Below are 57,671 nucleotides of genomic sequence, written 5' to 3' on the forward strand. Positions count from 1 at the left end.
TCACACCTTCTTCATTCCATACATTGCCTTCTATTACACGTAAATTCTCATGTTGTATTTGTAGCTTCTCTTTATTTCTCACAAGCGCTGTCACCTTATGATTATCCTGTAATGCAAATTTTAAAATTTCGACTCCAACTCGACCTGTTGCCCCAAATAAACATATATTCATACTAACTCACACCCTTTCAATCTCTCTATTATTTCTGAAAAAGCAAAAATACACAACAAAAAAGCTTTCTCATTGATTGAGAAAGCTTCTATCATCATATAAAATTTATTTCTTTTCAGTAGAACTTGAAGAACTATCTTTCGAGTTTTTATCTTTTACTTCTCCACTCGTTTCTTTTTCAGTTGTCTTACCTTCTTGTTGCGTTTTCTCTTCTTTCTTTTCTTCATTCTTACTACAACCCACCACAAATAAAGAACTAGCAAGTGCAACGGCAGATAACGATTTAACCCATTTACTCATTTGCTTATCCCCCTTTTGATAGAATATGTACATTCTCATATTACTTCTCTTTTTTAAAGGAAATATTATAGATTAGTAAAGAAATAGTAAATCATTGTTAATTTTCTGAATTTTAACTATGTAAGATAAAAAACGACATTCTTTTTTATGAGAGGACGAGAGCACCTGCCCAGGAGTTGTTTTCCATATGCGAGGTTTTCAAACAAAGAGAGCAAGCCAGTGGCGGTCATGGTGTATACTGTATAGCAACGACTTATATGTCGAAACATTAAAACGGATTTATATATAACATTTTAATTCATACAATTGCCATACTAATCACGTTTTGTCTCTTGACGATATGGCGACTTAAAAGTTTTGAATTTTAACGAAATAATTACAAAAAGACAGCAATACAGCTGTCTTTTTCACCCATATTTCTCATCATCTATCATTGCTTGTATGCTATATTCTTTTTTCATCACATATTGCCATACACTGTAGGCATTTCGATTCATTTTCAAAAAACAACTTTCTAAAAAAGAGCGAAATTCTGGATTTGCTACTTGAATTGCTACTTGCGCATATTCAAGTGCTAACCGTTTTAAATATGAAATATACGAAAAGGCAATCTCTATATCACTTTTTTGTCCATTATAGTTCGTATGAATCATTTCCATTGATGATGAAACTGGATACTGGCAAATGATATGCTGCACATTTTCACCTTCTTGAAAGTTAATCTGTTCATTGTATGCCTGCAATAAGTATGGTAAATGTTGTTGTAGCAATTCCTTTAATTCATGATCCCGTACTTCTTTCATATATTCACCAATCACACATATTACTTCATAACTATAATCCATGAGATCTTCAATATGGTCCATTCAATATTTCCTCCTCTCTATTGATATGTATGCTCTAAATAGGACGACAGAACTTTTGTGAATCTTACAAAACTCCCCCTATACTTTTGTTTTCAAAAATTGTTTTATTTGCTGAAAATCCAAATACAAATCCATCTTCAATAAGAGTTAATTTCCCATAAAAAAAGCCATCTCAATGCTGCTATACTTCCGCTTTAAAACCCCGTAATGTATACAAGCCACTTAAATAACAAAACAACACTTTTATATCATCATTCTTATATGTTTCCTTCTACCTCTATCCCTATACAAAAAAAACGTCTTTATATGGCATATATCCCAATCACATCATTATAAAAGTGCATATTGTATTATGTACCTTAAAACAAAAGGAGGAAAAAACAATGGGCTTTGGAAGTCACGGCGGCGGGTTTGCGTTAGTTGTTGTATTATTTATCCTCTTAATTATTGTTGGTGCTGCTTGTTTTTGCTAACTAGCAATCCGCTCCATACAACTTTTATGTAGACAAAAAAACTATGAAAAAGAACATCTAATATTTAGATGTTCTTTTTCTATTTAGAATCATAAAGTAAAATTTAAAATAACTGGAATCTCTCTTATCTGTTTTACATTTATATAAAAAAAGCCGATTTTATCAATCGGCTCCTCGGTATACATATTGTTCTTTTGGAGATTCTACTGTGCTCCATTTATTAACTTCTAATACAGGGATATTTGCGTGAAACGGTTGATAAAACTCTGTTGAAATTGTTCCTTCAACTTGAATCCACTCATCATTCTTCCACTGTGCATCTTCTGGTTTCTTGACCAGCATCCCATACACACCTGAATCAGCAACACAGTGAATAATTCCAAAACGGAATACAAAGTATTGTTCTTTTTTAGAAGAATCATCACGGAATACAAACCCTTTAAAAGAAATGGTTTTACCCGTAAATTCGCCAGGATAGTTATAAACGACTTCCATCCCTTTCAAAAAGTCAGCATCGTTTAAAGCAATTTTTCCTTTTGTTGCGAATTGCTTCTTCTCTTTTTCCATGAGTTCCCGATAACCTTCTTGTGCATAGTAAATGCTCGTATCAGGTTTTAAAAACTGTCGATTCATAAACGGATCTTTACTTTCTGGCTGTGCAACTGGGAAATGAAACCCTTTTGCTTTTACAATATCAGAATCTAGTGTTGCAATTGGAAAAAAGAGCCCCGAAATAATTGGAAAACAAAATAGTGTGTACGCAATCGTACGTTTCCACCATGTATTCTCGTCTTTTGAATGATCATGACCACAGTGACTTGCATTACATCCACATTCATGATCATGATCATGTTTAACATGTTCTTTTTGAAATACAATAATCATTTGGATAACAGTTAAAAATCCTAAAATAATCGCTGCTGTTTTTGATAAATACGCATATTTCATATTGATATATTTCGTGATATCACCAGAAATATGAAGTTGTGCTAACAAAATTGTAAATCCAAGTAAAATATAAGCTCGAAACATCGATTACCACCCCATCATATAAATGAGTAGTGAGCTTGCATAAACAACAACTGTAATTAAAACAATAACAACAATAACAAATCGCGTTTTAAAATTCGCAAGCATCATAATCATATTTTTAATATCTACCATCGGTCCATATACAAGAAAAGCGACTAGAGCTGGTGTTGCAAATGTACTTTGGAATGAAGATGCAATAAACGCATCAGCTTCTGAACATAATGATAAAATAAAAGCAAGTCCCATCATAACAATTGGTGAAGAATACGGTCCTTGTCCAATCGTAAGGAGGGTAGAAGTCTTCACAAAAGTTTGTACGCTTGCCGCAATAAGCGCACCAATAATTAAAAATTTTCCCATTGAAAAAAATTCTTCAACAGCATGTGTACATACATCCCAAAATTTTTGACGAAATGGTCGATTATGATCTATCACTGGAAAATTAGTATTCCGTAGTTGATGATCTTTAAACATAAACGATAAGACAAGACCCACAATAACAGCGACAATAATAGCGACAATAGCGCGATACCAAACCATATGCATACTGCTACCAAACGCTACATATGTCGCAAATAAAACGACAGGATTAATAATTGGTCCAGTCAGCATGAAGGCAATCCCTGCATATGGTGGTACTCCTTTCCCAATAAGGCGCCTTACGATGGGAACAATTCCACATTCGCACCCTGGGAACATCATCCCTAGAAAAACTGCTAATAAGACAGACAGAATACGATTCTTTGGCATCCACTTTGCTACCATATCTTCTGTCACAAACATTTGAATGAATCCTGAAATAAATACACCAATTAATACAAATGGCAATGCTTCAATTAAAATTGAAATAAAAATCGTATTCATTTGCAGGAACGCTTTTGGTAAATGAAACATTTCCATGATGCATATCCCCCATCTTTTCATTAACAATATGTAATTGTAACTGTAATCCGTAGATTGAACAAGTAGTTATAAAAATTAACCTAAATGGTATATTATACATATTCCCTTTCGTCAATTCATGAACAGTAGTGTACAAAAATGCTAATTTATCAATAATTTAAAGCAAAAAAGCTGTTTTGGAAATGTTCCAAAACAGCTGAGTTTCATATTAAAAATAACGTTTTTTCCAAAAAACAAAGGCCATTAAGCAAGATAATATTGCCGATATAATCATAGCCATTAAAAAACCATGCGGATTTTCACTTAAAGGAACCGGAACATTCATCCCAAAAAAACTGGAAACCATTGTTGGTACTGATAATATGATAGTCATAGAAGTTAAAAACTTCATAACACTGTTTAAATTATTGGAAATGACAGAACTAAATGTATTCATCATACCACTTAAAATATGGCTATATATTTCGGCCATCTCAATCGCCTGCTTATTTTCAATTAATACATCCTCAAGTAAATCTTGATCATCTTCATACATTTTCAAAAATGTATTATTTCGCATTAATTTTTGAATCACAATCTTGTTTGCCTTTAAAGATGTCGTAAAGTACACTAAGCTTTTTTCAAGCCCTAATAACGTAAAAATCTCTTTATTTTTCATCGATTTATTGAGCTCATGCTCTAAATCCGTTGTTTTTCGATTAATCTGTTTTAAATAACGTAAATAATAAGTAGAAATCGTATATAAGAGTTGCAGTGCAAAGCGTGTCTTTTTAAAAGTATAAAATTCTTTAATACGCTGATTAATAAAACGCTCAAAAATCGGATTTTCTTCCAAACAAATTGTAACAAAACATTCCGGCATGACAATCATACCAATCGGAATCGTATCATACATTGAATTTCCTTCTTCGTCATGTCTAACTGTTGGAATATCGACGATAATTAAAGCATTATCATCTTCTTTTTCAATACGCGAACGTTCTTCATCATCCAAAGGGTCTTTAATGAAGTCCAGTTCAACATTTAATGTTTGAACTAAAAATTGAATTTCTTCCTCTGTCGGATGGAGTACATTAATCCAGCAGCCTTTCTGAATCTCCTCGATCTCTTGTAGTTTTCCGTTTCGGTCTGTTAAATAAATATTTAACATACTATCACCCCGATTCTTTTTACATGTAGGAACCAACCTCACTTTGAAATAACAGTCTATTTTAAACCGCCATTTTCAGCATATGAAACAAATGAAAAGATTTCAATAGAAAATTGTTTTGAAAACGCTTTTCTTCACAAATTATTAAAATAGAAAAAGACAGAGCATTCTCTGTCTTTTATAGACATTATGTTGCCTTTATAACATATTTAGAAAGTATCCACAAGTTAAACGAAACAGAAACAGTATAACCAACATATGTCGCAATAATAAAGCTAATATAATCAAATTGTGGAAGCAATACAATATTTAACACAATTTTTATCCCTATTCCTAAAAACAAACCAATTATCGTTTTTCGCTGTTGATTAATCCCTTGCAGCATAGCCGCTGTGACAGCAAAGAGCGAAAATAATATACAAGCCGGTGCATAATAGCGTAAAATCACACTTCCAAGCGCAGGATCATTTCCTGTCCCAAATAGTAATGTATATACTGGTTCAGCTAAAATCATCATTCCTAACGATGCTGGAATCGTTAGAAATACCACGAGCAAATTTGTTCTTGTAAAATGTTTATATAATAACTGTTCATTTTTGGCTATATACGCCTTTGTCATCTCAGGAACGAGTGACATACTAAAAGCTGTAGCAACCGAAACTGGAATTAACACTACCATTTGTACGAGCCCAATCACAGCATTTATTTTTTCCGCTTCCCGCTGTAAATATCCCATTTGCATTAATAACTTATTAATTGTAAATGTATCAATTGTTTGATACAAGGGAATTGCAAGACCAACGACAACAAATGGAATAGAGTATGCAAATAATTCTTTATACAATGCGAAAAATGATTTTGTTGTTTGCGGAACACTCATATGTTCTTTTTTCTTTAAATGACGTCTTCTCTTTAAGTAATAAGCAATTAATATTCCAAGTCCTGCTACAGCTCCTACAAAAGCACCAAACGTAGCAACACCAACCGCCACCGCTGTTGATCCTTTGTTTATATGAAGCACTGCAAAACTTCCGATTAAGATTGTTAACATGCGAAAAAACTGTTCCACTACTACACTTAAAGCAGACGGTCCCATCGATTGAAACCCTTGAAAAAACCCACGTAATAAGCTCATAGAAGGAACAATTAGTAAAGCAAAGCTTACAATTTGAATATTATATGTAACAGCTGTTACACTATTACCTGTTTGATCTCCGCTATCTATAACACCCTTTGCCAGATAGGGAGCTAAACAATATAACAATAAAAACGATATTACTCCCATACCTCCCATAAAAATAAGCCCGCTTTTTAATACTCGTTTCACCGTATAATAATCGTCTAATTCATTATATTTAGATACCATTTTGGAGACAGCTAAAGGAAGTCCCATCGTTGCGATACTAAGCATAATTGTATAAGGGCGGTAAGCATATGTATATAATACATATCCTCCCGTTCCAACCATCGCTGTAAAAGGAATAACATATATAAAACCTAACATTTTCGAAATCATAGTTGCCATTGTTAAAAAGAATGTTCCACGTAAAAACGGTGATCCTTTCATGAAACTCCTCCGCTATACTGTTTTACTACACAATATGGACAACTTTCTACTTTTAGAACTGATATAAGATGAAAACTCCCGGCAATTATCTTCTTCAGATCTTGCACGAGTAGAGTTGAAACAGCTGCCTGATGGCACAACCCCTCTATTCCATCGGCAAATGCCTTTGGAACTGCTTTTTTAAGATGTTATAAGAACCTTTCACATCTGCGTTCAGTAGTTTATTCTCTTTCGTATGATACAAGCCACGTTTAATACGATTTCCACTGAATACAGGAATGTCTTCCTCACCGTAAGTGGGAATCGCAACATTGTCTAGAAAGGATGCTTTGCTTGTATATGATTTTTCTAACACTTGTACAGGAATACCTTTTCGTTTTGCTTTATAGGTGATCATTTCAATGATTATATTCTGTGGGATATAGCAAAAGGATTGATTCTGTCGTTTTCCCATTCCACTGTTTTGTTTCCATGATGTATTTTTTCAATCACAATCAAAAAAATCTCGTGATGGAGTTTCCTTGCCAATTTTTCAATAAACAAAAAAAAGCCAATGAAAACTCATTGACTTTAACGAACTGTTTTTCTTTTTTTCAATAATTTCATACCTATGTATACAGCAATAAAAAGAATCGCCCCTGCGATGAAATAATGCGTGTAATCAGCAGCATATTCTTTAATATGACGCCAATTCCCACCAAGTTTTTCACCTAAATAAATGAACAGGATAGACCATGGAATAATCGCGAGTACTGTATATACTGTAAATCGTTGCAATGACATTTTAGCTAGTCCTGCTGGAATCGATATTGCATGACGTACAAATGGGATAAAGCGCGCAGAGAAAATTACGCCTGCACCATATCGATTAAACCACTCTTCTGCTACATCTAAATGTTTCTTATTAATCAATATATATTTACCATATTTTTCAACAAATGGACGTCCGCCGTAATATCCAAGCCAATACAAGAAAATTTGTGCTAACGTTCCACCAATCGTCCCGGCAATTACTGCCCCAACGAAATTAATTTCTCCCTTAGCAACTAAATAACCCGCGTAAGATAATACAATTTCACTCGGTATAATTTCGATCATAAGTCCTAGCGCAATTCCGGAATAGCCTAGACTTATAAAAAATTGTAGTAACTGCTCAACCAAATTTGCTAACATTCTTCATTATCTCCTTTTTTCTACGCACACACACTTTCTTATTATTTCATAAAAATCTATCCTTGCCAATATGCTACTACTTTATAGTATAAAATTATGCAATAATAAAAAAAACATACTTACCATTTCTATTTTGAAAGGAGAAAGTGCACGATGGAATATAGATTACTAGAAATTATTCCAAAAAACAAGCAAGTTATAAAAAATTTACTAATTCTTCACAAAGAAATTTTTCAATCAACCAATCTTTCTTTATTCGGATTTTTCATATAAGCAAACATTTGCCGAACTTGCCATTCTGTGTTTCTTCCTATCGATAGTTCCGGCAATTCTTCTTCTCCAAAAAAGCGAACATCTTCTGTTTCAATACCGATTTTTCTTTCACCGCCTACTATTTCACAGCTTATAAATATTTTGTATACATCAATTGCAGAAGGTGATGGTTGATGTTTCTGTTTATCAAAGATAGAAAGCAAACGAAAATTTTCTACTTTGTAACCAGTCTCTTCTAAAACTTCTTTTCGCGCAACTTCCGTAGGTGTATATCCAATATCAGCCCATCCACCTGGAAGTGCCCATTTCCTATCACTTTTTTCTTTTACAAAAAGTAACCTACCTTCTTGAAACACGACCGCTCGAATATCCACTTTCGGAGTTTGATAACCCGTTTCACTTGCAAATAAACGCTCGACTACTTCCCAATCCGTTTTTGTATAATGTGACATCATTTCAATCGATAATTTCCGAAGCTCATGAAAACGTTCTATATCATATACATCTTTTGAATATGCTAATCCGGCCTGCGCAATTGCCTGTATTTGTTTTACCCATTCAATCCATTTTATCCCCATTATTTTCCTCCTCATTTAATATTACACTTATTATATAACAAAAAAAGAGATTGATCTTTCAATCCTCTTTTTTTCTTATCTTCATAATTCATCTAAATGCTCTCGTATAAATTCACGACGCTTTTCTATATATTGAAAAATCAAATTCGGCTCACTATCAAATTTATCTATTTTCGATTTCACATATGGATCTTGCAAAATATATGGACGAAGTTCCTCATGTATTCCTTCTACTTTCGGTTTTATATATTCTACTGTAAATTGATGAGAAAGTATATCTTCCAAAATTTCTCTATATTGCTTTCTAAAGATTTTAACATCAAGTAATCTAGCACTTAATGTATTAAACCCTTGAATACGAGTGTAATCATGCCCCATCTTTCGCCCTTGGACATCGCGCCCCCATGTTGCATCATAATCCCATGGAATCATTTCAAACAACTTTGTTTCTCCATTATGATAAAGTGCATAATTGTGCACAAATCCATCAAAGTTTTGCGTACATACAATACCTGCTAACCACCGTAAATATTTATCAACATCAACATATTTTACGATTTCTTTTTCATATGCTGCTCTTGAAATTGTATTCAATTGATAAATAAATTCACTAATAGCTTCTTCACTGTGTTCATTCCCATATTTCAATTCATACCCTGAGAATAATTTCGTTTTTATATCTTTATCTAACTCGCTTACTAATGAAAAATTAGCATCATCATCGATTGCATAATAAATCGAACCATTTGGTAAATTTCGTCTCCGCAAAAAATTTTCATCTACCGATTCTAATTGTAAATAAACTCCTTCAAATCGATTATTGACCTTTACAAGTACGTGTTGCGCTTTTGGCGATAACGTACCAATGTCTGAAAAAAAATCCATTGATAACTTATTCCGTATTAAAGATGGGTCGTTGAATTCCGAATTTAAATGCAGTTCTTGCACACCTTGAAAAAATTTTGGTTTATAAAACATCACATGATATGATTTTTTCTTCAATTTCCGAATATGTGAACCACGATATGCGATATCAATATCATACTTTCTTTTATCATATGTTAACTTAGCTGGAACAGGATCATCAGACCAAACATCTTTTCGTAACTCTACAATATACATTGGGTGAATAAAAAAATCATAAGAAGGTATCATTTTCTCCCTTCCCTTCTCTTTCATCTACAATCAATGTATGCTTTTCCTTTCTTCATTGCCACATCCACTATATATTCATTTTTATTAGTTATTAACACTTCTTTTTTACTTTCTTCATAAAGTATTAGTACAAAGAGGAATTCCTTTTCAAACTATTGAATTAAAGAGGATTTCTTTATGGGCCATAATATTCAAAAAACTGTTGAAGAAGTAACAGCTACTGGAATGGAAGACTTTTTATGTCAATAACCAAATCCCTACAAGCATAAATTGAAACTTCCATCAGTGGAGAGTTTTTTCATCTCTGATGGAAAGCTCACACCAATCGGGCTTTTACGGGCCGTTATCCCCCACATATCTTCTTTAGAAAAGCGGAAGCGGCTCGCTCAGAATCGCAGGATGCCCGCGCCAAAGGCAGAGAGGTGCTTTTTGCCTCGTCCGAGGGGGCGAAACGACCGGAGATTCTAGCCGCTAGAGCTGGACAACGCTTCTCCCTGAATCTTGAGGTGGCGGTCTTACTGCCCGTTAATACGGGATAAATCAGACAAATATTCTTGATGCCCGAAAAATCTGGATATTAATCCCTATAAACTAACTGCCTATCACAGTCTGTTTTTTTAGGATATACCACCATTTTCAAAAAAGAACAAACACAATACATCAGCTTGACATACTTTATTAATAGAAAGTTCATTATTCAATAAATAGATGAAATTGCATATTTTCACCAAGGAGGCTTTTCATAAATGTATACAAAAGACGACATTCAAAAAGCAGTGGAAGAGGTAAAAGGGGCTGGAATGGAAACATTTCTAAACCAAGAACCTACATCCAACTATAAACGTTCTCGCTCTCGTTGTTCTGATCGCTCTCGTTCTTGCCGTTCCGATCGCTCCCGTTCTTGCCGTTCCGATCGCTCCCGTTCTTGCCGTTCTGATCGCTCTCGTTCTTGCCGTTCTGATCGCTCTCGTTCTTGCCGTTCTGATCGCTCTCGTTCTTGCCGTTCTCGCTCTCGTTCTTGCCGTTCTCGTTCTCACCGTTCTTGCCGTTCTCGTTCTCACCGTTCTTGCCGTTCTCGTTCTCACCGTTCTTGCCGTTCTCGTTCTCACCGTTCTTGCCGTTCTCGTTCTCACCGTTCTTGCCGTTCTCGTTCTCACCGTTCTTGCCGTTCTCGTTCTCACCGTTCCGGTCGCTCTCGTTCTTGTCGTTCCCGTCGCTCTCGTTCTTGTCGTTCCCGTCGCTCTCGTTCTTGTCGTTCCCGTCGCTCTCGTTCTTGTCGTTCCCGTCGCTCTCGTTCTTGTCGTTCCCGTCGCTCTCGTTCTTGTCGTTCCCGTCGCTCTCGTTCTTGTCGTTCCGGTCGTTCTCGTTCTTGTCGTTCCGGTCGTTCTCGTTCTTGTCGTTCCCGTCGCTAATATAATATATAATTTAATCCTGCTCTATAACATACAAAAAATATTCTTCGCATTTTCAAAAATGCAAATAGACCGCTTTAAGCGGTCTATTTATCTATTAAAACAAATTAATTGTTCATAGAATATAATTTTTCCTTTATAATCATTTACACCTCTTCAAAATGCGCAATATCAGCAAATAAGTGAATTGTACTTTCTCCCGCTTTAACTTCAACCATACTTAAACTTGCGCTATGCATAAACGGACCATTCCATATGTTTTCAATAAGGCGTTGTTCGAAGTGCCCCATCATAAGTAAGGAAGTAATCGCATGGGATACAAGTAAAACACTTTCACCTTCATGTTTTTTAAGTATGTATTCAAGTCCCTTTAACACCCGTATTCTCGCATCATAAAAACTTTCTCCTGATTTTGTTTCATATTGATGTGGTGCATTCCAAAATAAATCAAACTCTTTCGGATATTTCTCCTGTAATTCAACCTGAGTATGTCCTTCCCAAACTCCCATATCAATTTCATATAAATGTTCATCTGCTACAATTGGAATATCTCTATCTCCTTTAATTAACTGAGCTGTATGCATCGCTCTTCCACTTGGACTGCTGTAAATCACTTCAAGCGGTATATCTTTCATGCGTTTCCCTAATTGTTTTGCTTGTAGTATTCCAGTTTCCGTTAAATTTGAATTTTTTCTACCTTGCATTCTTTTTTCTACATTCCATTCTGTTTCCCCGTGACGCGTAATATATACCATTGTTTTCACCATCATCTTCTCCTTCACCAACTCGGTCTAGCATTCCATGGTTCTAATGTTCCGACAATCCATTCCCGTTGTTTATGTTGAAGTCCATCTATAACACCACTCGCAATCTCATCATGTGTTAACCATCTGGAACATTTTTCTTCTACCATAAAACCTAATATAATTCGATAATATGTACATAAAGAAGAGCATCTTACTTCCCCCCCTGATTTGTAAGCACTGCTTCCAAGTATATGAAACAATTCCCATTCTTTCGAAAATACTCCAATCTCCTCACTAATGATTTGCAATGCATCTTCAGCCGTTGAATGAATCCAAGCAACTACAAGCGTAACTGGTCCATTTTTATGAATCGAACTTTTAATATTGGCACGCAACTCATCACTATTATGATAATCAACTGCTAAACACGTAACACTTTCAGGAGCATGACATGAATTTTGTATCTCATTTAGACGTTTTACATTTCGACCGATTACAGAAGTATGGTACCCTTGCTCAATAAACCACTTTGACACTTTCTGTAACATTCCAGTGCCACCAACAACAAGTACATGCATCCCCCTCTCCCCCTTTCAATATTTAGTAAAACAACATATGCGTTTTGGTTTCTTTATAATATTGTATTCTCTCTTGTAGCGTTCCTGTATGAAATTCAAATTTATGTCCATCTGGGTCTGTAAAATAAACAGAATGGCAATCTCGTACATCACGCTCTCTTCCTTGTAAAATATGTACGTTATTCAATTCTAGACGATGTATTAAAGCTGTAAAATCTTCTTTCTCTATCGAAAATGCAATATGTGTATACGATTGATAAATTTCATTTCTTGGAATATCCTTTTCTTCATTTAAGGCAATCCACATCCCACACAAATCAAAATAAGCAAGTTTTCTACCTTTTACAAGTAGCTTTCCTTCCAACACTTGTTCGTAGAATTGTATTGATTTCTCTAAGTTTGAAACAGAGAAGCAAATATGATTCATTCCTTTTATCATTGTCATTATCTCCTCACAGAAAAAAAGATGCGCAATATTCACGCATCTTTATCGTACTATTTTTTTGTAATATATGTCCATTTATAAGTAGAATCTCCTCCAAATGTATGCCTAGCTATTCCTTTTACTTTAGATTTCTCAAGAAAAGCAATGCCCTGCTGATAAACCGGAGAAATGGCTTCATCATCAAATAAAATTTTCTCTGCTTCAGAAAGAGCCTTCCACCGTGCTTTTTCATCAGTTAACAACTCACCTTTTGCTTTTGCAACTAGTTCATCATATTTCTTATTAGAATATGCCATTTCGTTAAATGTACTATCTGTAGTAAACATATCAATAAATGTCATTGGATCTGGATAATCCGGACTCCATGCTGATAAAGAGAACTCATATTCTAATTTCTTTTCTAAATCTAACTTTTGTTTAAACGGCTGCTGTTTAATATTCACTTTCAAACCAGGTAAGTTTTTCTCTAACTCTGATTTAATGTATTCCCCAACTTTTTTCAAGTTATCTTTATCATAGTTCAACATTTCAACTGTAATTGTATCTTGACCTAACTCTTTTTTCGCTTCTTCCCATAGTTTTGTCGCTTTTGCTGCATTATCTTTACCTTCATGAAAGTTTTTATTTGTTTCACGGAAGTCTTTTCCATCCGGTCCTTTTGTAAACTTTTGTGGTACTAAGTAATATGCAGGTAATGATCCGTCGTTTAAAATTACATTTGCAATTCCCTTTTTATCATATGCTAAATTAATAGCCTCACGCACTTTTTTATTTGCAAAAATCTGTTTTTTCTGATTAAAACGAATGAAATACATACGTGGATCTAATTCCGATTTAAATTCTTCACTTTTCTTATATTTATCAACAAATTCCGAACTTAAAATGACTCGATCTACTTCGTTGCTATCATACAAATTTACAGCTGTTGATGTTTCCTTTACGACACTTACATTAATTTCCTCTAACTTCACATTACCTTTATCCCAATAGTTCGGATTTTTCTTTAACTGATAACTTCGTTCATGCTTCCACTCACTCATCTCAAATGGTCCGTTATATAATAACTTATCTGCTTCTAATGCGTATTTGTCACCTTGTTCTTTTACAAATTTTTCATTCAATGGGAAAAATGTTGGGAATGTTGTAAGCTCTAGAAAATATGGTGTTGGTTTCTCTAACTCAACCACTAATGTTTTATCATCTTTTGCCGTAACACCAAGTTGGTCAAGTGGTAATTCTCCTTTATTAATTTTCTCAGCATTTTTAACATCGAACAAAATAAACGCATATTCTGATGCTGTCGCTTTATCAACAGCACGACGCCAAGCAAACACAAAGTCTTGTGCTTTTACAGGCTCCCCATTCGACCACTTTGCATCACGTAAATGAAATGTGTATGTTTTCTTATCCTCACTAATTTTCATATCTTTAGCCATACCAGATGTTGGTTTGTTATCTTTATCTAAGCGGTATAATCCTTCCATTGCGTTTACAAATGCCCGAAATGATACACCATCAGTTGACTTTGACGTATCCATAGAAGGAATTTCTGCTGTTTCTAGTAAATTTAATACTTGTTTATCAGCAAGCGCTGCATTTCCTTCTTTTCCCTTTTCAGTTATTGATGATTTTTCCCCATTTCCACACCCTGCAACTAACACACTCGTAGAAAGTGCAAGTGCTGTAATAAGTGAAACCTTCTTCTTCATAGACCATTTCCCCTCTTTCTCTTTATAACAACTAAAAATAAAACCAAATACTCTTGAATAGTATTATACATAATTTTCTGATAATTTCAAATACTATCTTTTAAAAAATTAAAAAGTGACACACGTCACTTTTTCACTACCTTATCATCTACATAACTCTATTTTAATGTTTTGGCATATCATTCACTGCTATGCAGAATACAACATGACCTGTACTCGCTTTCTCTCTTTACTTTATACCTCTCATATGGTAAGAAAAGTCCCTGACCGCTTCTATACACGGCCAGCTGCTCTCGTCTCCCTTAAAAAAAAAGAGGTTTTATGTCATTTTCTTAATTTATATATATAATTCAACTAAATTGTTTCATTTGAAATATTCCATTATCTTAAAAAACCTTCATGCTTTAATAACCATTCTTTCCGCCAAAGTCCACCCTCATAACCTACTAACTTCCCGCTCTTCCCAATAATTCGGTGACAAGGCACAATAATCGAAATAGGATTTCTACTATTCGCTCCGCCGATTGCTCGTACAGCCCTTGGATTGCCGATTTTCTCTGCCATATCAAGATAAGAAGCACTTTTTCCATACGGAACACTGCAAAGTGCATTCCATACTTGTTTTTGAAAAGGAGTTCCCTTCGCTCGTAGCGGGACAGTAAATTCCGTTCGCTTCTTATGAAAATATTCATCTAGCTCCATTACACATCGTTCAACAATTGGATGAAGAATATCTTCTTGTTTTTGTTCTACAAATAATACAGAGGAAATGCCAGTCTCATCCCCTTTTACTTCAATCCATCCAAGTTCACTTTTGTAATATGCTTGATACATGAAAAATACTCCACCTCTCTTCATATTCACTAAACATAGACTCATCATAACATTTCTTTAAGCATTTTGTTATGGAAAAAGGGTGCAAGGTGCTACAATAAAATGGCACTCCCATTAGTTAAGAAATGATACTTGGGTATATGTTCATTTAAGAAAATAAAGGAGGATTTTTATTGTGAACAGTCAATTATTTTCACCGTATACAATAAAAGATGTTACACTAAAAAATCGAATTGTTATGTCACCTATGTGTATGTACTCCTCTGAAAACGAAGACGGAAAAATAACGAGTTTCCATCTCGTCCACTACGCATCACGTGCAGCTGGTCAAGTTGGACTTGTTATGTTAGAGGCTACAGCCATAACACCAGAAGGACGCATTTCCCATAAAGATTTAGGTATTTGGGATAATGAGCATATAAATGGCCTACATCAAGTTGTCAATTTGATTCATGAACACGGAGCAAAAGCTGCTATTCAAATTGCACATGCCGGTAGAAAAGCTGTTCTTGATTCAGACCCTATTGCACCATCAGCTCTTCCTTTTGATTCCTCTATGAAAATCCCAGTACAAATGAGCAAAGAACAAATACAAGAAACCATCATAGCCTTTCAAAATGGAGCTACACGTGCCCAAAAGGCTGGATTTGATATTATTGAATTACACGGAGCACATGGTTATTTAATTAATGAATTTTTATCTCCGCTCACAAATCATCGTACAGATGAGTACGGTGGATCTTGTGAAAATCGCTATCGTTTTTTACGCGAAATCATTGATGCGGTTAAAGAAGTTTGGACTGGACCATTATTTGTTCGTATTTCCGCTCATGATTATCATCCAGAAGGTTTAACTGTAGAAGACTATGTAACGTTTGCACAGTGGATGAAAGAACAAGGTGTTAACCTCATTGATTGTAGTTCGGGAGCTGTTGTACCAGCACATATCGATGTGTACCCTAGTTATCAAGTACCCTATGCAAAACATATAAAAGAACATGCTTCTATTGCTACAGGTACTGTTGGCCTTATTACAAGCGGCATACAGGCAGAAGAAATTTTACAACAAGGAGCTGCTGACTTAATTTTTGTCGGCCGTGAACTATTACGAAACCCTTACTTTCCAAGAACAGCAGCGAATGAGCTTGGTTTTGAATTGGCTGAGCCACTTCAATATAGCCGTGCTCCAGGAAAACTAAAAAATACATCTAAATAAAGAAACTGCCCAAAATAGTATCTTTGAGCAGTTTCTTTATTTTATATAAGCAATATTTTCATCACTTTTATCCCGCATTAACGGGCAGTAATACTCCCACCTCAAAATTCAGCGAAAGCAAAAAAGTTAGTTGGGAGATAAACTGCCCATAAAAGCCCGATTGGTGAAGGCTAATAAGCAGTGGGGATGAAGCCCCCCCACTGCTTAAAGTTTCACTTTATTTCATCTCAGCAATTTCCGAAGATTCATGTATATGAACCCCAGACTCTTCTCGCAGCGCTGTCACATACATTCCTTTTGCTACTTGCTCTGCTAAAATTGGCTTATATTTTGAAAAAGACCCCTTAAATAAAAACGGCATAATTCCCGAAATTTTTTCTCCCATTCTTTCTCCAAAACGAAACTCATCTCGCTCTCCAAGTAAAAGAGAGGGTCTAAAAATATGAATGCCTCCTATGACTAGCTTTTTAATATCTTCTTCCATCTGTCCTTTTACTTGCGAGTAGAAAAATAGCGACCTCGGATTTGCCCCTAACGAAGAAATAACAAGAAAGTTTTGTACCCCTTGTTCTTCAGCTACACGAGCTGCTCGTAATGTATAATCATAATCAACCTTTTTAAAATTTTCTTTCGTCCTTGCTTTTTTAATTGTCGTACCAAGACAATTAAACACATCATCTACAGCAAAAAACTCTTTATATTGTTCCAAAATCGAAAAATCTACCTGCTTTTGTTGGAGCTTTTCATGTTCCCAGTCTAGTGATCTTCTCACAAAAATTGTAACTGATTCATAATAATCCGAATCAAGCAGTAGCTGTATCACTTCTTGTCCAACTAGACCACTTGCTCCAAGTACTAAGGCTGTTCTTGTTTTCATCCTTTTCCATACCTCTTTATCTTCTAATCTCTTTCTCTATCATAAGCAAGCAGTATGCAAGCGCTTTGTTTACTCTTTTTCTTCTTTTGGTGCCTCAGTAATTGTACTTGTATCGCCTAAATTTCGAATAAGTCCTTTTAAAAAAAACAGCACACATGATAATGGAAATATAACAGCCAATATTAATAAAATCGCTTCACTCACATATCCCATTCGCTCATCTCCTTCTCTGCACCCTCTATCACACTATATGAAGCGACTAGCAGGATATATGCAAAAACAAAAAAAATAAGCCATAGCATTGTGACAATTTTAGAACAAATCATAAATCGTAATCATTATTATTTATTGCAACATCGTCAAAGATGTATTATACTAAACCAGGAGCATAAAGCGTAATTATTACGTTTTACAACAAAAGAAGTTATTCTTTCTTTTATTATGGAGAAAATATTTTTTAGAAAGTAAAGAAACGAGGCAAACAAAATGAAGAAAAGATCAATTATATTTTCATTCGTACTAATGTTTACCCTTATATTTGCTGGATGTTCAAACAAAGATAATACAACAAATAAAAAAAATGGTAAACTGTCCGTCTATACAACTATTTTTCCTTTAGCGGACTTCGCCAAAAAAATCGGTGGTGATTATGTAGAAGTAACGGCTATTTATCCACCAGGTGCAGATTCCCATACGTATGAGCCAAGTCAAAAACAAACTGTACAAGTTGCCAAAGCTGATTTATTTGTGTATAACGGAGCTGGATTAGAAGCATTTGCTGAAAAAATGGAAAAAACATTAAAAAATGAAAATGTTAAAGTTGTAAATGCATCAAAAGATATTCAACTACGAGCTTCAACTGAAGACGAACACGAGGAAGATCATAAAAATGAACATCATCATGATAAAGATCCTCACGTTTGGCTAGATCCAACACTTGCAATGAAACAAGCTGAAACAATTAAAAATGCACTTATTGAACTACAACCAGAACATAAAGCAGAATTCGAAAAAAACTTTGCTGCACTGCAAGCAAAATTCACAAGTTTAGATAATCAATTTAAAGAAGTTGTTGATCATGCAAAAACGAAAGAAATATTAGTTTCTCATGCAGCGTACGGATATTGGGAACAACGTTACGGTTTAAAACAAATTCCAGTTGCAGGTATTTCTGCTTCTGATGAACCATCCCAAAAAACACTAGCTTCTATCACAACAACAGCAAAAGAGCATGGATTAAAATATATTTTATTTGAAACCTTCTCTACACCAAAAGTAGCAGAAGTTATTCAAAAAGAAACAGGAACGAAAATTTTACGCTTAAATCATCTTGCAACTATCTCCGATGATGATGCGAAAAAAAATAAAGACTACTTTACACTTATGGAAGAGAACATTAACACTTTAAAAGAAGCAACAAATTAATATAATGATTCATTTCTGACCGCTGAAAAATGTTTCTGCGGTCTTTTCTTATGCCACCTCTTTCCAGATTGCCTTGACTTACAAAAATTGCATAGTAAAATTATCCATAGTGGTTTTATAGTTATAAGAAAGTGAGATGAAACTATGAATCTTCACATTTGTGAAGTAACAGCAACGAATTGGCGTTCAATAGCTGCCTTAGACGTAACAGCGGAGCAACGACAATTTATTGAAAGTAATACATTTTCTTTAGCCGAATCATTATATGAAGGAAATGCAACATCACTAGCTTTGTATGATAGCAAAACACTTGTTGGATACGCAATGTATGGATGGTATTCCGAAAAAAATGAAAGTATATGGTTAGACCGATTTATGATTGATCACAACTTTCAAGGAAACGGCTACGCGAAACGTTTTCTCCGTTTATTAATTTCATATTTACAACAAAAATATCAATGCAAAAAGATTTATTTAAGTCTTCATCCTAACAACAAATTAGCTATGAAACTATATGAATCGTTTGGCTTTCATTTAACTGGTGATATTGACGATGCAGGTCCTGTTGTTGGCGTTGTGATGGAGTTACTTCTAGATAAAGTAAAACTTACATAAGGTAAAATAAAATAAGCCTGCAAATGCAGGCTTATTTTATTTTATACATTCTTGAAAATGTTGTTGAAACCATTCTTTATTTAAATTTTTACCAATGAAAACAATCTCACTGACCCGCTTTTCCCCTTCTTGCCACTCTCTGTCATATGTAGCCGCAAATAATGTATGTACGCCTTGGAACACAACGCGGCGATTTACTCCTTCAATATATAATATACCTTTATAACGATACAAATACTCTCCTAATTCTTGTACAACAGCTGACATCCATTCATTGATTTTTTGCAGATCAAGAGGACGCTCTTCTCTTAATACAAAGGACTTTACCCCTTCTAAATGATGCTGTTCTTTATGCGGATAAATTTCTAACTTGTCACGCGTTTTAAATGTTTGTATATCTAGTAATGAAGAGATATCTACTTCACAATTTGTTGTTGGAATTAATTGTGCAGTTGGATTGATCCCTTGTAATTCAATGAGTAAATTCTCCTTTTCTTCCTGCTCTACTAAATCTAATTTATTTACTAAAACCATGTCAGCAAAAGCAATTTGTTCCTTTGCTTCTAACCCTTTTTCAAAGTGTTTCTGTATATGATAGCTATCTACTACGGTTACTACACCATTAATTTGATATGCAGACTGAATAATAGGATCTAAAAAGAATGTTTGAATAATAGGGCCCGGATTTGCGAGCCCAGTGGTTTCAATTATTAAACCTTCGAAATCCATTTTCCCTTCCGCTTTTACTTCTAATAAATGCTTTAATGCGACAAGCAAATCTTCACGTACTGTACAACATAAACAGCCGTTTGTCATTTCCATAATCTCTTCTTCTACATTCATAATCAATTGATTATCGATACCAATTTGCCCAATTTCATTTACAATAACCGCAAGCTTCTTACCATGTTCTTCAGATAAAATGCGATTTAATAAGGTTGTTTTGCCTGATCCGAGAAACCCGGTTAATATTGTTACTGGAATCACAATTCTACATCTCCTTGTTATATATCTAATTACATAATTATATCATAGGTTGTCTTTTTATTTTTTGAATATAGAACATAATAGTTGTAGGCATGTCTACACAAATATATAATAATGGTTAATAAGAAAACCTTTTCATACCGAATCGGTTCATACACATCAACAAGGGGGACCTACATAAATGGAACGAATTCAAATGGCCCAAAACCTAGAGTTTTCCCGAATTATTCAAGGATTTTGGCGTTTAGCAGAATGGAATATGACAGATCAGGAATTACTTTCTTTCATTGAATCATGCATGGAGATGGGCATTACAACGTTTGACCATGCTGATATTTACGGAGATTATACATGTGAAACTTTATTTGGAAAAGCACTTCAATTAAAACCGAGTTTACGTGACAACATGCAAATCGTTACAAAATGTGGAATCGCTCCCCCATCACCTAAATTTCCAGAGCGCTACGTCGCTCACTATAATACAAGTACTGAACATATTTTAAAAAGTGCCGAACAATCACTACAAAACCTAAATACTGACCATATTGATGTATTGCTCATTCATCGCCCTGATCCATTTATGGATCCAGCAGAAGTTGCAGAAGCTTTTTCTCGTTTGAAGCAAGAAGGAAAGGTACGACACTTTGGTGTATCAAACTTTCTGCCTTCCCAATTCAATATGTTAAGTTCGTATTTAGATTTTCCACTCATTACAAATCAAATCGAAGTCTCTGTTATGCAACTTGAGCATTTCGAAAACGGTACGATTGAACAATGCCAAGAAAAGCGAATTCCTCCGATGATTTGGTCTCCTCTTGCTGGCGGTGAAATTTTCAAAGGAGAAAGTGAGCACACACTTCGTTTACGTCACACACTAGAGAAAATTGCTGCTGATTTTGACGTTACTGGCATTGATTCGATTACGTATGCTTGGCTACTTGCTCATCCAGCTAATATGCTTCCGATTGTTGGCTCTGGTAAACTAGAACGTGTCAAAACAGCTGTTAAAGCAACAAAACTAACATTGGATCGTCAGCAATGGTTTACCATCTTTGAAAGCTCAAACGGTCATCCTGTTCCATAAGTACACAAAAGGACATGAAATTCATTCTCATGTCCTTTTCACATCTGTAATTGATTAATTTCTGCTGCACTTCGAATTCCTGATTCAATTGCCCCTTGTATCCACCCATGATACAACGTAGTATGTTCACCTGCAAAATATATTCTCCCTTCTGGTTTCACAATGTGAGGTTGTAATTCTGATTCTTGGGTTGCCTGAAAGATTGCAAATCCTCCTAATGCGTACGGATCTAATGTCCAGCTCATCGATAAACCAGAAATAAATTCATCATACACTTGATTTCCAAGTATTGTCCCTAAATTTTGCAACGTATAATAAATACGATCACTTTCAGATAAACCATCCCAAAGTAATGAATCATACGACCACGTATAACTCCCCAATACCATTCCAGGCCCTTTTGTACCTATTCCATAACTTGGATAATACGAATAACGAATAGGCAAATCGGTAATGATGCGTCCACCACGTTGACCTTGTTCTTCCCAAAAACGACGTTTAAATTGAATGCCTATTTTCGTCGCAGCCATGTAATGTAACTCTCGAATCGCTTTCCACTTTTCATGAGAAACAGAATCATACGGATCTATTACAACAAATCTCATTGTTGTAAACGGAATGGTGACAATGACAATATCCCCTGTAATACTGCTATATTCGAATGATTTTTCATTACGACAATATGCTGTAACTCCTTTTTCGTGCTGCACTAGTTTCATTAATTTTTGTTGAAAGATAATATCATCTTTCAATTGTGGTAAAAAAGACTTTGGCAACGCGTCGTTACCACCTTCAATTTCATAAAACCCTGTGGATTGTTGTAAAATATATATAAAACGCAATGTTTCTACAAAAGACCTTTCTAAAAATCCTTCTAAATCAAGAAGTACCCCTATCATTTCTACAGCAGCTGGTGAAAAAGGCACCTTATATTGATGAGGATAATCCTTTAAAAACTCTGCTGTAGAATACCGCCCAAAATCTTTCTCTACAATACTCCAATTGTTTTCTGGATCTCTTTTAATAAAATCAAGAATTGGTTGTATCGCTAACATCAACAACTCTTCTGATGATTTTCCTTCTTCATTCACTGCAACTGGATAGCGTAAAATGCTTGGGTTTTTCTCATATTGTTTCAATGCTGTTTTACGACCATTTGCATATATAATATCCGTTTCATTTCGATTAATAAATGGATTTAGCTTCAAACCAAACTTCTTACTATATGCAAGTGTTAGTTCATGTGAATAAGGAATCCGCATGGCTCCAACATCTAGATATAAGCCTGTTTCTGGCATTCTCATCGTATAAATACGCCCACCAATTCGATTATTTGCTTCTAATAGTTTTACACGATGGCCAGCAGCCTTTAATAATGATCCAGCCACTAATCCAGCCATGCCCGCTCCAATAATAACAATACTTTTCGGTACTGTAGTTTTTGATAAGCCATTGTTAATAATAGATACCATCTCATTTGTTGTAAGACGGGATTGCAAACTCAACCGCATCATCCCCACCCCTACTCATCAGCACAAATTCATAGTTCAATGCATTGTATTCAAAGAAAGAAGGTATCATACTTTTATTTTCTGAATCTTCATAAAAACTTCAAAGAGATTTGCACTTTTTTCTGTTATTTGTTCGTATAATAAAAATGAAGATAGAAAATGTAAGAAAGGGGATGGGAATATGAAACGCTCTTACAACTATCATGAGATCAAAAAACAATTAGAAAATCAAAAATCCCAGCTATGCAAACAATTAACAGATGTGAAATTAACAGAAAGTGAACGTAATGAAATTAAGAGAATGGTTGATAATTACGAATATATTCTTACTTTAGTTGAAATGAATCATTTTGAAAGAGGAATTTCTCATTAAAACGGATGCACAAATTATTAAGGCATAAAAATTCCATCAGTTGGGTATTTCTTCTTCTCCCACTGATGGAAAGCTCCTTCTTCATTCCTCTCTACATCCTTATGCAGATCTTACTGCCCACAAATAGTGAGTAAACAAACATTTGTATATTTTTACATAAAGCATAAAAAAGGAAAAGGCCTCATCTTTGATGAAGCCTACTATATAAGTCCATTCGAATTTTCCGACATATAAGTCACTGCTATGCAGAATACAACATGATCGCTACTTACTTCCTCCCTTTGTTTTAGTGGCAGGAAAAGGAACTTACCGCATCTATGCACGGCCAGATGCTCTCTTCCTCCCTTAAAAAGAAAGAGGTTTTTATTTCGTTTTTTAATTTGTATTTATATAGTTATTACTATTATCCTTTTTTAACTCCTGAATTAATTTAAGCGTATCATTATACAAACTTAATTGATATCTATAGGGTTCTATTTCTGGTGAAATATTGACTTGTACAGAAATAGAAGATAAATCCAATAAGTCTAAACTAAAATGAAAGCCCTTAGAGTTTGGATGATTCTCTGAACTCCCATTGAGTTGCTTTTCTATGTATTTCCCCAACATTTGCAATTGAATAGTCCATTGTTGTTGATCAGCTTTTGAAATAAACTCTGTTTGGGACCAATCACTGAATGTGTTTAATATACTTGAAATATAAATATATCCTGTCTTTAACTGTGTGAGAAGTTGTTCGTTTTGTTTTAAAACTTGTTTTTTATTTTTCGTAAATGGATTTAATTTCAAACTTTTTTCTGCCATCTTAAAATCTTTTTGCACTTGATGTAGTTCCTGAAGTAGGATTGTTATATTCTTTCTTAAATGTTGTTCTGTAACAAGGTCACAGTTCGTATTCACCCAAATAGCTGTCTGTTCAAACAACTGTACAAGATGGAAACCAAATTGATTCAACGTTAAACGAGCTTCTTTCACATAATTAGGTGGAAAAATCACCATATGAATAATAATGGCGATAAGCGCACCGATGATCGTATCTCTAATTCGATCTGACACATAATAATTCGTTTTATGTACAAAGACAAACACTAGTAAAATGGTTAAAGCCACTTGATGTATGATTGTTTTATGCACCCTAAATATAACCGGAAGCACCATTCCGCCTAACAGTAATAATCCTATCGTCCATCCGCTCACTTCTAAATGACTGATAATAGAAACAGAAACAGTAATTCCAAAAATCGTACCGATAATTCTGTAAAAAGCATATACGGCAGAATGCTGGACAGTTTCTTGCATAGAAAGAATAACAGTTAATGGTGCCAAATAAGGGTGCTTTGATCCTAACATTTTTGCTATTTCCCATGATACTCCTGAAGCTAAAGCTATTTTGGTAATAAGTATTAATCCTTTTAGTAACCCTTTTTTTTGTTTACCCGTTTTTTTCATAAAAACTCCCTTGTACACAGAATAATCTTACATACATTTTTAATATGTTACAGTTATCCACTCCTATATTTACCATATAGATAATTACAGAATCTGATTTATCATAGATATCACTATTACCCCTGCCCTGTTCTATGCTTTTTATGTCCTCATTATCATATAGCTTTATCTTTTCCAACTGTTGACCTTCGAATAACATATAACTATATAAAAGCAAAATAAGTGCGAATGGATCTTATACATTAACTTTTCTTTATGAATTCCAATGTATGTATCATTCTTTTTCCCAATTCTAAAACAGACAATTTATGCATATAGTGATAAAAACATTCTAATTTTGGAGTGTTAATTAGAAAAAAGGTGAAGAACAAAACAGCGGCTAGCAAATATAGTAATACCTTTATTTTTTGTAGAAATTCCCATTCCATTTAATAGAGGGGGATACATTTATGAACAATTTTAACTTTCTTTGCGAACAATTTGCTACAATTCTGAAAGGGAAAAGTAAAATCAATCACAGTTCTTGCTCGGTATCTTTCCATCGTAATATCAAGGTACTCGTTCAAGGAAAACCGAGTATGTCCGTAATACCTGTGGGAGTAGGATTTGAATCTTTGGATCAAAATGGTAATGCTTTAAATTTAGCTGAAATTGCTGTTTTGCAAGAAGAAATCCCCTCATTTATACGATCCATCACACAACAAGGAATTATTGTTAGTGCCTTGCATAATCATTGGTTATATATGAATCCATTAATTATGTATATTCATGTTCAATCCGTAGAGCCGCCATTAAATTTCGCAAAAAAATTAGCAAATTCTTTTGCGGCCCTTAGTAGCTATCCAATTGCTGATAACGGGAGTTAACCCGAAGTTTAAGTTCCTACTCAGATACGGAACCTCTTGATAAAAAATACATACTTTTAGTAACTGAACATATAATTCCTTTCAGATAACAAACGAGATATAGTATAAATGATAAATGCCCTCTCACAGAAAGAGGACATTTATCATTTATACTTATTTTCATAATTACTCGCCTTACTCATTCATCACTTTTTTCGCATGAACGTTTTTGCCTTGTAACAATTGGAACATCACAAAATATAAAAATGCACTTAAAAACGCAAGTACTGCAATGATGTAAAATGTGTATCGATAACCTATCCACGCTGTTAAAGGAATCGCAATTGGCGCAATTGTTCGGCCGACAGACCAACGAAGTGTTGCCGCCGCAAAATATTGTCCTCGCATATGTTCAGGTGCTAATTTAGAAACGAAACTATTTTGAATTCCAACAACTAATAACTCTCCGAACGTGAAAATGAGCATAGCAAAAATAAGGCCCCAGACTGATACAGTGTGTGGAAAAATTACCATCGCTATTCCGTATGTAAGAGATGACAACAAAAAGACCGTTCGCTCAGAAAAGTAATTTGCTAATCTCGTTACATAGACAGTAAATAAAGCAACCAAAAATCCATTTTCCGCAATAATCCAACTAAACAATTTCTCACCATTTATCATCAGATTAAAAAACTCTTGCGTAGGTACATTTTCTTTTATGTATACGGCTAACAGTAGATCAAGCTGGGTAAAAGTTTGAGCAACAAGAATACCTGCAACAATGAACAACAGAAAGACACCATCTTGAAAAATAATCCGATAATTCTTTATCTGTTCATTCATAACAGTAAGCCATCCGCTTTGCTTTTCTACTTTTGTTATATTCTCTGGTAACGTCTCTTTTATAAACTTAAGTAATACAAAGGCTAATATAAAATTAATAATAACGCTCGCCAGTAACAATTCAAAACGATATGAAAAAAAGAAAAACGCTCCTAAAATCGGTCCCAACACAACATTAATATTTATCATTGTATAAAAAACCGCAAATACTTTACTTTGCTGCTCTTCGGGTACTAAATCTGCAACCATTGCTGCACTCGCTGGATAATATAAAGAACCCATAATACCAATTAGAGAAAAAGCTGCAAATGTTAAGAGCGGTGATTGCAACCATGGTGAATTGGCAAAAGCAAATAGTACAAAGGCAGCACTTTGTACAAATGTAGCAATCACCATCATGCGCTTACGGCCATAAGTATCCGCTAAATAGCCGCCTACTAAATTGGCAAAAACAGATAATACTTGCGACAATACAAGTAATATTCCAGCCGTTGTTTTCCCTAGTTCTTCCGCAAAATATATCGCCATAAACGGAAGAAGCATCCAAAAGAAAAGTCCGAAGAGCCATTCTCCTACTAGACGAATCTTTAAATTTAAATCCCAGTTTTTTAGAATCATGAAGTTTCCTCTTCTCTACACCTTCCGCATGATGCTTACAATAAAGAAACAACAATACTTCATTGTTGTTTCTTTATTGCACAGTGGTTGTACTTATTTTATCAGGTTTACTTGTCACTAAATAATGTTTCTCTGATACATATAAATTTCGTTCTAATCCTCTTTTTAAGTATGGACCTAACTTGATTGAACAAATAAGGCGATTATCATTTCCTTCAACGATCGGAAAAACTTCCTTCTCCGTTACATATTGATCTACAGCACGTTGTACATCATCAATTTCTTTAACAAACGCAAGATTTTCCTGTGTATTTTCAAAGACTTCAAGTGTCTCCTTTGTAATAATAAATGTATTCGTAGGAAAAGCAGGTAAATAAGGTTTTAACAAGTCATAATTAACCGTGTAGTCATCATTTACTAATACTGTATATACAACATTAGCATTCGCTTCAAGAAATTTTGCCATAGCAAGCTCTAATTCATCTTTCGTAATCTCTCTTTCTTCCTTGCCTTTTTTAAAAAAGCGAAACATCTTCTCCGCCCCCCTTTTCCTTCATTATACCATAAATTACAAGATAAATATGAATAATGAAAAAACACACCTGGAATTTACCGATAAGCCTATTCACTAGTCTTACATTGTAAAAAATTATATGAAATTATCACTTTATCGTATGTTTGTCCAAACTCATTCATATGTATGAAATTAAGTACAGTTTTCAGTAAGTAGTGAAACTTCTTTATCTCAAAATGTAAGAGATGACTGATGAATGTTTTACTTTATCCCGCATTAACGGGCAGTAATACTCCCACCTCAAAATTCAGTGAAAGCAAAGAAGTTAGGCGGGAGATAAATTGCCCGCAAAAGCCCGATTGGTGAGGGCTTTTAATCAGTGGGGATTAAGCCCCCCCACTAATTAAAGTTTCACTTTATCTCACCTTATTCTCAAAGTCTAGGTAATAAATAAATCAGCTCATAACATAAGAAAGAGGGATTACATGGATAATCAGCAATGGAAAGTAGCTAAAAAAATTGCTGCTACTTATATAGGGACTGTCGTTGGAGCTGGATTTGCAACTGGAAGAGAAATCGTTGAGTTCTTTACAATTCACGGAACATATGGAACAATCGGCATTTTAGTAAGCGGTATTTTCTTTATTTGGCTAGGTACAAAAATGATGCTACTTTCTTCACAAATTAAAGCATTTTCTGCTCAAGAATTTAACAAATATTTATTTGGTGATGTCTTTGGGAACGTTGTCAATATTTTATTACTTCTCGTATTATTTGGCGTGACAAGCGTCATGCTTTCCGGAGCCGGAGCGGTATTTGAAGAGCAACTTCGTCTCCCAAGACAACTTGGAATCTTTATAACGATACTCGCTTGTATTATAATTGGCAGCCGAGGATTACAAGGGGTATTTGAAGTCAATTCACTCGTCGTACCAATTATGATGACTTTCATCGTGGGGCTATCTATTACAACACTTTTTCATGATATATCTTCTTTTTTCAACATGACACCTTCTGAAAATTGGAATATCAAATGGGTTACTAGTCCCATTACATATGTTGCACTCAACCTCTCCCTCGCTCAAAGTGTACTTGTACCATTAGCAAGTGAAGTTAAGGACCAGAAAGCCATTAAATGGGGTGGTATGTTAGGTGGAGCTGGTCTCTGTTTAATTTTATTATGTAGTCACTTCGCCATTTTATCTGTCGAACAATTTTATCAATATAATATCCCAATGGCAGAAGTTGTACGTCGTTTCAATGCCACTTTTCATTTCTTTTTTGTATTAATTATTTTTGGAGAAGTATTTACAACACTTGTCGGTAACATATTTGGTATGACTAAACAACTTCAATCTATCACCGGCTGGAGAAGTAACATCATTATTTATTTCATCTTACTTATTAGTTATTGTTTTAGTTATATCGGTTATAGTGAATTACTTCATATGTTATACCCTATGATTGGATGGATTAGCTTAATCCTCCTTCCAATTATTGCATTCAAACAACAGAATAAAACATAAAGTAAAACTCCTTATCTCTCACTAAGAATTAATGAAACGAATTGGATCTTTATCAAACTAAAACAAAAGCACGTGAATCATCTTATTCACGTGCTTTTTTCATTACACCTTAAATCGTTCAATTAATACTTGTAACTCTTCAGCCATTTGTGATAACGTTCCACTTGCTGAACTAATTTCTTCTATAGATGCCAATTGTTCTTCAGCCGATGCTGCTACACTTTGTGTACTAGATGCATTGTTATTCGCTGTTATTGCGATTTCACCAACTGAAACTGATACTTTATCTGCGCCTTTAGACATTTGTTTTGCTGTCTGAACTAAACTATCAATTTGTTTTGCAATTTCACTTGTCGATTGAAGAATTTCAGTAAAGCTTTGCTTTGTTTCATTGGCAATAACGAGACCTGACTGCACTTCTGTATTCACATGATTCATGGAACTAACTGTTTTACTCATATCCTCTTGAATTTCTGTAATTAACTTTCCAATCTCATTTGAAGATGAGCTTGATTGTTCTGCTAATTTACGTACTTCTTCCGCAACGATGGCAAAACCTCTGCCATGTTCTCCTGCCCTTGCTGCTTCAATTGCAGCATTCAACGCTAATAAATTTGTTTGATCTGCAATATTTTGAATGACTTCTAATATATCGCCAATTTGCTTTGACTTATTATCTAATAATTTAATAATCTGATCAGATTCTGCAACTGACTGATGAATTGACTGCATTTGACTTACCGTTTGTTCAACAAGTTGATCGCCATTTTCTGCTTTTTGACGTGTATACGCAGAGGAAGTTGCAATAACAGATGAAGTATCTGCCACACTTTGAATCCCTTCTGTTACTTCTTGAAGCAAGATTGCGCCTTGTTCAACACCTTTTGTTTGTGTAACTGCACCACTTGACACTTGATCGATTGCCATTGTTATTTGCTCAGTCGCCTCACTCGCTTGTCTCACGCTTGCTGTTAATTCTTCTGATGCAGCAGCTACATGCCCTGCTGACGAATTAATTCTTGAAATCAATTCGCGCAACGACCCAACCATTTTGTTGAAACCTTTTCCAAGTTGACCAATTTCATCATTTGAACGGATTTCAATTATTTCTGTTAAGTCACCTTCACTAATCTTATGAGAAGAAACAACCAGTTGTTTTAAAGGTTTGGTAATGGAAAGCGTAATAAAGTAAATGATTACTCCACCTATAATAAGAGCAATTACCGCAATAATCAACGTAGTATAAAAGATAGGTTCTGCCGTTTTTATCACTTCATTCGTGTACATCGTACCTGCAATTTTCCAGCCTGTTTTTACATTTGTCGCAAAGGTCATTTTCTTATCTGAACCATCGTATGTATACAAGAACGTTCCATGATTTCCTTGATACATTGGCTTTGCCCAAGAATCTGATGCTTTAGTACCTGGCTTTTCCTTTGGATGCGTTACAACATTTTGATTTTGATCTAAAATAAATGCATAGCCCTCTTTACCAATATTAATCATTTTTGTTGTTTTTACTAAACTATCAAGCTTTAAATCTATACCAATAACTCCACTACCATCATCTAATTTTTTCGAGATTGTCACAACAATATCATCGCTCGCCTTAGCTTTATACGGACTTGTTATCACAATACCGCCACTTTGTTTCATTGCATCTATATACCAAGGGCGCTCTTTCGGATTATAATCTGCCGGCATTTGTACGTTTGGTTCTTGTATAAATGACCCATTTTCAGTTCCTACATAAGTATAGATGATTTCAGGATGCAAACTCGCATACTCTGCAAACATCTTCCTAATACTTTCACCATTATCAGTCTCATGCATATTGCGCTGAATGACTTTAGAAAAATGTGTAACATCATTATACTTTGCATCAAGCATTTGATTAATTAAACTGTCTAACACTTCAATATTTTCACTTGCACTACTTGTAATTTGGCTATCAAAGTTCTTCTTTGCAGTTTGATAAGACAGAGTACCAATTACAGACACAGTAGAAATTAAAATAACAAAAAATGAAAGTAGTAGTTTTTTTCCTACATTCATATTCTGAAATATTTTAGACACTTTTAACATACAGCTCCTCCTTTATGTTCGATCCAAGATGATATTAAAAAAGTGTATACAATAAAGAAAAAAACAAAGAAAGAATATGAACCAATGAAAAGTACAATACTTTCCGAATCATACTTTGTAAATTCTATATAAATAATCGCATTTTGTCTATATATAGATAATATTATTTTAAGATATATAGACAAAAAGATTTATTTTGTATAAAATGATTATTCCCATAATTAAGACTCCTCCTTTATTTTATAATGAATTGAAGAAATCTCTTATTAACAATAGCAAAATAAAAAAACATCCGTTAATAACAGGATGTTTCTACTCACAATCTTCACACACTTCCCAATACAGTCCCATTTCAACTGCAAGAAACGGTTTTAACTGTAATCGAATCATACGGCTTGGCATACGATCTAGCACAAATTGAAGGCTTTCCTCTTCTTCTATAATATCGAGCTTTTGAACAGAAATACGTTGAATCGTTGTAATCGCCTGACCATCTTTATATAAAACAAGACGAATCTCATCGTCTTCATTAAAAAATAATTCTATACTTGTACCTGTTAATGAAATTGTGTTTGTTATTAAATAGGTACCTTTTTCTTCTTGAATAAAGTACTTCCAGCCTCGTGTTCCGTCTTCTTGTGGAAGAACTTGAAAAAATGCTCTAATCTCTTCGTGTAGCATACAAATAACTCCTCTCTTACCTCTTGCTCAATATACCCTAAGTACATTTATTGTACCATAAACGACTATAACAACTGTATTCCCCCGCTCAAAACGAAATATTACCTCTTATTCTTTAATTGCGTAACAAAAAAGAAAAGCGTGTGAACCATTTGATTCACACGCTTTTCTTTTATACTTTAAATCTTTCAATTAATACTTGTAACTCTTCAGCCATTTGTGATAACGTTCCACTTGCTGAACTAATTTCTTCTATAGATGCTAATTGTTCTTCAGCCGATGCTGCTACACTTTGTGTACTAGATGCATTGTTATTGGCTGTTATTGCGATTTCACCAACTGAGACTGATACTTCATATGCGCCTTTTGACATCTGTTTTGCTGTCTGAACTAAACTATCAATTTGTTTTGCAATTTCACTTGTCGATTGAAGAATTTCAGTAAAGCTTTGCTTTGTTTCATTGGCAATAACGAGACCTGATTGCACTTCTGTATTTACGTGATTCATGGAACTAACTGTTTTACTCATATCCTCTTGAATTTCTGTAATTAACTTTCCAATCTCATTTGAAGATGAGCTTGATTGTTCTGCTAATTTACGTACTTCATCTGCAACGATGGCAAAGCCTCTGCCATGTTCTCCTGCTCTTGCCGCTTCAATTGCAGCGTTCAACGCCAATAAGTTCGTTTGATCTGCAATATTTTGAATCACTTCTAATATATCACCAATTTGCTTTGACTTATTATCTAACAATTGGATGATTGCATCAGATTCTGCAACTGACTGATGAATCGATTGCATTTGATTTACCGTTTGCGCAACGAGTTTATCACCATCCTCTGCTTTTTGACGTGTATATGCAGATGATGATGCGATAGAAGATGAAGTATCTGTCACACGTTGAATTCCTTCTGTCACTTCTTGAAGCAAGATTGCCCCTTGTTCAACACCTTTTGTTTGTGTTTCTGCACTACTTGATACTTCATCAATTGCCACCGTAATTTGCTCAGTCGCTTCACTCGCTTGTCTCACGCTTGCTGTTAATTCTTCTGATGCAGCAGCTACATGCCCTGCTGAAGAGTTAATTCTTGAAATCAACTCACGCAATGAACCTGCCATTTCGTTGAACCCTTTTCCAAGTTGACCAATTTCATCATTTGAACGGATTTCAATGGTTTCTGTTAAATCACCTTCACTAATTTTATGAGAAGAAACAACCAACTGTTTTAAAGGTTTCGTAATGGAAAGCGTGATAAAGTAAATAATCACTCCCCCTAAAAGAAGGGCAATCACTGCAACGATTAACGTATTGTGAAAGATGGGCTCTGCCGCTGTAGTGACTTCATTCGTGTACATCGTACCGCCAATTTTCCAGCTCGTTTTCGCATTTGTCGCAAAGACCATTTTCTTATCTGAACCACCATTTGTATACGAGAATGTTCCATGGTTTTCTTGGTACATTGGTTTTGCCCAAACATCAGGCGCTTTGGTCCCCGGTTTCTCTTGTGGATGTGCTACAACATTTTGACTTTGATCTAAAATAAATGCATATCCCTTTTTCCCGATATTAATCATTTTTGTTGTTTTTAATAAGTTTTCAAGCTTTAAATCAATACCAATAACACCACTGCCATCATCTAATTTTTTTGAAACTGTAACAACAATATCCCCGGTAGTTTTGTCTTTATATGGGCTTGATATCACAACACCTCCATTTTCCTTCATCGCATCTATGTACCAAGGACGTTCTTTCGGATTATAACCTGCCGGCATTTGTACGTTGGGCTCTTGAATAAATGTTCCATTATCGGTTCCTACATACAATTGGATTACTTCAGGATGTAAACTTACATACTGTGAAACCATTTTCCTAACGCTTTCTCCGTTTTCAGTTTCATGCATATTGCGCTGAATGACTTTAGAAAAATGTGTAGCATCATTATACTTTGCATCAATCATTTGATTAATTAAACTATCTAACACTTTAATATTTTCACTTGCACTACTTGTAATTTGACTATCAAAATTCTTCTTTGCATTTTGGTAAGACATAGTGCCAATTACAGACACAGCAGAAATTAAAATAACAAAAAATGAAAGCAACAGTTTTTTTCCTACATTCATATTGTGGAATGGTCTAAACAACTTTGACATATAGCTCCTCCTTTATGTGCCATCCAACATAATAATTTTTAAAAATATGAATCAGTTGAATATACAGCATTTTCTGACTCATTATTTGTAGATTCTATACAATTAATCGTTATTTGTCTATATATAAATATAACCATTATAAAATTTTCACATAAATACAGATTTAATTCTATATACAATCAATTGCTATACTTAAAATTTCATCGGGCAAACGCTATCTGTTATCCCCTTTATTTCTTTCAAATCCTCAAAATCTTGAAGAACGAAGCTCTTACTGATTACAAATAGCAGAAAACATTCATTAGTAACAGATAATATTTCACGTAATCTTCACATAATTTCAATTATTATTCTCATTTCAATTGCTAAAAATAATTTTAAATGTAATTGAATCATACAGATCAGCATACGATCTTATAAAAATAGCAGCCTTTCTTCTTTCTTTTTAATATCTATCTTTTTAAAAATAATACATTAAATCGTTGTGATCGAAGTATTTTCAAGCCATAAACTAAAAGTGCGTGAATTTTAATCCACGCACTTTTACATTATACTTTAAATCTTTCAATTAATAATTGTAGCTCTTCAGCCATTTGTGATAATGTTCCTGTAGCTGAACTAATTTCTTCTATAGATGCCAGTTGTTCTTCAGCGGATGCAGCTACATTTTGTGTACTAGATGCATTGTTATTCGCTGTTATTGCGATTTCACCAACTGAAACTGATACTTCATCCGCCCCTTTAGACATTTGCTTTGCTGTCTGAACTAGGTTTTCAATTTGTTTTGCAATCTCACTTGTAGATTGAAGTATTTCAGTAAAGCTTTGCTTTGTTTCATCGGCAATAACAAGGCCTGATTGCACTTCTGTATTTACGTGATTCATAGAACTAACTGTTTTACTCATATCCTCTTGAATTTCTGTAATTAACTTTCCAATCTCATTTGAAGATGCGCTTGATTGTTCTGCTAATTTACGAACTTCTTCCGCAACGATGGCAAAGCCTCTGCCATGTTCTCCTGCTCTTGCCGCTTCAATTGCAGCATTTAATGCTAATAAATTCGTTTGATCTGCAATATTTTGAATTACCTCTAATATATCGCCAATTTTCTTCGATTTATTATCTAGCAATTGGATGATCGCATCAGATTCTGCAACTGACTGATGAATTGACTGCATTTGACTTACCGTTTGTGCAACAAGTTGATCGCCATCTTCCGCTTTTTGACGTGTATATGCAGATGAAGTTGCAATAACAGATGAAGTATCTGTCACACGTTGAATTCCTTCTGTTACTTCATGAAGTAACATTGCGCCTTGTTCAACACCTTTTGTTTGTGTTGCTGCACCTCTTGACACTTGATCAATTGCCATTGTAATTTGTTCAGTCGCTTCACTTGCTTGTCTCACACTTGCCGTTAATTCTACTGATGCAGCGGCTACGTGACCTGCTGAAGAGTTAATTCTTGAAATCAACTCACGCAGTGACCCAGCCATTTCATTGTAGCTTTTTCCTAGCTGACCAATTTCATCGTTTGAACGAATTTCAATGGTTTCTGTTAAATCGCCTTCACTAATTTTATGAGAAGAGACTACTAACTGTTTTAAAGGTTTTGTAATGGAAAGCGTAATAAAGTATATAATCACTCCACCTAATAAAAGGGCAATCGCTGCAACGATTAACGTATTGTAAAAGATAGGCGCCGCCGCAGTAGTGACTTCATTCACGTACATCGTACCGCCAACTTTCCAGCCCGTTTTCGCATTCGTTGCAAAGACCATTTTCTTATCTGAATCTCCATATGAATATGTGAACGTTCCATGATTTTCTTGATACATTGGTTTCGCCCAAACATTAGGTGCTTTTGTGCCTGACTTCTCTTGTGGATGAGCTACAATATTTTGATTTTGATCTAAAATAAATGCATATCCTTCTTTACCAATATTAATCATTTTTGTTGTTTTTAATAAGCTATCAAGCTTTAAATCAATAGCGATAACGCCACTGCCATCATCTAATTTTTTCGAGATTGTCACAACAACTTCTTCAGTAATTTCGTCTTTATATGGGGGTGTTATCACAATGCCACCGTTTTGCTTCATTGCATCTATGTACCAAGGACGCTCTTTTGGATTAAAATCTGCCGGTATTTGTTCGTTTGGTTCTTGAATATATGCCCCATTATCAAATCCTACATACGTGTATATGATCTCAGGATGTAAACTTGCATACTCTGTAAATATTCTCCTAATACTTTCTCCATTTTCAGTCTCATACATATTACGCTGAATCACTTTAGAAAAATGGGTAACATCATTATACTTTGCATTAATCATTTGATTAATTAAACTATCTAGTACTTTAATATTTTGACTTGCACTACTTGTAATTTGACTATCAAAATTCTTTTTTGTATTTTGATAAGACATAGTACCAATTACAGACACAGCAGAGATTAAAATGACAAAAAATGAAAGTAGAAGTTTTTTTCCTACATTCATTTGCAGAAATAATTTAGACAACTTTGACATACAGCCCACCCCTTTATGTTCTATCGAAGATGATATTTTAAAAGTATATACAGTAAAGAAGAATATGAATTCGTTAAATGTACGACATTTTTAAATCACTATATTACAAATTCTATATAACCAAATTATCTTTGTCTATATACAAAATGTTACATTTTAATGTTCTAATATAAATTACAAATACATAAAAAAACTCCAAAAGCGTATATGCCTTGGAGTTTTCTTTTACTTTTTCTTCTTTATTTGTTTTGTTATGCTCTTCCACTTATTTCGCTCTGCACGGGCCAAAAGAGCATCCTGCTTTCTCATTGCATAAGCAATTTCTTTTTGTAATTTTTTATAATTGAACAATCGAGCTTTCTCCAATGTTCCCTCATCAATCGCAGCACGAATTGCACAACCAGGCTCATTTTCATGTTGACAATCTCGAAAGCGACATTTTTGAGCAATTTCTTCAATATCAGAAAAAGTTGCGTGCATTGCACCGCTCCCTTCCCAAAGCTGAAGCTCTCTCATTCCCGGTGTATCAATTACAAGTGCACCCGATGGTAATTGGAACAATTCTCGATGTGTTGTCGTATGCTTTCCTTTACTATCACTCTCACGAATTTCACCTGTTTTAGCCACTTCGTTTTCCATTAAAGCATTCAGTAACGTGGATTTCCCTGCTCCCGAAGAGCCAATAAGCGCAACCGTTTTTCCTAGGTGTAAAAATTGTTTCAATCGGTCTATCCCTGTTTGCTGCAAACTATCAACTGCAAAAATAGGTACTCCAATTGCAACTGCCTCTGTCTCCATTATTTTTTCCTCTACATTTGTACATAAATCACTCTTTGTTAAAATAACGACAGGCATCGCTCCGCTCTCATATGCTAACAATAAATAACGCTCAATGCGCCTTACATTAAAATCAGCATTTAACGCATTAACTAAAAAGAGATAATCCACATTTGCTGCTACAATTTGTTCCACTGTTTTCTCTCCAGCTACTTTTCTAGAGAAAGAACTTTTTCTTGGAAGCACTGTATGAATCATTGCTTTCTTTTCTTCTGGCAATTTCGTTATACTTACCCAATCACCTACTGCAGGATAATTCCCCTTCTCAATTGCTTCAAAACGAAATTTCCCTGTTAACTCAGCTACATATTCACCATCTTCGCATATAATCCGATACGTATGTTTATGCTCTAATAAAACCCGTCCTACTTCATATTGCTCCGATAATTGATCTTCAAAATGTGTATCCCATCCAAATTCCATTAAATAATTACGATTCACTCTCGAATCCTCCCTAGCATTTTCTGCGGAAGGATAAAACGATTCTTTAAAAAGCCTCGCCCGTTCCTTCCTTATTTGTATTAACCGCATACATTTTATAAACACTCGCCATAATACATCACTCCGTTCTTTTTAGATTTAATTATATTATATGAAATTTCAAATAAAATATCTACCCCTTATAACAGAATTATCTGACTAAATCTTATATAACAAAAACATTTTCCAAACAAACTTTCTCAATATGCACATCTAAAATTTTAAAAGGAGTAAGTACATCAAAAACAGAATGATATTTACTAAAAGGAGTGGATTTGATGGATATGTATTCGTGGCTAACAGCTCTTCTCATTGGTGGAATTACCGGTTTTGTTGCCCATCTTATCAATCATCAAGGCAAATTATTGCTTCCACGCCGCTTAAAAACATTTTTCCATCTGGGTTTTTTAGCTGATATCATCACTGGTAGCCTCGCTGCGCTACTGGGCCTTGTTTTATTTGATGCGACAACTATAAAAGAAATCATTAAGGTTGCAATCGTTACTGCAATTTCTGGTCAAACATTTTTACTCCATCAAGCACTTGGAGGAGAACAAGCAAAGAATGCACAAATGAATAAGGCTAACGAAAAAATACAAGAAATTGACAAATTATTAAAGCGTTAATATGTACTACAACTTGTAATTTGTTGGTATAATGGAAAATAAAAACTCTGAATGAAAGCGTCTGTCAGAAGAGAGGGTGTTTCGTATGACAAACAAAAAGATAGAAGATTTCTTAACAGACTCTGAAAAAGAGGAGCTGATGGAAAACTACAAATGTTTACGAGCAGCCCGCACAAGGCGAGAAGCAAACTATTTTGGTGAAACAGTAAACGATTTGTTAGATAAAGCAAAGCAACGTATTATTAAAGAAGCCGGTATTAAAGATGAAAATGCTGCAACAATTCAACCAAAGCGAAAAGCACTGTTTTAGTACGTACATGAAACAGTGCTTTATTTTTTAACGTTTACACACTGTATTTATGTTTATATATATATATATATACATTATGTAACTATTTTTTGTTTTGTTTCAGGTTCTATATTTTGTATAATTTCCGCGCGTTTAAACATGAATAAAGAAAAAATATACATGCTAGCTGTAAACATCCCGATTGCAGAAAAATTGTGAAATATTACATATAAAAAACCCGCTAAAGCCGCTCCAATCATTTGTCCAATATACATTGATGAATTAGTAAGCGCAGCAATAGTACCTCTTGCTGACTGTGATAGTGTTTGTAATGCACTCATCATAATGGCAAATAAAATACCTGTTATAAAAAATATAATAAAGAAGAATACCTCTATAAGTAACACATATTTTAAGTGAGGCAATATCAAATACAAAGCAACAAGTACAATTATCCCCCCATATAACGAGCAGGTCTTACCAAATTTATTGACAACTTTAACCCCAAACAAATTACCTGTTAAATTCCCAAATCCTAATATAAGCATAGCGATTCCAATTTCATTTAATTCTAATTGAAATTGATCTGATAACCATTTGCCCAAAAATGAAAAGGCTGCAAAGTTTCCCGTTTGAAATAAGAAATAAGCAAAAAATGATGGTACTGTTTTTGATACATGTAATAACTGGTTATAACGACTAAAAACGGTTTGTTTTTGAAATTCTTGTTGTAACGGCCGTAGATGAGGCAGTGTAAAATATATGAGTATCCCCAAGATAGCCGAACAAATTCCAATTACAAAAAACGGAGTAGAATAATGAATAGATGCCAGATAAGCCCCGATAGGTAATCCAAACATTTGTGACAAAGATAACCCAGCTGTAACAATTCCTATACATTTCATAATATGCTGAGGTGATACAAGAAGCGGAATAGACGCCCATACTTGCGGTGATACAAAAGCTGCGCTAACACCAGCTAAAAAACGAAAGGTAATCATCCACCAAAAAGCAGGAGCTATACCACATAAAAACGTACTAATTGAAAAAAATATCATTCCACCTATTATAACCCGTTTTCTATCTAGACCATCAGAAATAGGACCAGCAATTAACGCAAATATAGCATATCCTAATGCGTATGCACTTACCATCCAACCTGATATTTCAGTAGAGACATTATATAACTCTTGCAGCGTAGGTAAGAGGGGGGAAATTAAAAATGTATCTGTTCCTATCATAAACATAATCAAAAAAAATAAAAATATCGTTTTCTTCACTATAACCACCCTTTCTATTTATTCATAAAAGCAAATCATGCGACTTTTAACTTATTCATCTTCTAAAATAGATTGAATCATTTGCAAATCACTCTTAAGTAAGGTAAAATCATTTATTTTTACATTTTCCCTTATTTGTTCTACCTGTTTTCCTCCTGGAATGACAACATCAACTCCGTCTTGTGCAAGCAACCAAGCTAACGCTAAATTCGGCATAGTCATCCTTCTTTCAATTGCAAATTTCTTTAGTTTTTCTACTTTCACAAAATTCTTCTTATATACATCCTCTTCAAATAAAGAAATACTCCTTCTCCAGTCCCCCTCACTTAATTGCAAATTCCTAGGATATTTACCACCTAAAATCCCAAAAGCAAGAGGTCCGTATGGGATAAATGAAATATTTTGTTCAATACAATACGGAATTAGTTCTTTTTCCGCAGTCCAATCTAACATGTTATATGATGATTGCAAAACAGCAATATCCCCATACTGATTTGCTGCTTTTAACTGCTCAATATTGACATTTGAAATACCAATCGCTCGTATCTTTCCTTCTTCTTTTAAACGCACTAATTCCCCTACAGATTCTGTAAATGGAATTTCTGGATTTGAAAAGTGCAAATAATATAAATCTATATAGTCTGTCTGTAATCGTTTTAAACTACTTTCTACAGCTGTTCTTATGTAACTAGGTTCATTGTTTATACGGGTAGTAGCTCCTAATAACTTTTGTACCCCACCTTTCGTTGCAAGTACAATATCTTTTCGTTTGCTTCGTAACACCTCTCCTAACAACTCTTCTGAACGTCCAAATCCGTATACATCAGCTGTATCAAAAAAAGTAACTCCTTGATACAAAGCTTCTTCTATCATTTTCTTCCCTTCTGCTTCATCAATATTTGAGAATAAGTTGTAGCCTCCAACCGTATTTGTTCCAAAACCAATTTGTGAAACTTCCAATTCTGCCTTCTGTAAAGTTGCCAATTTCATTTTTCTATCCCCTTTATATTTCTATAGTTCGAATATATTCGAACTATAGAAATATATCATGATATGTGTTATAGTGCAAATAGAATAAATCTTCTCAAACAATAAAACGCTCTCATCAATTGGGCTTATCATATTTAATTTTTAATATTACGGTGTGAAATTTTCTATCCGCAAATAGAAAATAAAATACATTTTTTAAAAGCAGGTGAAAAAATGCGAACTCTATATCATCCAAATCGTGAAGAAATCCAATTTTCCTCTGTGTTGTATGCACTTAGTGATCAAATCCGATTACAAATTGTAAACAACTTACTGACATGCGGTGAACAGTCTTGCGGTGCTTTAAACATCCCAATCGCAAAATCTACACTCTCTCATCACTTTAAAGTTTTGCGAGAGTCCGGTGTTATGTATACGAGAATCGAAGGAACACAACGCTTCATCTCTATCAGGACAGAAGACATAAACAAGAGATTCCCAGGATTGTTAGACGCTATTTTACAAGCGACCGAACCATATTAATCACAAAAAAGAGCATCTTCATAAAGATGCTCTTTTTTGTGATTAATATGAAAATGTAATTGTTAACAATGAATATCCATTTTGAGCCTGGTAAGGAGCTACCTGATATGACACTCGCTTTGCTCCTTTTGGCCAAGCAACTTCATTCAATACTTTTTTAACATCATTCATCGTGTTATTAACTGGTTGATGATAACGCAACTCTACTTTTTCTTGTTTCGTTGTAAATTTTTGCTGTAATTTTTGTTTTAACTGGTTATAATTTTCAGCTCCAAATTCTGCTGCTAAATAAACAAGATTTGTATCTTTTAAGATTTGTTGATAAATAGGAGCTTTCTTATTTCCTGCTTTAATTTTATTTGTTAGTTCATTATAGTAACTTGTATTTGCAACTGGATATTTACTACGATCCCACTGATGATCTTTACTCATTTGTTCATCGGACATGTTAAAATAAGAATACGTAACACGTCCTTGTTTATCCGGAATTGGATCATCAAATGTCGTATCAAGGTGATACCATTTCCCATCAATATTCACAAGGTTCCATGCGTGAGACTGCCCATTTCCAGTTCCTGTTACAATATGGGATTGAATTCCCGCTTCTTTTAATAATTGATAAGTTAATAGTGCATATCCTTGACAAACTGCAGAATGTTTTGCTAACGCGTCGTATGCAGTATAGGAACGCAGTGATGTGTCATATGAAACATTTTTCACTACATAGTCATGAATAGCTTTTACTTTTTCATTTTGATCCATTCCGACTTTAATTATTGAATTTACAATTGATTTCGTTTGCTTCATCACGTACTGTGATTGCTCTTTCGTTTCTCGGTATGAAATATTCAATGTAAATGAATAGTTCCCTGGTACACCACGAATCGAAAATTTCGCACCGCTCACATTATATTTTAAATATTCATCCTTTTCTAACGTTTGGTTATAAGCTTGCACCAGTGTATTCAAAACCTCTTTTATGTTTGAATTCTTTGTCTTATAAACAATTGTAATATTTGTTTCATGATTAGTTAAGTGCCGTTGTAATTCTTGTTGAAATGCTGCAATAAGTTTCGCATCGCTTACAGAACTATTATCTGTTACTTGTTTTGTAGCAGCATATGAGACTGAAGGCATATGAAGAGTTCCACTTATAATAGACGAACAAAGTACTATAGTTGATAAACATTTTACAGATTTCTTCATTTCATCACATCCTCTTAAATTGAAATAATTATACAACTTTTTTATTATATATATAAATATATCTCATTTCTATAAAAAAAGAAAATACATTTTAATTTAAATTAACGTATTTCGAAAGAAATCCACTTAAAAATGTATGTGCTTTATAATAATTCAAACAACATTAAACTATATATTCGTGTGTATACAGTAAATCTATATTAATTCATTACTCGCTAAAAATTAGAAAAGCAATTTCCGTTCACACGTGAAACTGCTTCTTCTTTAATTTATAAACTTTGTAAAATACAACAAGTATTTTCAAAACGGCGTTGCTTTATATCCTCATTTGCAATACAGAAATATAACATTCCCATATCTCCCCACATCATGTTCAAATGTTGCTCATCAGAATCTACCTGAAATAATAATCTCATCTCGCTGTGATGTACATTCATATATACTTGTGCTTCTTCAAACACTTCTGTTTGAACGGAAAATGGTGTACCAAAAATTTGATGATTGTCATAGTGATCCGGTATTAATTCTTCTAACAGTTGTAAGAAACTATCTGAATCATCTTCGTTCTCAATAAACAACTCAGGAAGTTTTTGCACCTTTTCAAATGTAATTCTACACTGAGAATATTGCCCTTTCATTTGATTTGTTTTTTGTAAATCCTCTATTGCTCCTTCATAATATAAAACACGCCAGCCTTCTTTTACGTTCGAATTTCCGTACACTTCATAAAAATCCTCCTGCTCATCATCAGCAAAATAAAAGAAATATAACATGCCCTTTTCAGGCAAATCATTTTTTATACCTACAACTTGAATTTCAGCTAAATTAAACTGAGCAACAAAGTGAAGAAGGTTTCCTTTATAAGTAGGGTATGCTAACTCCCCTGGTAAGTCAGGTGATCCCCCCATTTTTGAACACCCTATCGGTAATGTCGCTTCTTGTGATGGTACTACTTTTATACATTCAAATGCCGCCATTAACAATTCATCCTTTATATGATTTAAGTGATACTTTTCAATTAATTCTTCAATATGTTTCAACGTCCAAACTCCTTCTTCTACATGATTATCTACATCATATCATGAAATTTTATAAAGCTTCTTTCATTTTTATCTTTCCATCTATCTCCACTGCCCATTATGAAAAAGGGCTTGTTCATTATAATCGAAATGCCTTCCTAACACATAATATACAGTGTTCCTACAAACATGCAAACTTATCATCCTTTGTAAGACATCCTCATAATTCCCACTTTGTTTACCCAAAATTTTTATAGTTAGGAGGAAATAAATATGGGTTATGGATATGGCGGTTGTGGATATGGTTACGGCGGTGGAGGATATGGCGGTTGTGGATTTGGCGGTTTTGCTTTATTAATCGTTTTATTTATCCTTCTTATCATCATTGGAGCGAGCTGCACCGGCGGCTTTTTCTGCTAAGTAATCTTAAACAACTATTGTAAAAAAGCACGTGTTTGTCGTGCTTTTTTATTTTCTTTAACTGAATAAATAATAAATTGAAAGGAACCGCGATTATGAAAATAGATGGTGTCTTTGAAGGTGGCGGAGTTCGAGGAATTGCACATGTTGGAGCAATTTGCGCATTAGAAGAGCATGGTTATGAATGGGAGCGAGTAGCCGGCACATCAGCCGGTGCTATTATAGCTGCACTGCTCGCATGCGGTTATACAGGAAAAGAATTGAGAACAATTATAAATGATGCTAATTATACAAACTTTCTCACAAAAACATGGTTGGATAAAATCCCCTTTATCGGAAAAGGAGTAAATGTATGGTTCAAAATGGGAATATATAAAAATGATTTTATAGAACAATGGTTGGAAGATTTACTATCTCAAAAAGGAGTTTATTGTTTTAGCGACTTATCTAATCCCAACGGTTTAAAGATTGTTGCTTCTGATATTAGCAATGGTAAAATGGTCATTTTTCCCGACGACTTACCGCAATATGGATTTTCAGATAAAAAATTTTCTATTGCAAAAGCAGCAAGAATGAGCAGTACGATTCCTTTCTTTTTTCAACCTGTAAAATGGAAAACTCCTAAGTGGAAGCAACCTTGCTATATGCTTGATGGGGGTATTCTCAGTAATTATCCGATATGGATTTTTGACTCATCAAACATCCCACGCTGGCCTACTTTTGGATTTCATTTCGTGAAAGCCGAAATTCAAGCTGAACCTGTGCATTATGAGGAACCTGTTTCCATGTTTAAAGGATTATTTAAAACAATGATGCAAGCCCACGATTTACGCTATCTCAATACAGAAGCAAGGGCACGCACAATTAAAATCCCTACTGGAAATATTACAAGTACAAACTTCAATTTAAGTGATGAAGAAAAAGAATGGCTTTTTCATTCTGGCTATCGAGCAGCTGAGAAGTTTCTAAGCGCTTGGAATTTTAAACAGTATATACGTCAATATCGTAGCGAACCATCTCGCGCTTTACACAGCCAAACTACTAATTATGATAAGCAATAATATAAAACTTCGAGCAGTAAAATTTTAATTTAGTTCTTCTTTCCTTCAAAACGTAAATTCAAAAAACTTACTTATATATTTTCAAAGGGTTTTCTTTACACAACAAGTAATTGCATTTGTTTTTAATAAAACTGGCTGTCCATCCCTTACAATCTGATATTCTAGCGGTTTTACTTCTACGTTTAGTTCTTCCCATCCTGTATATACCTTGCCTAGTAAACAAAGCATATCTTCTGTTGAAAGATTTACTTCAAATAAAGGATTCAATCTTACATTTGTGTTCATATCAATTTCTTCTACACTAGAATTTATTACAATATAATTAACTCCGTTATCTTTCGTCCCAATTTTCATATTATGCAATACTTTTTCCAAGGTATTTTTACAAGGGACATGCTCTAAACTAGATACAGCCACAATGTAATCGTATTCATTTGTGATAATTTGATACTCTTCAATATGACTCTCTACAGTTCGAATACGATCAGCAACGTTAAAATCATAACTATATTGCTGCAATCGATGCAGTGCGGAAAAGAGCAAGTCTACACATACCACTTTCCCTGCTTTCATTCTTTGCGCAATCGGAATACTGTTTCTGCCAACCCCGCATCCAAAATCCAATACAGTAACGCTTTGTTGATTTTGAAATAAATTCATCATCTCAATAACACCCGAAACTGGCTTATGTAACCATGATCCTTCTTCAAATAATTTATGATTAGAATAACAATGTTCGTGATACTCTTTTTCTTTCTGTCTTATATGTTGAATTCGGCTCATTCTTCTCCCCCTTTGGCATATATTCTTCTATGAATATTTAATATCTCCGTCAAAATTCAACTTCTCTTCGTACAAAAAAATTTGTTCATGTTTTCTAATTCATTTTCACTGAAGAAAACAAATATCCAATCCTACTAAGTAATATCATGGGAGAGGATTTTTATAATACCTTTTATCATGGCATTGGGTTTAACATCCAAGCTAACATAAATGAGAAAAAGATAAATATAAGCATAAACGCATATAAACTAAACGCCCATACCGCACGTTTCCGACTCTTTTGTTTTGTAATCATTCCCATTACGGAACACACTAATCCAACTTGTATCATCACATAGGCATATTCTCCTATAAATACATCTTCTAACATCATAGTAATATTTATATATAATAAAGTGATTAACGCTAACAACAAGGAAAATGTTCCTAACCACGTTTCTTGTTTATACATACCTGTTTTTCGTTTTCTTAAGAATGCCAATTCCATCCCCCTTTCACATATAACACGTTCTTACATCACGAAAAGTTGCAGAAAACACAAAAAATTTTATGATTAATCTTCCAAATAATAACTATCTATTATAATATCAAAAAATATGTACGTAAGGAAAAGTGCTACTTTCGTTAATAAGGGCTGTACGGACAATTGTTCCCTTCTCCTTTCATCATAGGAGTCTTACTACACACAAATAAAAAGACGGTAGCCATAATGGCTACCATCCTGTTACGGATATTGCAATCCCTCTGCTTCTTCCTCCGTAATAACTATATAACGCTCTCCCGTTCTTAACCCTAACAGTTCTGCTTTTTCAATCGCTTCTTGTTTTGTTTCTGCATAAGCAGCTAAATATTTTGTTCCATTTATCACTTGGCAAATGACATAGCGTTTCATTTTTATTCCCCTTTTATCTTATCGTATTTATTGTTCTATTTCTTGTATAATTCGTGCAAGCTTTTCAATTCCTTTTTCAATATCGTGCAGTGATGCATAAGAGTAAGAAATTCGCAAATGTTGCTCAGCGTGCCGATCATACAAATTGCCTGGATTCAGTAAAATACCTTCTTGTAAAGCTTTATAAAATAGTTCCTGCATAGAAATTTTCAAATTTATATGTAACCAGATGTAAAAACCACCTTCTGGTACATTCCACGTTGCAATATGCGCAAAATGTGTTTTCAATGCATGCAATGCAATATCCCTACGCATTTGTAACTGTCGTCGAATATAATCTAAATGTTCTTCGTACAATCCGCCCAAAAGCCACTGAGCAGCAACTCGTTGTGACAAAGAACTTGATCCATAATCTGTTTGCATTTTAATATCTGCTAATCGATTAATAACAGCCTCTGGTCCTACAATCCAGCCAATTCTCAAACCTGGACTAATTATCTTAGACATACTTCCTATGTAAAGAACACTCCCACTTCTATCATACGCTTTTAATGGCTTTGAAGATGGCGAGCCAAACCACAAATCTTGATACACTCCATCTTCTACTATAGGTAGACCAATTTCATTACAAGTTTCTACAAGCGTCTTTCTTCTCTCGTGACTCATCAAGGTACCAGTCGGATTATGAAAAGAAGGAATAGTATAAAGCAGCGAGCCATGAAATTGCTTTTTATATTTTGAGATAAGTGTTGGTTGTATTCCATCTTGATCCATCGGAATACCAATTAAACGCATCCCTGCTGACTGAAAAATGTTAAGAGAATATAAGTAAGAGGGTTTTTCTACTAAAATTGTTGCTCCTTTTTGTAATATCCCCATAGAAATTAACTGTAAAGCCTGAATGCCGCCTGAAACAACTAAAATAGTTGAAGGAGATGCTTGTATTCCTAACGTTTGTAAATACTTTGCTAGCTGCTCGCGTAGTAAAATATCCCCTTTTGGTTCTTCATACCCTAAAGGTATATACTGCCTCGAAAGTATATTCATAATATGCTTGGTCTTCTCTTGCGGCAAAAGTTCTGACGAAAGTTCACCTGTTCCTAATCGAATGATATTTGGATCAAACTCTGCTCGGTTAATTTCTCGAATTGTAGGTAAATTAGGATAATGCATTCCAGTATCAACATATGAACTCCAATTCAAAGGTGCCGAAGAAGTTAATAGCCCCCATGTGTTATTTATTACTCTCGTTCCTTGTCTTCCTTTTCCTTCGATTAATCCTTGAGCAGCTAATTCATCTAATGCAGTAACAATTGTACTTCTGTTCACTTTAAAGGCATCAGCTAACGTTCGTTGAGACGGTAATTTCGTACCGATTGTCCATTCTCCATTTGCAATTTTCTCTTTTATATAGTCTTCAATTTGCTTATATAAAGGAATTGGTGACAAAGTATTGGGTTTCCAATCAAGCTGTTCCATAATATCACTCCAATTTTGTTTCTACAATTACAGTATTTATTTTGGTTGGGTCATCGTCCATCCATATGGATGGATACAATTCATATTTCGCTTTATATACTAGACACCAATAAGTAAATTATTACACCCCAAAAACGCTTTTACATAGGAGGTAAAAAAATGAGTGAAGCATTTCTTCATGGTATCATTCTTGCATTTGGACTTATTATACCTTTAGGTGTACAAAATGTGTTTGTTTTTAATCAAGGTGCCAGTCAATCTACATTATTTAAAGCTGCTCCAGTTGTTATAACAGCGGCAACCTGTGACACTATTTTAATTTTGGTTGCTGTACAAGGTGTATCTCTTGTACTATTAACATTTTCCTGGTTAACAACTGCACTTTACACAATTGGATTTTTCTTTCTTCTTTACATGGGATGGGCAATATGGAAAAGTGAACCTACCGCGTCCAAAAATGAAGAACAAACAATCACTATAAAAAAACAAATTGTATTTGCAGCTTCTGTCTCTTTATTAAATCCACATGCTATTTTAGATACGATTGGAGTGATTGGAACAAATTCCATTCAATATATAGGAACTGAAAAATGGGCATTTACCTTCGCAACAATTTTCGTTTCTTGGTTATGGTTTATCGGATTAGCGATTGCTGGACGGATACTAGGGAAAGTTGATGCATCCGGAAAACGAATACAACTATTAAATAAAATTTCTGGTGTGATTATTTGGGGTGTTGCGTTTTATATGTTAGCGAAACTATTCACATAATTACATTCCACTATCGAAAATATCCTTATATAGCTAAGAAACACCCTTCGCGATTTAGACGGTATCTCTTAGTTATCATTTTAAGAATTTTTTCCCGGCAACTTGTTTTAACAATGTATGATGTAAAAAAATAACGGCCCTGTTATATATGTTCTAAAATTCATACATAACGGAGTGCTGCTCATGATAATAACAAATAGAAAAAGGTTAGCAAAAAGCCAACCTTTTTCTTATTTATTGGATACTGATTTTTCAGCAATCCCAAGGTGATCATTCAATTGCTTTGATATTTCTTTTACATTTTTCTCATCTGGTTGATAATAATAAATACCTTTAATACGTTTGTCTGTACCTTGTACTTGTAGTTTTTCTAACTTCAAGTCTGTTCCTGCCATATTTTTTGTAATTGCCAACATATCATTGAAGGTTAAGTTTGTTTTCAAGTTTTGATCTACTGCATCTAATAATGGACTAAGTTTTGTAATGGAATTAACTGATACTGCTTTTTTGATAATTGTTTCGATTACAAGTTGCTGTCTTTGACCACGCATTGCATCGCTATCAATTTTCCGTGTTCTCGCTAATGCGAGCGCTTGTTCTCCATTTAAATGTTGGTACCCTTTTTCAAGATGGATGGCACCAGCCTGGTCTTTACTATCTTGTTCCGTAAAAGTAACCGGGACATCAATATCAATACCACCAAGTGAATCTACTATTTTAATAAATGATTCAAAATTAAATTTCACATAGTAATCAATAGGAACATTTAAAAAGCGTTCAACCGTATCACGTGTGCTTTCCACCCCGCCAAATACGTGCGCATGCGTAATTTTATCTAATTTCTTTTTTGAAGGTATATATACGCGCGAATCGCGAGGAATGCTAACTAACTTTACTGATTTATCATCTTTATTGATTGTCGCTAATAACAAGGCATCCGTACGAACCGCTTCACCATATTGACTTTTCCTTTGCTCACTTTCATCTACACCCATAATTAAAACAGAAATATTATCTTTTAAAGGAGCCACTTCTGTATCGCGTTTATCAGACTTATTTATTTCAGCGTATGAATTACTTACAACCGCTTTTGCTTTACTATATATAAAGGAACTGTAGCCTATTCCTCCAATAACAAGAAACAGCACAGGAATTATTAAAAACCATATAAAAACTCTTTTTTTAGAGCGCTTCCTTTTCTTTTCACTTCTACTTGTTACCTCCATGTCTGTTTTCATTTCACTTCTCCTTTCAAAGCATCTTCTATTAATTTAATTGAAAAGTAACACCCATAGAATCGAATTACATTTCAGCAACCTTACATTTTTGTAAGAATTCATAATACAAAAAGAATAGCTTTTCGTTACAAAAATACATCGTTTTATTATAATATAACTATATTGAAATTAAAACAGATATTTTATAAATTCCGAGTAATTCCCCTCTCAATTGCCATGATTTCCAACATAGAACCATAATAACTTTTTACTATACAAAAAAATCTAGCCTCCAATTATTTGAAGGCTAGATTTTTTAACTTGCTTTAAAGCCGCCGCCTAATACATCTCGTACATCATGAATAACGACAAAGGCATTGTTATCTTTTCGGCTCACAACTTGTTTTAATTGAACAAGTTCTTGTTTATTAATAACAACATATAACACTTCCTTATTATTTCCTGTGTAACCGCCTCGTCCTTCCAATACTGTTACACCACGTGTCATATTTTGCATAACGGCTTCTCGAATAATATCTGGATAATTTGAAATAATAGTCACTGCTGTTTTTGTATCTAACCCTTCCACAATAAAATCAATAACCTTTGCACCGATAAAGACCGCAACAAGTGTATACATAGCTTTCTCTTGTCCAATAATAAATACTGAGCCAGCAATAACAACGATATCGATAATGAGTACACCTTTTCCAACGCTCCAGCCTAAATATTGATTTGCTAACCTAGCTATAATAGCTGAACCGCCTGATGTACCACCCGCACGAAACATACATCCTAAACCAACCCCAACAAAAACTCCTGCAAACAGAGCTGCTAATAATGTATCATTATTTACTGGAGTTGCCACACCTTCTGTGATATACAAAAAGAATGATGTGGATATAATCCCAAGAATTGTATATATCATCGTTTTCTTATCAAAAAATTTATAACCAATTGCAAGTAAAATGGCATTCATTATTAAGTTTACAGTACCAGGAGACCAGTCAAACAAATAGTAAGTAATTACCGTAAGACCGATAATTCCTCCTTCTGATAATCGATTTGGAATAGCAAAAAAGTTAATTCCAATCGCGAATAATAGCGATCCAACTACAACAAGTATAATTTCTTTCATACGTTCATTCATTACGTTTTCCTCCCGTCTATTCCTAGGTGTTTCTTTTATTCTAATCTCTATACACCTTAGGAAACTAAATTGTCTCTCGCCAGTTCTCTGCATGTTTCTCTATCATTTCTATCAGCTTCTTCATCGCTGGAGTCAACCATTTATTTTTATGATACGCCAGTTCAGTTGTAACAAAATCCTCACTGTACATCCACGGCAGCGCGATTAATTTTCCACGCTCAATTTCTTCCTTAACTGTAATAAGCGGTAAATACGATAACCCTAGCCCGCACATAACAGTTTGTTTAATTGCCTCGATACTCCAAAAATGAATACGTGAACAGCTAATCCCTTCTTCTTTTAGCCATTTTTCTAGTAAGTCTCGATAACTTCCTGGCTCAGTAAGCAATAACATTTCTCCTTCCAAATCAGCAGGAGTAACAACTTTTTTCTTCGTTAACGGATGCCCCGGCGGAGCAACAAGCACAATCGTTTCTCTAACAAGTGAACGAGTGACAATATCGACACCTAGTTTTTCTGGATTTGTAAATAAAGCAAAATCAAATTTTCCTGACTTCAATTCATTATGCAACTCCTGGCTCTCTGATGGCTGTAAAATGATATGGACTTGCGGATACTTCTTTTTAAATTCATATAAAATAACAGGTAATCGATATATCATTAAAGACTCATTTGCCCCAATACGTATCGTTCCTGATGGTTTGCCGTTCATTTGAGATGATTCCAGTGCCTCATTTGATAATGCCAATATTTTTTGCGCGTAAGAAAGCATATGCTCTCCTACTTCAGTTAAAACTATCTTTTTACCGAGGCGATCAAACAACGGACTTCCAATTGCTTCTTCCAAAGATTGAATATGATTTGTGATTGTTGATTGGGTATATCCGAGTCTTTCCCCAGCCCGTGTAAATCCTCCGCTCTCTGCTACAATAATAAAAGTTTTCAAATGACGCAGCTCCATAATAATGCCTCCTGTTGTACAATCATTATTTCATCCTCAATAGCATAAATTACGGTTTATGTATGTATAAAGATTACAAGATTTTGGTATCATCAATTCATTATTATAACTACATTTCCATCATAATGAAAAATGATATTAGAAAATATATGAAATAAAACCTTTTCTCAAACACCTATGAAGCTAACTATTCTCATAGAAATAGTTAGCTTCATAGGTAAACTTTATACATTTTTAATCTTTCACATCTAAATTAAAAACGAAAGAAAATAGCTAACAGTCCTATACACTCACCTAATCGCTATTATATATTTATAATAGAAATAAATAAAATGAATTATTTTAATAGAAACCATTAAAAAAAATGATGGATGACTGTAATTAAAAGACATGAAATTCAGTTCGCATAGTTTTCACTATACTTTTACAAAATGAATACTATACAAATACTTGGAAGATCCTCTTTTTTTGATAACTACGTCAGCAATTAATAAATTGAATTATTTTACAGTTTCCGATATACCTAAGATTAATACACCCATGTTGGAAAGTTATCTTTACAACTCATACAATCATCTGGTATTATTACCTGGTACTTAAAGATAGTTATACTCAATCTACTAAACATGAAAAACAACTTAACTTATATAGATATTTTGATTTCCTCTGCGTATAAGTCGATTCTTTGCAGAATAAAAAATGACCTACACTTGCTTTCTCTCTTTGTTTTAAACCTTGCATGTGAAAGGAAAAGGCACTGACCGCTTCTATGCATGGCCAGATGCTCTCGCCCCCTAAAAAAAGGGGCATATGATTTCTATTATTATATAAAGTTATATTCTTTATCTATTTCAATATTCCGAGCATAATCAGTGCCTAAGCTTACTAGCGATAACAACATTCTAGTAGAACATATTTTTCTACCATAGACTTGAAAGGGGCATACTTTTGCAAACAAAAAAAGAGTTTGAGAAAAAAACTATTATATTCATTCATGGATTAGTTGGAAATCGTCGTGCATTTAAAAAAGAGTGTAAACTATTTTCCTCATCTTATAACATCATCACGTACGACTTACTTGGCCATGGTGATGACAAAGGACAAGCCATTGATTTTTCTTTAGATCGATTAGTAGAGCAATTATCTGATTTATATGAAAAAGAGGGGATCCAGCAAGCTCACATTTGCGCCCTAAGCTATGGATGCTATATTGCCACTTTATTTGCTCATAGGTACCCGGAAAAAGTATTAAGTCTTTGCCATATTGGAGGTCATTACAATAACCCCTCTAAGTTATTTAATGTCTTTCAAAAGTTTTGGGACAAACGTAATAATGAGTACTCTTCTTGGCTTTATCAGTATGCAAGTACTATATTTCCAAGTGGCATTCTAAAAGCAAACCCATTTGCGATCGTTTCCAAAAACATTTACTATCGATTTGGATTACAATTACACAGATCTATTATTCGAGAGTCACTAAGGCATCGTTTGGAATTCGATTTAAAATCCCGATTACGAGAACTAACGCAACCAATTTTATGGGTAATGGGAGAACATGATCATCTCTATAAATCTTGTTTATTTGATTTAAAGTCTATCCTTCCAAATGTTTCATATAAAGAAATCCCATTAGCCGGTCATGCTGCAAATATTTTTCGCCCAAATTATTTTTACGATTTGTACTCTCACTTTTTACAAAATACATCATCATAATATAATAAAGAGAGTCACGTTCAAACGCGACTCTCTTCTCATATGTAAACTAAATGTAAGTGCAATCTCACTTTTTTCTACCTATCTAATCCATATATTTGAAATTTGCATGCATATAAAAATATATTTAAAAATAAGGTTCTTCACATCTAAGTGATAGCAAGTAAAATAATATCGATTTGCTATTACTCTACTTTTTAATACTCTGCACTACAAGTGTAGTATATGCATCTTCCCCTGCTTTCGTCAAGTGAACCCCGTCCGGTTCAAAATATTCCTTCTTCCCAGCACTTGCTGAATACCAATCAACTAGCGTAATATTTGGGAATTTTGACGCTGTTTCTTTTAACTTGTTATTCACCACTGATTCCCATGGTCGCGGCACTCTTGTATTTACCAATATAACTTTACGCTCATTACCTATTGACTTCATTAATGATGTTATTTGCTCAGTCGTAAATGCTCCGTTTGTACCCAATCCAATAATAACACATTGACCTAAAGTACCCTCTTTTTTCATTCTGTCAACCGCAGTGGTCGCTTCAGACATTTGCCTTCCAATCTTTGCATCAATATTAATATTAGGAAATGCATTTTTTAAGTTTGGAGTGACATCGATCATAATTGAATCTCCAATAGCTGTCATCGTCGCAGATTCTTTAGACTCCGTAGAATGAACTTCTTCTTTATTTTCTGCTGGTTTATTAGCGGGTTCTTCAAAAACTACATCTGGATGCTTAGGCTGATCTTTTTTCTCCGTTTGTACCGACTCTACTTTATTCCTAGTATTCTCTTTTGCTTTACCTGCCGTTGATAAACCAAAACTAGCTGTCATCGTAACAAATATTGCAAACACTAAAGCTAACTTACCACCTATCGCTAAGTTTCTTATTCTAAAGTTACGCAAACGAAGATTCTTCAATGCGCCTTTACGAATTGGATTTTCGATAAATTTCCATGAAATTTGTGCCATAAACAAAATAAGAAAAAATTGAAAAATAGCTCTTGTGAGCTGAAATTCCCCAGCACTTCCTTGCGGACTTGTTAATGTGATAATCGGATAATGCCAAAGATATATCCCATAAGATCGAACACCAACCCAACGTAAAGGTCTAAATCTTAAAAATACACTAATACGGCTAGCTGGATGAGCAAGATTCGCAACTAATATTGCCGTAGCAATCGATAAAAGGAACATTCCTCCGCGATATAAGAATGGTTCATATTGATTCGTCTTCCAAAACATACCGAGAATAACAATAAGAGCTATCCCTCCAATTACATCAAGAACAAGACGAGCTTGTGGGATAATTTTCTGAGCCAATCTACTGCTCGGCCAAATGAAAGCAAGTGCTGCACCAATCAGTAAAGAAAACGCTCTAGTATCGGTACCGTAATAAACTCTACTTGGATCGGCCCCTGGTACATATATCATTGCCATCGCGACAGCTGAAGCAATCGCTCCGAGAAAAATAAATAAAGTCAGACGTGATTGTTTTTTTACATACGAAAGTCCTAAACCAATGATAAGCGGCCAGACTACATAAAACTGTTCCTCAACAGCTAACGACCAAAAATGATTTAGTGGAGAAACTGTACCAAAACTATCAAAATATGATAACTTGTGATAAATATACCACCAGTTACTAAAATAAAATAAAGCTGCTACTGAATCTCCACGCATTTTCCAAAGTAATGAGTTATGAGAAATTGTAATCCACGCTAAGGTTATAACGAGCATGACAAACATTCCTGGAAGTAATCTCCTCGCCCGGCGCAGCCAGAAGTTCTTTAAGTCAATTTTTCCTTTTTCCTTCCATTCAACAACAAGAATATCCGTAATTAAATAACCCGAAAGGACAAAAAACACAGTAACACCTAAAAATCCTCCAGGCAACCAGTTAAAATTGATATGATACAAAATAACACCTAGTATGGCTAGGCCTCTTAGACTATCTAATCCAACCATATAACGACTATTTTTCTTTACTGGTGTGGGCATTCTAGTCACCCCATCTTTCTCTAAAAACTATGTAAATATTTACATTTCGAAATTCTACCAATTCCACTTAACAAGTATAAACGAAATTCATTAGAAAAGGTTTACAAAAATAGTACATTATCGTAATAAACATACTTATCTTGTATAATAATGCACACAATACATAAAATTTTACCATATCATCCATTATTATAGAATTGTTTGTGCAAATATAAATAAATTTTTTCATTTCACTTTCTTTATCCAAAATAAATTAAAAAATAAAAATAGCCTAAGACAAAATACATGACTTAGACTATTTTTGTATAAACAATACATTACTGATTTAATTCTCTATACTTCTTTTTTGTTATTAAAATAATTTGCATTCCAATCGCAATTATTAATATATAAGCTGTAAAATACGGCAAATCTAAAGGAGGTATGTTATTTTCTAAAAATATACCATTTACCAGTGTTCCCATCGAACCAGCAAAATAATTAATAGAACTAAGCAAAGCAATAGAAATAGTAGCATGTTCAGGGCTTATTTCAATTAATGTTTTTTGTTGAGTCGCTAATCCGGCCCAGCCAGTCGCTCCCCAAAAAATTAAACAGATTGCTACCAAAATTGCTATGTGCTGAAAAATCCCCATACATATTAAAGATAAAAACATGATAACCATTAAAAATATTAATATGATTTTAGGCTTCTTATAGAAATCCATCACATATCCTATAATTAAGCTGCCGATGATGCCCCCTATCCCCCACATCCATATAAAGACTACGGATTTTTCAAATCCATAAGAAGCTATTATTAAATCTAAGTATGTATATAAACCTAAGCTACAAAAACTTAATATCGTCGTTATAAACATGACCAATGAAATAGCTTTGTTTTGAAACATCGCTAGTCGCTCTTTTAATGTTGGCAAATGGGTTGATTGTATTGCTGGAAACCTAAACAATAAGCCTAATATTCCCATTACACCGATTACAGCAATAAACCATATTGTCATTCGCCATCCATACATATCCGAAATATATATACCGAAAGGGACACCTATTACCGTTCCTGCACTCATTCCAAGTAATATCATTCCTAGCGCTCTACCTTTTTTGTTTTCATGAACGGCTGTAATAGCTGCCGATGATGCAAATGGTGAATACAAACCAGCACCTATACCTGCTATTCCTCTTGAAATTAATAACATAATAAAATTGTTAGTAATTGCACTTACCACATTAGCAAATACGAAAATAGACAACGCTATTAATAATATATGTTTT

General features: G+C 34.3%; 56 protein-coding genes and 4 pseudogenes (2 of these 60 cut by a window edge). 16 read left to right on the forward strand and 44 right to left on the reverse strand.

From position 1 onward, the window contains the following. From AB1280_RS08335 to AB1280_RS08345, 3 genes are all read right to left on the reverse strand, one after another. Window positions 1–172: the beginning of an NAD(P)-dependent oxidoreductase gene (locus tag AB1280_RS08335; protein WP_272190848.1), read on the reverse strand. It extends 449 nt beyond the left edge of the window; 172 of the gene's 621 nt are visible here — the first part of the coding sequence; its start codon is at window positions 170–172; the stop codon falls past the left edge of the window. 105 nt (window positions 173–277) lie between these two features. Then, window positions 278–472 (reverse strand): hypothetical protein, encoded by a 195-nt coding sequence (locus AB1280_RS08340; RefSeq protein ID WP_272190850.1) that lies wholly within the window; start codon window positions 470–472, stop codon window positions 278–280. A 407-nt stretch (window positions 473–879) separates the two neighbouring features. Then, window positions 880–1,338 (reverse strand): spore coat protein, encoded by a 459-nt coding sequence (locus tag AB1280_RS08345; RefSeq protein ID WP_272190851.1) that lies wholly within the window; start codon window positions 1,336–1,338, stop codon window positions 880–882. Between the two features lie 383 nt (window positions 1,339–1,721). Between AB1280_RS08345 and AB1280_RS08350 the strand changes: the two genes are divergently transcribed. Beyond that, entirely contained in the window at window positions 1,722–1,811 is a 90-nt protein-coding gene (locus tag AB1280_RS08350) for a YjcZ family sporulation protein (protein WP_020060957.1), read from the forward strand. A 162-nt stretch (window positions 1,812–1,973) separates the two neighbouring features. On the opposite strand, the gene AB1280_RS08355 is transcribed toward AB1280_RS08350, so the two are convergent. The 8 genes and pseudogenes from AB1280_RS08355 to AB1280_RS08390 all read right to left on the reverse strand — a co-directional run bounded on the left by AB1280_RS08355 (window position 1,974) and on the right by AB1280_RS08390 (window position 9,642). Further along, a complete protein-coding gene (locus AB1280_RS08355; RefSeq protein WP_429755539.1) occupies window positions 1,974–2,843 on the reverse strand; it encodes a TIGR03943 family putative permease subunit in 870 nt (289 codons plus the stop codon). A 3-nt stretch (window positions 2,844–2,846) separates the two neighbouring features. Next, a complete protein-coding gene (locus AB1280_RS08360) occupies window positions 2,847–3,743 on the reverse strand; it encodes a permease (protein WP_429755540.1) in 897 nt (298 codons plus the stop codon). Window positions 3,744–3,954: 211 nt separating this feature from the next. Beyond that, the gene (locus AB1280_RS08365) at window positions 3,955–4,896 is read right to left on the reverse strand and encodes a magnesium transporter CorA family protein (protein WP_020060960.1); all 942 of its coding nucleotides are present in this window, start codon (window positions 4,894–4,896) and stop codon (window positions 3,955–3,957) included. A 187-nt stretch (window positions 4,897–5,083) separates the two neighbouring features. Next, on the reverse strand, window positions 5,084–6,463 hold the full coding sequence (locus AB1280_RS08370; RefSeq protein ID WP_429755541.1) for a putative polysaccharide biosynthesis protein: 1,380 nt from the start codon (window positions 6,461–6,463) through the stop codon (window positions 5,084–5,086). Window positions 6,464–6,600: 137 nt separating this feature from the next. Beyond that, window positions 6,601–6,947, reverse strand: a pseudogene (locus AB1280_RS08375) (zinc ribbon domain-containing protein); the annotation flags it as partial. A gap of 86 nt (window positions 6,948–7,033) precedes the next feature. Then, on the reverse strand, window positions 7,034–7,636 hold the full coding sequence (locus AB1280_RS08380) for a DedA family protein (RefSeq protein ID WP_035438143.1): 603 nt from the start codon (window positions 7,634–7,636) through the stop codon (window positions 7,034–7,036). Window positions 7,637–7,869: 233 nt separating this feature from the next. Continuing rightward, the gene (locus AB1280_RS08385; protein ID WP_429755542.1) at window positions 7,870–8,487 is read right to left on the reverse strand and encodes an NUDIX hydrolase; all 618 of its coding nucleotides are present in this window, start codon (window positions 8,485–8,487) and stop codon (window positions 7,870–7,872) included. An 81-nt stretch (window positions 8,488–8,568) separates the two neighbouring features. Further along, a complete protein-coding gene (locus AB1280_RS08390; protein WP_272191507.1) occupies window positions 8,569–9,642 on the reverse strand; it encodes a CotH kinase family protein in 1,074 nt (357 codons plus the stop codon). Window positions 9,643–10,388: 746 nt separating this feature from the next. Here AB1280_RS08390 and AB1280_RS08395 point away from each other — a divergent pair. Continuing rightward, complete coding sequence (locus AB1280_RS08395) at window positions 10,389–11,054, forward strand: CotG/ExsB N-terminal domain-containing protein (protein WP_429755544.1); 666 nt, start codon at window positions 10,389–10,391, stop codon at window positions 11,052–11,054. A 146-nt stretch (window positions 11,055–11,200) separates the two neighbouring features. On the opposite strand, the gene AB1280_RS08400 is transcribed toward AB1280_RS08395, so the two are convergent. From AB1280_RS08400 to AB1280_RS08420, 5 genes are all read right to left on the reverse strand, one after another. After that, window positions 11,201–11,818, reverse strand: coding sequence for a phosphoserine phosphatase 1 (locus AB1280_RS08400; RefSeq protein WP_272191509.1), 618 nt, complete (start codon window positions 11,816–11,818; stop codon window positions 11,201–11,203). A gap of 14 nt (window positions 11,819–11,832) precedes the next feature. Then, on the reverse strand, window positions 11,833–12,378 hold the full coding sequence (locus AB1280_RS08405) for a short-chain dehydrogenase (protein ID WP_429755545.1): 546 nt from the start codon (window positions 12,376–12,378) through the stop codon (window positions 11,833–11,835). Between the two features lie 22 nt (window positions 12,379–12,400). Continuing rightward, window positions 12,401–12,817 (reverse strand): FosB/FosD family fosfomycin resistance bacillithiol transferase, encoded by a 417-nt coding sequence (fosB, locus tag AB1280_RS08410; protein WP_429755546.1) that lies wholly within the window; start codon window positions 12,815–12,817, stop codon window positions 12,401–12,403. 56 nt (window positions 12,818–12,873) lie between these two features. Then, a complete protein-coding gene (locus AB1280_RS08415) occupies window positions 12,874–14,532 on the reverse strand; it encodes a peptide ABC transporter substrate-binding protein (RefSeq protein WP_429755547.1) in 1,659 nt (552 codons plus the stop codon). A gap of 381 nt (window positions 14,533–14,913) precedes the next feature. Next, window positions 14,914–15,366: a methylated-DNA--[protein]-cysteine S-methyltransferase gene (locus AB1280_RS08420; protein ID WP_429755548.1), complete on the reverse strand. Its 453-nt coding sequence runs from the start codon at window positions 15,364–15,366 to the stop codon at window positions 14,914–14,916. Between the two features lie 175 nt (window positions 15,367–15,541). Here AB1280_RS08420 and namA point away from each other — a divergent pair, with 175 nt between their 5' ends. Then, complete coding sequence (gene namA / locus AB1280_RS08425) at window positions 15,542–16,582, forward strand: NADPH dehydrogenase NamA (protein ID WP_429755549.1); 1,041 nt, start codon at window positions 15,542–15,544, stop codon at window positions 16,580–16,582. Window positions 16,583–16,799: 217 nt separating this feature from the next. Here namA and AB1280_RS08430 read toward each other — a convergent pair whose 3' ends face one another. Both AB1280_RS08430 and AB1280_RS08435 read right to left on the reverse strand, forming a co-directional pair. Then, a complete protein-coding gene (locus AB1280_RS08430) occupies window positions 16,800–17,459 on the reverse strand; it encodes an oxidoreductase (RefSeq protein WP_429755550.1) in 660 nt (219 codons plus the stop codon). A 69-nt stretch (window positions 17,460–17,528) separates the two neighbouring features. Further along, entirely contained in the window at window positions 17,529–17,672 is a 144-nt protein-coding gene (locus AB1280_RS08435) for a hypothetical protein (RefSeq protein WP_429755551.1), read from the reverse strand. Between the two features lie 273 nt (window positions 17,673–17,945). On the opposite strand from AB1280_RS08435, the gene AB1280_RS08440 reads away from it, so the two are divergent. Next, entirely contained in the window at window positions 17,946–18,884 is a 939-nt protein-coding gene (locus AB1280_RS08440; protein ID WP_429755552.1) for a metal ABC transporter substrate-binding protein, read from the forward strand. A gap of 144 nt (window positions 18,885–19,028) precedes the next feature. Then, window positions 19,029–19,499 (forward strand): GNAT family N-acetyltransferase, encoded by a 471-nt coding sequence (locus AB1280_RS08445; protein WP_429755553.1) that lies wholly within the window; start codon window positions 19,029–19,031, stop codon window positions 19,497–19,499. A gap of 36 nt (window positions 19,500–19,535) precedes the next feature. Here the strand turns inward: AB1280_RS08445 and AB1280_RS08450 are convergent, their stop codons facing one another. Further along, a complete protein-coding gene (locus tag AB1280_RS08450) occupies window positions 19,536–20,486 on the reverse strand; it encodes a CobW family GTP-binding protein (protein WP_429755554.1) in 951 nt (316 codons plus the stop codon). A 181-nt stretch (window positions 20,487–20,667) separates the two neighbouring features. Between AB1280_RS08450 and AB1280_RS08455 the strand changes: the two genes are divergently transcribed. Beyond that, window positions 20,668–21,570, forward strand: a complete 903-nt coding sequence (locus AB1280_RS08455) for an aldo/keto reductase (RefSeq protein ID WP_429755556.1) — start codon at window positions 20,668–20,670, stop codon at window positions 21,568–21,570. A 38-nt stretch (window positions 21,571–21,608) separates the two neighbouring features. Here the strand turns inward: AB1280_RS08455 and AB1280_RS08460 are convergent, their stop codons facing one another. Beyond that, window positions 21,609–23,081, reverse strand: coding sequence for a flavin monoamine oxidase family protein (locus tag AB1280_RS08460; protein ID WP_429757309.1), 1,473 nt, complete (start codon window positions 23,079–23,081; stop codon window positions 21,609–21,611). Window positions 23,082–23,262: 181 nt separating this feature from the next. On the opposite strand from AB1280_RS08460, the gene AB1280_RS08465 reads away from it, so the two are divergent. Next, window positions 23,263–23,454, forward strand: coding sequence for a DUF3896 family protein (locus AB1280_RS08465; RefSeq protein ID WP_429755557.1), 192 nt, complete (start codon window positions 23,263–23,265; stop codon window positions 23,452–23,454). A gap of 375 nt (window positions 23,455–23,829) precedes the next feature. Here AB1280_RS08465 and AB1280_RS08470 read toward each other — a convergent pair whose 3' ends face one another. Then, the gene (locus tag AB1280_RS08470) at window positions 23,830–24,903 is read right to left on the reverse strand and encodes an FUSC family protein (RefSeq protein ID WP_429755558.1); all 1,074 of its coding nucleotides are present in this window, start codon (window positions 24,901–24,903) and stop codon (window positions 23,830–23,832) included. A gap of 449 nt (window positions 24,904–25,352) precedes the next feature. Between AB1280_RS08470 and AB1280_RS08475 the strand changes: the two genes are divergently transcribed. Beyond that, window positions 25,353–25,769 carry a DUF1259 domain-containing protein gene (locus AB1280_RS08475; protein ID WP_272191524.1) on the forward strand — a complete coding sequence of 139 codons (417 nt, stop codon included), beginning with the start codon at window positions 25,353–25,355 and terminating at the stop codon, window positions 25,767–25,769. Window positions 25,770–25,943: 174 nt separating this feature from the next. Here the strand turns inward: AB1280_RS08475 and AB1280_RS08480 are convergent, their stop codons facing one another. Then, complete coding sequence (locus tag AB1280_RS08480; RefSeq protein WP_429755559.1) at window positions 25,944–27,209, reverse strand: MDR family MFS transporter; 1,266 nt, start codon at window positions 27,207–27,209, stop codon at window positions 25,944–25,946. A gap of 73 nt (window positions 27,210–27,282) precedes the next feature. Beyond that, the gene (locus tag AB1280_RS08485; RefSeq protein WP_272191526.1) at window positions 27,283–27,741 is read right to left on the reverse strand and encodes a DUF3939 domain-containing protein; all 459 of its coding nucleotides are present in this window, start codon (window positions 27,739–27,741) and stop codon (window positions 27,283–27,285) included. Between the two features lie 467 nt (window positions 27,742–28,208). On the opposite strand from AB1280_RS08485, the gene AB1280_RS08490 reads away from it, so the two are divergent. Next, a complete protein-coding gene (locus tag AB1280_RS08490) occupies window positions 28,209–29,249 on the forward strand; it encodes a YkvI family membrane protein (protein WP_272191527.1) in 1,041 nt (346 codons plus the stop codon). A 102-nt stretch (window positions 29,250–29,351) separates the two neighbouring features. Here the strand turns inward: AB1280_RS08490 and AB1280_RS08495 are convergent, their stop codons facing one another. The 8 genes and pseudogenes from AB1280_RS08495 to rsgA all read right to left on the reverse strand — a co-directional run bounded on the left by AB1280_RS08495 (window position 29,352) and on the right by rsgA (window position 38,069). Then, window positions 29,352–30,299 carry a methyl-accepting chemotaxis protein gene (locus AB1280_RS08495; protein ID WP_429757310.1) on the reverse strand — a complete coding sequence of 316 codons (948 nt, stop codon included), beginning with the start codon at window positions 30,297–30,299 and terminating at the stop codon, window positions 29,352–29,354. Then, window positions 30,291–31,334, reverse strand: a pseudogene (locus AB1280_RS08500) (cache domain-containing protein); the annotation flags it as partial. The gene AB1280_RS08495 and the pseudogene AB1280_RS08500, both read right to left, overlap by 9 nt. Window positions 31,335–31,646: 312 nt before the next feature. Then, entirely contained in the window at window positions 31,647–32,015 is a 369-nt protein-coding gene (locus AB1280_RS08505; RefSeq protein ID WP_429755560.1) for a DUF3979 family protein, read from the reverse strand. 172 nt (window positions 32,016–32,187) lie between these two features. After that, a complete protein-coding gene (locus tag AB1280_RS08510) occupies window positions 32,188–33,135 on the reverse strand; it encodes a methyl-accepting chemotaxis protein (protein WP_429757311.1) in 948 nt (315 codons plus the stop codon). Then, window positions 33,127–34,170 (reverse strand): annotated as a pseudogene (locus tag AB1280_RS08515) (HAMP domain-containing protein); the annotation flags it as partial. The gene AB1280_RS08510 and the pseudogene AB1280_RS08515, both read right to left, overlap by 9 nt. Before the next feature lie 548 nt (window positions 34,171–34,718). Beyond that, window positions 34,719–35,666 (reverse strand): methyl-accepting chemotaxis protein, encoded by a 948-nt coding sequence (locus AB1280_RS08520; RefSeq protein ID WP_429757312.1) that lies wholly within the window; start codon window positions 35,664–35,666, stop codon window positions 34,719–34,721. Beyond that, window positions 35,658–36,701: pseudogene (locus AB1280_RS08525) on the reverse strand (HAMP domain-containing protein); the annotation flags it as partial. The pseudogene AB1280_RS08525 and the gene AB1280_RS08520, both read right to left, overlap by 9 nt. A 225-nt stretch (window positions 36,702–36,926) precedes the next feature. Continuing rightward, window positions 36,927–38,069, reverse strand: coding sequence for a ribosome small subunit-dependent GTPase A (gene rsgA, locus AB1280_RS08530; RefSeq protein WP_429755561.1), 1,143 nt, complete (start codon window positions 38,067–38,069; stop codon window positions 36,927–36,929). 227 nt (window positions 38,070–38,296) lie between these two features. Between rsgA and AB1280_RS08535 the strand changes: the two genes are divergently transcribed. Further along, on the forward strand, window positions 38,297–38,644 hold the full coding sequence (locus AB1280_RS08535) for a DUF4257 domain-containing protein (protein WP_272190504.1): 348 nt from the start codon (window positions 38,297–38,299) through the stop codon (window positions 38,642–38,644). A gap of 85 nt (window positions 38,645–38,729) precedes the next feature. Beyond that, window positions 38,730–38,954 carry a hypothetical protein gene (locus tag AB1280_RS08540; RefSeq protein WP_272190505.1) on the forward strand — a complete coding sequence of 75 codons (225 nt, stop codon included), beginning with the start codon at window positions 38,730–38,732 and terminating at the stop codon, window positions 38,952–38,954. A gap of 74 nt (window positions 38,955–39,028) precedes the next feature. Here AB1280_RS08540 and AB1280_RS08545 read toward each other — a convergent pair whose 3' ends face one another. Together AB1280_RS08545 and AB1280_RS08550 are read right to left on the reverse strand one after the other, a co-directional pair. Continuing rightward, window positions 39,029–40,213, reverse strand: coding sequence for an MFS transporter (locus AB1280_RS08545; protein ID WP_272190506.1), 1,185 nt, complete (start codon window positions 40,211–40,213; stop codon window positions 39,029–39,031). A 51-nt stretch (window positions 40,214–40,264) separates the two neighbouring features. Beyond that, a complete protein-coding gene (locus AB1280_RS08550) occupies window positions 40,265–41,203 on the reverse strand; it encodes an aldo/keto reductase (RefSeq protein ID WP_429755562.1) in 939 nt (312 codons plus the stop codon). Between the two features lie 213 nt (window positions 41,204–41,416). Between AB1280_RS08550 and AB1280_RS08555 the strand changes: the two genes are divergently transcribed. After that, window positions 41,417–41,725, forward strand: a complete 309-nt coding sequence (locus AB1280_RS08555; protein WP_272190508.1) for an ArsR/SmtB family transcription factor — start codon at window positions 41,417–41,419, stop codon at window positions 41,723–41,725. A 42-nt stretch (window positions 41,726–41,767) separates the two neighbouring features. Here AB1280_RS08555 and AB1280_RS08560 read toward each other — a convergent pair whose 3' ends face one another. Next, window positions 41,768–42,931, reverse strand: coding sequence for a transglutaminase domain-containing protein (locus AB1280_RS08560; RefSeq protein WP_272190509.1), 1,164 nt, complete (start codon window positions 42,929–42,931; stop codon window positions 41,768–41,770). A gap of 269 nt (window positions 42,932–43,200) precedes the next feature. Next, complete coding sequence (locus AB1280_RS08565) at window positions 43,201–43,971, reverse strand: YwqG family protein (protein WP_429755563.1); 771 nt, start codon at window positions 43,969–43,971, stop codon at window positions 43,201–43,203. A 252-nt stretch (window positions 43,972–44,223) separates the two neighbouring features. On the opposite strand from AB1280_RS08565, the gene yjcZ reads away from it, so the two are divergent. Next, on the forward strand, window positions 44,224–44,370 hold the full coding sequence (yjcZ, locus tag AB1280_RS08570; RefSeq protein ID WP_020060434.1) for a sporulation protein YjcZ: 147 nt from the start codon (window positions 44,224–44,226) through the stop codon (window positions 44,368–44,370). Between the two features lie 95 nt (window positions 44,371–44,465). Then, window positions 44,466–45,431 carry a patatin-like phospholipase family protein gene (locus AB1280_RS08575; RefSeq protein ID WP_429755564.1) on the forward strand — a complete coding sequence of 322 codons (966 nt, stop codon included), beginning with the start codon at window positions 44,466–44,468 and terminating at the stop codon, window positions 45,429–45,431. Between the two features lie 81 nt (window positions 45,432–45,512). On the opposite strand, the gene AB1280_RS08580 is transcribed toward AB1280_RS08575, so the two are convergent. The 4 genes from AB1280_RS08580 to AB1280_RS08595 all read right to left on the reverse strand — a co-directional run bounded on the left by AB1280_RS08580 (window position 45,513) and on the right by AB1280_RS08595 (window position 48,585). Continuing rightward, window positions 45,513–46,214 (reverse strand): class I SAM-dependent methyltransferase, encoded by a 702-nt coding sequence (locus AB1280_RS08580; RefSeq protein ID WP_429755565.1) that lies wholly within the window; start codon window positions 46,212–46,214, stop codon window positions 45,513–45,515. A gap of 175 nt (window positions 46,215–46,389) precedes the next feature. Further along, a complete protein-coding gene (locus tag AB1280_RS08585; RefSeq protein WP_429755566.1) occupies window positions 46,390–46,701 on the reverse strand; it encodes a hypothetical protein in 312 nt (103 codons plus the stop codon). 237 nt (window positions 46,702–46,938) lie between these two features. Further along, on the reverse strand, window positions 46,939–47,106 hold the full coding sequence (locus AB1280_RS08590; RefSeq protein ID WP_090911955.1) for a DUF3933 family protein: 168 nt from the start codon (window positions 47,104–47,106) through the stop codon (window positions 46,939–46,941). Window positions 47,107–47,133: 27 nt separating this feature from the next. Then, window positions 47,134–48,585 carry a PLP-dependent aminotransferase family protein gene (locus AB1280_RS08595; protein WP_429755567.1) on the reverse strand — a complete coding sequence of 484 codons (1,452 nt, stop codon included), beginning with the start codon at window positions 48,583–48,585 and terminating at the stop codon, window positions 47,134–47,136. 159 nt (window positions 48,586–48,744) lie between these two features. Between AB1280_RS08595 and AB1280_RS08600 the strand changes: the two genes are divergently transcribed. Next, window positions 48,745–49,356, forward strand: coding sequence for a LysE/ArgO family amino acid transporter (locus AB1280_RS08600; RefSeq protein ID WP_272190517.1), 612 nt, complete (start codon window positions 48,745–48,747; stop codon window positions 49,354–49,356). Between the two features lie 230 nt (window positions 49,357–49,586). On the opposite strand, the gene AB1280_RS08605 is transcribed toward AB1280_RS08600, so the two are convergent. The 3 genes from AB1280_RS08605 to AB1280_RS08615 form a co-directional block, all read right to left on the reverse strand. Beyond that, window positions 49,587–50,594: an LCP family protein gene (locus AB1280_RS08605; RefSeq protein ID WP_272190518.1), complete on the reverse strand. Its 1,008-nt coding sequence runs from the start codon at window positions 50,592–50,594 to the stop codon at window positions 49,587–49,589. Window positions 50,595–50,889: 295 nt separating this feature from the next. Continuing rightward, window positions 50,890–51,723, reverse strand: a complete 834-nt coding sequence (locus tag AB1280_RS08610) for a YitT family protein (protein ID WP_272190519.1) — start codon at window positions 51,721–51,723, stop codon at window positions 50,890–50,892. Between the two features lie 64 nt (window positions 51,724–51,787). After that, window positions 51,788–52,684 (reverse strand): LysR family transcriptional regulator, encoded by an 897-nt coding sequence (locus AB1280_RS08615; RefSeq protein WP_429755568.1) that lies wholly within the window; start codon window positions 52,682–52,684, stop codon window positions 51,788–51,790. 948 nt (window positions 52,685–53,632) lie between these two features. On the opposite strand from AB1280_RS08615, the gene AB1280_RS08620 reads away from it, so the two are divergent. Then, entirely contained in the window at window positions 53,633–54,397 is a 765-nt protein-coding gene (locus AB1280_RS08620) for an alpha/beta fold hydrolase (RefSeq protein ID WP_429755569.1), read from the forward strand. A gap of 190 nt (window positions 54,398–54,587) precedes the next feature. Here AB1280_RS08620 and AB1280_RS08625 read toward each other — a convergent pair whose 3' ends face one another. Both AB1280_RS08625 and AB1280_RS08630 read right to left on the reverse strand, forming a co-directional pair. Beyond that, window positions 54,588–56,399 carry an acyltransferase family protein gene (locus AB1280_RS08625; protein WP_429755570.1) on the reverse strand — a complete coding sequence of 604 codons (1,812 nt, stop codon included), beginning with the start codon at window positions 56,397–56,399 and terminating at the stop codon, window positions 54,588–54,590. Window positions 56,400–56,716: 317 nt separating this feature from the next. Next, window positions 56,717–57,671 carry the 3' portion of an MFS transporter gene (locus AB1280_RS08630; protein ID WP_429755571.1) on the reverse strand. 197 nt of this gene lie beyond the right edge of the window, so only the last 955 of its 1,152 coding nucleotides appear in the window; its start codon lies off the right edge, out of view; it ends in the stop codon at window positions 56,717–56,719.

It is taken from the genome of Bacillus sp. S10(2024) (assembly GCF_050473865.1).
Taxonomy (GTDB): Bacteria; Bacillota; Bacilli; order Bacillales; family Bacillaceae_G; genus Bacillus_A.

What these genes read in the sequence shown, in the direction of transcription:
- AB1280_RS08370 (WP_429755541.1), bottom strand. Translation starts at nt 6,463, where the DNA reads ATGAAAGGATCACCGTTTTTACGTGGAACATTCTTTTTAACAATGGCA.
- AB1280_RS08575 (WP_429755564.1), top strand. Translation starts at nt 44,466, where the DNA reads ATGAAAATAGATGGTGTCTTTGAAGGTGGCGGAGTTCGAGGAATTGCA.
- AB1280_RS08350 (WP_020060957.1), top strand. Translation starts at nt 1,722, where the DNA reads ATGGGCTTTGGAAGTCACGGCGGCGGGTTTGCGTTAGTTGTTGTATTA.
- AB1280_RS08430 (WP_429755550.1), bottom strand. Translation starts at nt 17,459, where the DNA reads ATGAAAACAAGAACAGCCTTAGTACTTGGAGCAAGTGGTCTAGTTGGA.
- AB1280_RS08345 (WP_272190851.1), bottom strand. Translation starts at nt 1,338, where the DNA reads ATGGACCATATTGAAGATCTCATGGATTATAGTTATGAAGTAATATGT.
- AB1280_RS08420 (WP_429755548.1), bottom strand. Translation starts at nt 15,366, where the DNA reads ATGTATCAAGCATATTACAAAAGTGAACTTGGATGGATTGAAGTAAAA.
- yjcZ (WP_020060434.1), top strand. Translation starts at nt 44,224, where the DNA reads ATGGGTTATGGATATGGCGGTTGTGGATATGGTTACGGCGGTGGAGGA.
- AB1280_RS08595 (WP_429755567.1), bottom strand. Translation starts at nt 48,585, where the DNA reads ATGGAACAGCTTGATTGGAAACCCAATACTTTGTCACCAATTCCTTTA.
- AB1280_RS08385 (WP_429755542.1), bottom strand. Translation starts at nt 8,487, where the DNA reads ATGGGGATAAAATGGATTGAATGGGTAAAACAAATACAGGCAATTGCG.
- AB1280_RS08585 (WP_429755566.1), bottom strand. Translation starts at nt 46,701, where the DNA reads ATGGAATTGGCATTCTTAAGAAAACGAAAAACAGGTATGTATAAACAA.
- AB1280_RS08480 (WP_429755559.1), bottom strand. Translation starts at nt 27,209, where the DNA reads ATGATTCTAAAAAACTGGGATTTAAATTTAAAGATTCGTCTAGTAGGA.
- AB1280_RS08465 (WP_429755557.1), top strand. Translation starts at nt 23,263, where the DNA reads ATGAAACGCTCTTACAACTATCATGAGATCAAAAAACAATTAGAAAAT.
- AB1280_RS08490 (WP_272191527.1), top strand. Translation starts at nt 28,209, where the DNA reads ATGGATAATCAGCAATGGAAAGTAGCTAAAAAAATTGCTGCTACTTAT.
- AB1280_RS08505 (WP_429755560.1), bottom strand. Translation starts at nt 32,015, where the DNA reads ATGCTACACGAAGAGATTAGAGCATTTTTTCAAGTTCTTCCACAAGAA.
- AB1280_RS08540 (WP_272190505.1), top strand. Translation starts at nt 38,730, where the DNA reads ATGACAAACAAAAAGATAGAAGATTTCTTAACAGACTCTGAAAAAGAG.
- AB1280_RS08535 (WP_272190504.1), top strand. Translation starts at nt 38,297, where the DNA reads ATGGATATGTATTCGTGGCTAACAGCTCTTCTCATTGGTGGAATTACC.
- AB1280_RS08625 (WP_429755570.1), bottom strand. Translation starts at nt 56,399, where the DNA reads ATGCCCACACCAGTAAAGAAAAATAGTCGTTATATGGTTGGATTAGAT.
- AB1280_RS08405 (WP_429755545.1), bottom strand. Translation starts at nt 12,378, where the DNA reads ATGCATGTACTTGTTGTTGGTGGCACTGGAATGTTACAGAAAGTGTCA.
- AB1280_RS08445 (WP_429755553.1), top strand. Translation starts at nt 19,029, where the DNA reads ATGAATCTTCACATTTGTGAAGTAACAGCAACGAATTGGCGTTCAATA.
- AB1280_RS08415 (WP_429755547.1), bottom strand. Translation starts at nt 14,532, where the DNA reads ATGAAGAAGAAGGTTTCACTTATTACAGCACTTGCACTTTCTACGAGT.
- AB1280_RS08610 (WP_272190519.1), bottom strand. Translation starts at nt 51,723, where the DNA reads ATGAATGAACGTATGAAAGAAATTATACTTGTTGTAGTTGGATCGCTA.
- AB1280_RS08435 (WP_429755551.1), bottom strand. Translation starts at nt 17,672, where the DNA reads ATGGGATATGTGAGTGAAGCGATTTTATTAATATTGGCTGTTATATTT.
- AB1280_RS08455 (WP_429755556.1), top strand. Translation starts at nt 20,668, where the DNA reads ATGGAACGAATTCAAATGGCCCAAAACCTAGAGTTTTCCCGAATTATT.
- AB1280_RS08600 (WP_272190517.1), top strand. Translation starts at nt 48,745, where the DNA reads ATGAGTGAAGCATTTCTTCATGGTATCATTCTTGCATTTGGACTTATT.
- AB1280_RS08510 (WP_429757311.1), bottom strand. Translation starts at nt 33,135, where the DNA reads ATGGCAGGTTCATTGCGTGAGTTGATTTCAAGAATTAACTCTTCAGCA.
- AB1280_RS08395 (WP_429755544.1), top strand. Translation starts at nt 10,389, where the DNA reads ATGTATACAAAAGACGACATTCAAAAAGCAGTGGAAGAGGTAAAAGGG.
- AB1280_RS08440 (WP_429755552.1), top strand. Translation starts at nt 17,946, where the DNA reads ATGAAGAAAAGATCAATTATATTTTCATTCGTACTAATGTTTACCCTT.
- AB1280_RS08365 (WP_020060960.1), bottom strand. Translation starts at nt 4,896, where the DNA reads ATGTTAAATATTTATTTAACAGACCGAAACGGAAAACTACAAGAGATC.
- AB1280_RS08560 (WP_272190509.1), bottom strand. Translation starts at nt 42,931, where the DNA reads ATGAAGAAATCTGTAAAATGTTTATCAACTATAGTACTTTGTTCGTCT.
- AB1280_RS08340 (WP_272190850.1), bottom strand. Translation starts at nt 472, where the DNA reads ATGAGTAAATGGGTTAAATCGTTATCTGCCGTTGCACTTGCTAGTTCT.
- fosB (WP_429755546.1), bottom strand. Translation starts at nt 12,817, where the DNA reads ATGATAAAAGGAATGAATCATATTTGCTTCTCTGTTTCAAACTTAGAG.
- AB1280_RS08475 (WP_272191524.1), top strand. Translation starts at nt 25,353, where the DNA reads ATGAACAATTTTAACTTTCTTTGCGAACAATTTGCTACAATTCTGAAA.
- AB1280_RS08360 (WP_429755540.1), bottom strand. Translation starts at nt 3,743, where the DNA reads ATGGAAATGTTTCATTTACCAAAAGCGTTCCTGCAAATGAATACGATT.
- AB1280_RS08470 (WP_429755558.1), bottom strand. Translation starts at nt 24,903, where the DNA reads ATGAAAAAAACGGGTAAACAAAAAAAAGGGTTACTAAAAGGATTAATA.
- AB1280_RS08605 (WP_272190518.1), bottom strand. Translation starts at nt 50,594, where the DNA reads ATGAAAACAGACATGGAGGTAACAAGTAGAAGTGAAAAGAAAAGGAAG.
- AB1280_RS08355 (WP_429755539.1), bottom strand. Translation starts at nt 2,843, where the DNA reads ATGTTTCGAGCTTATATTTTACTTGGATTTACAATTTTGTTAGCACAA.
- AB1280_RS08590 (WP_090911955.1), bottom strand. Translation starts at nt 47,106, where the DNA reads ATGAAACGCTATGTCATTTGCCAAGTGATAAATGGAACAAAATATTTA.
- AB1280_RS08615 (WP_429755568.1), bottom strand. Translation starts at nt 52,684, where the DNA reads ATGGAGCTGCGTCATTTGAAAACTTTTATTATTGTAGCAGAGAGCGGA.
- AB1280_RS08555 (WP_272190508.1), top strand. Translation starts at nt 41,417, where the DNA reads ATGCGAACTCTATATCATCCAAATCGTGAAGAAATCCAATTTTCCTCT.
- AB1280_RS08380 (WP_035438143.1), bottom strand. Translation starts at nt 7,636, where the DNA reads ATGTTAGCAAATTTGGTTGAGCAGTTACTACAATTTTTTATAAGTCTA.
- AB1280_RS08460 (WP_429757309.1), bottom strand. Translation starts at nt 23,081, where the DNA reads ATGCGGTTGAGTTTGCAATCCCGTCTTACAACAAATGAGATGGTATCT.
- AB1280_RS08580 (WP_429755565.1), bottom strand. Translation starts at nt 46,214, where the DNA reads ATGAGCCGAATTCAACATATAAGACAGAAAGAAAAAGAGTATCACGAA.
- AB1280_RS08550 (WP_429755562.1), bottom strand. Translation starts at nt 41,203, where the DNA reads ATGAAATTGGCAACTTTACAGAAGGCAGAATTGGAAGTTTCACAAATT.
- AB1280_RS08390 (WP_272191507.1), bottom strand. Translation starts at nt 9,642, where the DNA reads ATGATACCTTCTTATGATTTTTTTATTCACCCAATGTATATTGTAGAG.
- AB1280_RS08485 (WP_272191526.1), bottom strand. Translation starts at nt 27,741, where the DNA reads ATGTTTCGCTTTTTTAAAAAAGGCAAGGAAGAAAGAGAGATTACGAAA.
- AB1280_RS08495 (WP_429757310.1), bottom strand. Translation starts at nt 30,299, where the DNA reads ATGGTTGGGTCGTTGCGCGAATTGATTTCAAGAATTAATTCGTCAGCA.
- AB1280_RS08520 (WP_429757312.1), bottom strand. Translation starts at nt 35,666, where the DNA reads ATGGCTGGGTCACTGCGTGAGTTGATTTCAAGAATTAACTCTTCAGCA.
- rsgA (WP_429755561.1), bottom strand. Translation starts at nt 38,069, where the DNA reads ATGCGGTTAATACAAATAAGGAAGGAACGGGCGAGGCTTTTTAAAGAA.